The sequence below is a fragment of the Nakamurella alba genome (genome assembly GCF_009707545.1).
GTDB lineage: Bacteria > Actinomycetota > Actinomycetes > Mycobacteriales > Nakamurellaceae > Nakamurella > Nakamurella alba.
Genome location: NZ_WLYK01000003.1, coordinates 113,171 through 170,841, shown reverse-complemented (window position 1 = coordinate 170,841; position 57,671 = coordinate 113,171). Strand labels below are relative to the sequence as shown.

The following is a 57,671-nucleotide window of genomic DNA, read 5'->3' as shown; positions in this document are numbered from 1 at the left end:
CGGGCGAGGACCGGGCCGCTGATCCCGATGAGCCCGCCGCTCCCCGTGCCGCCGCCGGCCAGGTCGATCGCGACACCGTCCAACGGCACGCCGTCGTAGACGCAGCCGCCGCAGGTCTCGGTCATGCCGTAGGTGGTGCGCAGCCGGATGCCCGCTGCCCGGGCCCGCTCCTGCAGTGCCGGCGCGGTGGCCGCCCCGCCGACCAGGACGGCGTCCAGGCCGGCCAGCGCGGCGGTCGCCTCGGGGTCCTGGAGGACCCGGTGCAGCTGGGTCGGCACCAGGGAGGTGACCCGGGGGCCGGCCGGCATCGCGGCGATCGCCGCCTGCAACCCGCGCGCGGTGAAACCGCCGGTCAGGTCCGGGATCACCGGCTCGGTGCCCTCGGCGATCGCCCGCAGCAGCACCTGGATCCCGGCGACGTGGTGCGCGGGCAGCACCAGCAACCAGTGCACCGGTCGCGGGTCGTCGACGATCCGGGCGCGGGTGGCCGCGGCGGAGGCGGCCAGCGCGGACACCGGGAGCAGTGCGCCCTTCGCCGATCCGGTGGATCCGGAGGTGCCGACCACCAGCCCGGTCGGGTCGTCGGGATCGTCCTCGCCGGGGTCGAGCGGGGTGTCCGGCCCGTGCGCCGGCTCCGGGATGCCGGCCGCGTCGTAGGGGAGCAGGGCCGGACCTTCGCCCGCCAGCATCCGGGTGAGCGCCGGCAGCACGCCGAGTGCCGCCGGTCCGGCCGGGACCGGCAGCGCCTGCAGCAGCCGAGCCGACGACAACTCAGTACGCCCAGGGATACCCGGAGAAGTCGGCGGATCGCTTCTCCAGGAACGAGTCCCGGCCCTCGACGGCCTCGTCGGTGCCGTAGGCGAGCCGGGTCGCCTCGCCGGCGAAGAGCTGCTGCCCGACCAGCCCGTCGTCCGGCAGGTTGAACGCGTACTTCAACATCCGTTGCGCCGTGGGCGATTTCGCCGTGATCTTCGATGCCCATTGCAGCGCAACGGTTTCCAGGTCGGCATGCGGCACCACGGCGTTGACGGCGCCCATCCGGTGCATCGTCTCCGCGTCGTACTCGTCGCCCAGGAAGAAGATCTCGCGGGCGAACTTCTGCCCGACCATCCGGGCCAGGTACGCCGAGCCGTACCCGGCGTCGAAGGACCCGACGTCGGCGTCGGTCTGCTTGAACCGGGCGTGCTCGGCGCTGGCCAGGGTGAGATCGCAGGTGACGTGCAGGGAGTGGCCGCCGCCGGCGGCCCATCCCGGGACCACGGCGATCACCACCTTGGGCATGAACCGGATCAGCCGCTGCACCTCCAGGATGTGCAGCCGGCCGGCCCGTCCCGGGTCCCACGACTCCGAGGACTCGCCGGAGGCGTAGCGGTAGCCGTCCCGGCCGCGGATCCGCTGGTCGCCGCCGGAGCAGAACGCCCAGCCGCCGTCCTTCGGTGACGGGCCGTTGCCGGTGAGCAGCACGCACCCCACCGAGCTGGTGGTCCGGGCGTGCTCGAGTGCGGCGTAGAGCTGGTCGACGGTGCGCGGGCGGAAGGCGTTGCGCACCTCCGGCCGGTCGAAGGCCACCCGGACGGTCGGCAGGTCGGCGCCGGTGTCCGGGTCGATCCGCCGGTGGTAGGTGACGTCGGTGAGATCGGTGAACCCGTCCACCTCGCGCCACTGCCGCGGGTCGAAGAGGGCACTGACCGCCTGCGTCGCCATGGACCTCACCCTAGGCCTTGCTGATCACGGGTGGAGGTGACAGGTGGCCGCTCTGCGGCTGCTGTTTACGCGGCTGATTGTGCCGGTCGCTTCTCGTTGAGCAGTTGCCGGGGGGTGCGGCCGGCCATGTAGGCGCCGTTGTTCGGGCGGTGGTGGTTGTAGTCGGTGATCGCGGCGGCCAGGCCGGTCTGCAGATCGGCGATGCGGTCGATGCGGGCGCGGTAGAAGAACGGCCGGTAGAACTCGTGCAGCAGGGTGCCCTGGAACCGCTCGCAGACCGCGTTGTGGTTCGGGCTGCGCGGCGGGATCCGGTGGTGCGCGATGCCGAGATCACCGAGGTGGCTTGTGAAGTCGCGTCCGACGAACTCCGGACCGTTGTCGGTGAGGACCCCGGTGACCGGGACGCCGAGTCGGCCGAACTCGGCCCGGACGTGATCGAGGAACCGGGCCGCGCCGGCGGCGGTCTTGTCCCCGACGATCAACGCCACGATCGCCCATCGGGTCGCGACGTCGACCGCGGTGAACTGCCAGATCGTGCCCACGCCTTTGAGCTTGCCGACGTAGAAGGTGTCCATCGACACGTTCTGCCCGGCTACCGACGCGGCCTGGCAGAACCCGAACGGCCCCGCCATCGCGGCGTCGGTGAGCTGGCCGGTGTCGGCGGCGGTGAGCGAGGCCAACGCGGCCAGCCGCTGCGCACGGCGGCCCAGCTGGTGCCGCACCAGTACCTTCTGCACCCCGGACGCTGACCGGTGAACATCATGCTTGGCCAGGTGACGCAACAACTGTCGCGCACCCAGAGTCGGGTGAGCGACCGCGACCGCAAGGATCGCCGACACCTCCTGCGCGCTCATCGCGGTGGGCATCACCGGTGGCCGGCGCCGCTTGGGCACCAGCGCCGCCGACCCGTACCGGGCCGCGGCCTTGACCCACCGGTAGTAGGCCGTGCGGGACACCCCGGCCGCCCGGCAGGCCGCCGACACACCCACCTTCGCGGCCTGGGAGATGACGTGTGCACGCCGATGCGCGATGATCTGATCTGGGGTCACGGGTGGTCTCCTTCTGGTCACCGAAGCAACCGAAGGCTCCCACCCGTGACCCCACCCAACTCAGCGAGGTGTCACCTCGACCCGTGATCAGCAAGCCCTAGGCGGCGTGCCGGCCCGGCCCGACCCAGGTCCCGCTGCGGACATCGGCGGCGGGACCTGGGTCCCTGGTCCTGTCCCTGCGCCCCGGTCAGGATGGGGGTGTGAACAGGTGGCAGGCGCTGGCCGGGTTGCAGGCTCTCACCGGGGTGTCCGCGGTCGCCGGCGGGGTCCTGCTGGCCGTGCGGCCGGACGGATCACTGCTGAGGATAGATCCGGAGCTGTTGCGGGGCAGTAGGTTCCGGGACTGGCGCTGGCCGGGTCTGCTGCTCGCGGGGGTGGCCGGCGGCGGTCACCTCGGGGTCGCCGTGCTGCAGTGCCGACACGGCCGGCGGGTCCGGATGCTCTCCGCCGCCACCGGTCTCGCACTGATCGGCTTCGAGGTCGCCGAGGCGCGGTGGCTGGGCCGGCACCCGCTGCAGCTCATCTTCGGCGGCATCGGTGCGGTCTGCGTGGCGTCGGCGCTCACGGGTGCGTACACGTCGTCGGAGCAGTGGGTCTCGGGCCGTCGCTGAGCCGGGTGCCCGGGTCGGGCACGATGTCGGGATGGCCGTCCTCGGGACCCGAGCGCTGAACCGGGCACTGCTGGCCCGGCAGCTGCTGCTGGCCCCGGCCGACGTGATGCCGGTGCAGCTGGTCGAGCACCTGGTGGGTCTGCAGGCACAGCATCCGACCGCGCCCTACCTCGGGATCTGGTCCCGGATCCCGGGCGTCACCACCGGGGCGATCTCCGCACTGATCGCGGACCGGTCGCTGGTCCGGATCGCGGCGATGCGCTCGACGGTGCACCTGTTCAGCACGGCCGACGCCCGATGGATCCGGCCGGTGGTGCAGGCCGCGGTGGCCAAGGGACTGACCCCGGGCAGCGGCTACGGCCGCATGCTCACCGGTCTGGACCGGGAGGAGGTGGCCGCGGTCGCCGCGTCCTACTTGCAGGAGCCGCGGTCGACGGCCGCGCTCGGCGAGCACCTGTGTGCGGTCTTCCCGGAACGGGACCGGGACGCGCTGATGATCCTGGCCCGGTGCCTGCTGCCGCTGGTCCAGGTGCCGCCGAAAGGGCTGTGGGGGATGTCCGGCGGCACGGTGCTCACCACCCTGCAGGCGTTCGTCGGACCCGACCCGGCGGACGACCGCGGCCCGGGCGACCTGGTCCGGCGGTACCTGGCGGCCTTCGGGCCGGCGACGGTCCGCGATGTGCAGCACTGGTCCGGACTGACCCGGCTCGGACCGGTGGTCGCCGGCATCCGGGACGAGCTCGTCGCCTTCACCGGCGAGGACGGGCGGGAGCTGTTCGACCTGCCGGATGCGCCGCGGCCGGACCCGGCGGTACCGCCCCCGGTCCGGCTGCTCGCCGAGTGGGACAACATCCTGCTCGGACACGCCGACCGCAGCCGGATCCTGCCGCCGGAGTACAAGGACCGGGTGTTCTCGCAGAACGGCATCGTCCGCGGCGCCGTGCTGGTCGACGGCATGGTGGCCGGCGCCTGGAAGCTGCGCACCGGCGGGCCCCGGGCCACCGTCGAGCTGCAGCCGTTCACCCGGTTCCGCAAGGCCGACCTGCGCGCGGCGGAGCAACTCGCCGCCGACGCCCTCCGGTTCGGCGCACCCGAAGCGGCACACGAGATCTCGGTGCTGGAGCCATGAACGGGCCGGCGGAGGTCGCGGAGGTGCTGGCCTCGGCGGTGGTGGTGGCGATCCCGATGAAGGACCGGTTCCGCGGTATCACCGTGCGGGAAGCGGTGCTGCTGCGCGGCCCGGCGGGCTGGGGCGAGTTCGCCCCGTTCCGGGACTACGGCGACGCCGACTGCCTGCCGTGGCTGCGGTCGGCGATCGCCGCCGCGACCACGCAGTGGCCGGACCCCGTGCGCGACCGGGTCGAGGTGAACACCACGGTGCCGGTGGTCATTCCGGACCGGGCCGTGGCGTTGGTCCGCGCCTCCGGCTGCCGGACGGCCAAGGTGAAGGTGGCCGATCCCGGGTCGGCGGCCGGCGCCGATCTGGAACGGGTGGCGGCGGTCCGCGACGCACTGGGGCCGGGCGGCCGGATCCGGGTGGACGCCAACGCCGCCTGGACCGTGGACGAGGCCGCGCTCCTGGTGCCGGCGCTGGACCGGGCGGCAGGCGGACTCGAGTACGTCGAGCAGCCGTGCCGGACCATCGAGGAGCTGGCAGCGGTGCGCCGGCGGCTCGACGTGCCGGTCGCGGCCGACGAGTCGATCCGGCGGGAACGGGACCCGCTCGCGGTGGCCCGGGCCGGCGCCGCCGACATCGCGGTGGTGAAGGTCGCGCCCCTGGGCGGGGTGACCGCCGCGCTGCGGATCGCCGAGGCCGCCGGGCTGCCCACCGTGGTGTCCTCCGCAGTCGACACCGCGGTCGGGCTGGCTGCCGGCCTGGCACTGGCCGGCGCCCTGCCGGACCTGCCCTACGCCTGCGGACTGGGCACCGGATCCCTGCTGACGGGCGACGTCTCGTCGTCCGCGGTGCACCCGGACGCCGGGTCGCTCGCGGTACCGCGGGTGGCGCCGGACCCGGACCTGCGCGAGCAGTGGGCGGCGGACGACGAGGTGCGGACCTGGTGGCTGGACCGGTTACGCCGGGTGGCCGCGCTGCTACTCACCGGCTGACCTGCCGCGCGCCGGGTCCGGGCCGGTCCGGAGCGGGGTCCGCGGGGGAGCAGAATGAGCGGTGTGAACCCGTCGACCGCCCTCGCCCGGGTCCTGGTCGACGAGCTGGCCGCCGCCGGGGTGACCGACGTGGTGCTCGCCCCGGGCTCCCGCAACGCACCGCTGTCGATGGCCCTGGTCGACGCCGACACCGACGGCCGGTTGCGGCTGCACGTGCGGACCGACGAGCGGGCCGCCGGGTTCCTGGCGGTCGGGCTGGCCCGGTCGTCCGGCCGCACCACCGCCGTCGTGACCACGTCCGGAACGGCGGTGGCGAACCTGCTGCCGGCGGTGCTCGAGGCCCATCACGGCGGGGTGCCGCTGCTGGTGCTGACCGCCGACCGGCCGCCGCACCTGCGCGAGGTGGGAGCCAATCAGGTCATCGACCAGCGTGACGTGTTCGGCAGGTCGCTGCGCTTCTTCCACGAGTTCGGGGTGCCGCAGCGGGCTCCCGCCCAGCAGGCCGGCTGGCGGTCGATGGTGGACCGGGCCCTGGCCCACTCCCGCGGGCTCGGCGTCGGCGTGCCCGGCCCGGTCCAGCTGAACATCCCGCTGGTGCCGCCGCTGCTGCCGGACGCCGCCGCCGGTACCGGCCTGGACCAGGCCGCCGACTGGCCGGAGGACCTGCACGGCCGGGCGGACGGCCCGTGGACGTCGATCGCCACCGAGGCGACCGAGGACGTGCTGTCCGGGCTGGACGTCCCGGCCGGCCGGGTGCCGATGATCGACGCCCCCGCACCGGGCGAGAGGGTGCTGTTCGTCGGCGATCTCACCCACCCCGCCGCCGGGCCGCTGGCCGCGCTCGGGCACGTGGTGCTCTCCGAGGCCGGCGGTGCGGCGGGTGCCTCGGTGCTGTCGGCCGGCGCGCACCTGCTGGACCTGCCGGGGTTCCTGGAACCGGCGCTGCCGGACCGGGTGGTGGTGCTGGGCCGGCCGACGCTGTTCCGGCAGTTCGGGAAGCTGCTGGCCGACTCGGTGGTCGAGGTCGATGTGCTGGCGCCGCAGGCCGGGTACTCCGATCCGTCCGGCCGCGCCCGCCGGGTCGCCCCGGTGCTCGCCCCGCTCGCCGGCCCCGGGGAGCCCGACTTCGTCCGCACCTGGCAGGACGCGCAGCGCCGGGCCGCCGCCGCCGTGGCCGGCGAGTTGGCCGGCTGGAAACTGGCGAGCTCGCCCCGGCTCGCCGCCGACGTGGTCGCCGCGCTGCCGGACGGGGCCACCCTGGTGCTCGGGTCCTCGCAGCTCCCCCGGGATGTCGGCCTTGCAGCAGCGCCGAGGGACGGCCTGCGGTTGATCGCCAACCGGGGCGTGGCCGGGATCGACGGCACCGTGTCCACCGCGGTCGGCGTCGCGCTGGCCGACCCGGAGTCGCCGACCGTCGCGCTGATGGGCGACCTGACCTTCCTGCACGACGTCACCGGTCTGGTGATCGGGCCGGACGAGCCGCGCCCGGACCTGACGATCGTGGTGTCGCACAACAACGGGGGCGGCATCTTCCACACCCTCGAACCCGGCGAGGAGCGGCACGCGAGCCGGTTCGAGCGGGTCTTCGGCACCCCGCACGGCACCGACCTCGGCGGCTTCGCCGAGGCCGCCGGCTGGCGGCACGACGTGATCGAGGAGCCGGCCGACCTGGCCGCCCTGCTGTCCGCCCCCTCCGGCCTGCGGGTGCTGGAGATCCCCACCGGGCGCAGTGATCTGCGCGCCGAGTACGCGAGACTGCGTGCCGCCGTGCACGCCTCGGTGCACGTGTAGGCCGGTCTTGCCGGGACGCCCCGGCAGTGGGAGGGTGGACGCCGGACCGTCGGTGCGTCAGGGGGTGTCGTGGTGACAGCTCGATCGCCGGCATGGCTCCGGGTCGGCGGGCCGGTGGCGTTCGCCCTGCTGCTGATCCTGTTCGTCGTCTCCTCGGGGGTGCGGGGCGGCCTGGCGTCGGCCCGGCCCACGGTGGTGAAGGTGGAGACGCTGGTCGTCGACGGGAGGACCCTCACGGTGACCGTCATGAGTGACGGTGACTGCTACATCTCCGGCAACCTCGACCACCTGTCGGTGATGGCCGCCTGCGGCTAGGGCCGGTCAGCGGGCGGTGCGCTCCAGCGCGTCGCGCACCGGGATCATCTTGACCTGCGCCTCGCGGGCCTCGTGCTCGGGATCGGAACCGGCGACCACCCCGCAGCCGGCGAACAGCCGGACCGTCCGCCCGGACACCTGCGCGCAGCGCAGCGCGATGGCGAAGTCGCCGTCGCCGGCCGCGTCGATCCAGCCGACAGGTGCGGCGTACCGGCCGCGCGGGCCCGCCTCCAGCTCCCGGATCACCTGTCGGGCAACGTCTCTCGGAGTGCCACCGACCGCGGCGGTGGGATGCAGGCGGGAGGCGACGTCCAGGGCCGACAGCGACGGGTCGGCCAGCACGCCGGTGATGTCGGTGGCCAGGTGGGTCAGGTTCGCCAGGGCCAGCGGCCGCGGGCCGGCCGGCACGTCCAGCTCCGCCGTGACGGCGCGCAGCGTGTCGGCCACCGAGTTCGCGGCGAACCGGTGCTCGGCGAGATCCTTGGCGCTGGACAACAATTCGGTCGCGACGGCGGCGCCGGAGCGCTCCGGCCAGGCGGTACCGGCCAGCACCCGCGAGGAGATACGGGTGCCGCGGCGGCGCACCAGCAGCTCCGGGCTGGCCCCGAGCAGACCGTCGACGGCGAACGTCGCACACGACGGGTAGGCGTCCGCGAGGTGCTGCAGCAGCAGTCGCTCGTCGATCGGGTGCTCCGCCTGCGCCTCGAGATCGTGTGCGAGCACCACTTTTTCGAGCTCGCCGGCGCGGATCCGGCTGCGGGCGGCGGCCACCGCGGTGGTGAACGCGGCCGCCGACATCCCGGCGTCCGACCAGCTGATCCGGCCCGGTGCGCTGACCGGGACCGGGGTGCGCACCGACGGGGCGCCGATGACCGTCCGGAAGGCCACACCGTCGCGGCGGCCGAGCAGCACGGACGGGATCACCGCGACCGCGGTGTCCGGGTCGTCGAACCCGAGCGAGACGAAGGCCACCGGCCCGGCGCCCGGGACGTCGCTGTCGTGCTCCAGCGCGCCGAGGGTGCGGGTGACCCAGGCGCCGATCCGGGCCGCGGCATCGGGCCCGGAGGTGCGCAGCACCGCATGGGTGCCCCACCCGACCAGACCGTCGCCGCCGACGACGAACGCAGCGGTGCCGGTGGGCGCGGGAAGCACGGCGAGGAGGTCGGTGGAGGGATCGAGCGGACGGGTGACGGCGACCCGGGTGGCGGGGTCGGTGCGCGGCAGGTCGGGGACGACGGACCCGGGCCGGTCGGTGCGCGGTGCGTAGGGGGCCGTCATGATGCGATCCAGGGTAATCGCGCGGGCGGCGACCTCCGGCCGGTCGGGGAGTGGCGTTTGTCAACCCCGGCGCCCGGAGCGACCCGGGCCGCGCCCGCGTCCGCCGCATAGACTCCCGACCCGTGCCGACACCCACCGGGCGACCGCTGCCCCGGAGCCGCCGGATCGTCTCCGGGGTGCTGATCCTGATGGTCGGGGCGATCACCGTGATGTGTCTGGTGCTGTTCATCGCGCTGCGGCTGGACGACGCACAGATCGAGTCGGACCCTGGCGTGGCCACCGCCACCGTGCTGTCGGTCTCGCCGCTGCGGACCGGCATCGAGTTCGTCGACGCCACCGGCCAGACGATCCGGCCGCCGGGCGGCGTGCTCTACCCCGGACTGCTCTCGGTCGGCCAGCAGTTCCTCGTCGAGTACTCGCTGGAGGACCCGACGATCGCCCGGGTGGCCGGCCGGACCGCGTCCGTCGCCGACCTGCCGATCGCCCTCACCGTGGCGCTGACCTGGGTGATCGGGGGAATCCTCTGGTGGCTGCTGCGTCGCCGCCGGCCCGTGGCAGCGGACGCCGCCGACGAGGGCGAGGCGGGCACCACCGATCCGGACCCGGCGGACCGGAGGGTCGCGACGGAGGCCGACCTGTCAGGGGCCCGGCCCACCGAGCGGTGATGCGGCCGACCGCGTCGGCGCGGCGGGCGGTGCTCTCCGCACTCGCGGCCCGGCGGGCGCCGGCCCGGTCCGGTGAACCCGGAGGATCAGCCGTTGATCAGGGCGAGCACCTCGTCCAGCACGGCCGGCACGGCAACGACGACACCGTCCAGCGGCAGCGCCGAGGGGCGGCCGTCGAGGTCGGTGACCGCCAGTCCGGCCGCGACCGCCAGTGCGAGCGCGCCGGCGACGTCCCAGGAGTGGTAGCCGCTCTGCGGCAGCACCGCGGCGGTGGCATGGCCCAACGGCACCTGCGCCAGGGCGAGCGCGGACGACCCGAGGTGCCGGACGCCGGCGTGGTGGGCGCGGGCGCCGTGGGTGAGGGCCGCGAGCTCGGGCCGGGTGCCGGGACGCCCGGGCTCGGTGAAGATCAGCGACCCGGCGAGGGTGCCGTCGGCCGGGGCGGCCGGCGGGGCCATCGGCCGGCCGTCGGCGAACAGACCGCGGTCCCGCGCACCGGAGAACACCACCCCCCGGTACGGATCGGCGATCACCCCGACCAGCGGTCCCTGGGCGTCGACCAGCCCGAGTGAGTAGCAGCACCAGCGCAGACCGGCGACGTAGTTCGCGGTGCCGTCCACCGGGTCGACGATCCACAGCAGCTCCGGTCCGCCGGGTTCGCCGGGCAGGCCGTGCTCCGCGCCGCCGTACTCCTCGCCGAGCACCGGGACTCCGGGGAACGCGGCCTCCAGCACCCGCCGGGTGTGCCGCTCCAGGGTCCGGTCCGTCTCGGTGACCCAGTCGAACGGGTTGGCCTTCGCGTCGGGGGCGGCCTGCCGCCCGGCCGTCGCCGTGATCACCTCGGTGGCGTCGGAGGCCAGGCGGCCCGCAACCTCGAGAGCGGCGGAAACGGTCCCGGGTCCGATGCGCCCGGCGAGAGGGAGAGCCATGCCCTCCACAGTGCCAGGGCCCGGTGTCGGGGAGGTCACCCGCAGGTGACCCCGCGGTGCACGCACGGCACCGTGCGTGATGGGAAGGTCACATGCCGTGCGTGCAGGACGCCCGGCCCGCCGCACCCCGGAACGACGGGGCGGCGACACCGCCCGGGCGCACTAGGCTCATCGACCATGGGACGCGCCGGGCTGGAGAAGAACCCGCGCCAGGTCGCCGCCATGTTCGACGACGTGGCCGGTCGCTACGACCGCACCAACACGCTGCTGTCCGGGTTCCAGGACCGGCGCTGGCGTCGGCACAGCGTGCGCGCGCTGGACATCGGGCCGGGCAGCAAGGTGCTCGACGTCGCCGCCGGCACCGCGGTGTCCACCGAGCAGATCGCGCAGACCGGCGCCTGGGCGGTGGCCTGCGACTTCTCGCTCGGCATGCTGCAGGCCGGCAAGCGGCGGACGGTGCCGAAGGTGGCCGGGGACGCGCTGCGGCTGCCGTTCGCCGATGCCTCCTTCGACGCGGTCACCATCTCCTTCGGGCTGCGCAACGTCGAGGACCCGGCCGCCGCGGTCGCCGAGTTCGCCCGGGTCACCCGGCCCGGCGGTGTGCTGCTCATCTGCGAGTTCTCCCGGGCCCGCCCGGCGCCGATCCGCTGGGTCTACCGCGGCTACCTCAAGCACGTGATCCCGCGGATCGCCCGCCGGTTCTCCTCGAACCCGGACGCCTACACGTATCTCGGCGAGACCATCAACGCCTGGCCGGACCAGCCGACGCTGGCCGGGATCATCTCCGGACAGGGCTGGACGGACGTGGCCTGGCGCAACATGACCTTCGGCGTGGTCGCCCTGCACCGGGCGATCAGGTCCGCCGCATGACACGACCCCCCGGGTTGCAAGTGATCTTGTGATCGGTCTTACACTGGGCCTACGCCACTTAGTGAACGGATTCACAATCTCGTTCCCGGGCCCTCGGTCGGAACCGCCGCCGCCGGAGGGACCGGACGCCGCAGGAACGGGAAGGGAGTTGCAGCAGTGACCGCAGCAGGAGCCGCATCGGGAGGCCATCCCGATTCCGCCGCCGACGTGATCGTCGTCGGTGCCGGTCCTGCGGGCGCGACGGCTGCGACCTACCTGGCCCGGTCCGGGGTCGACGTGCTGCTGCTGGAGAAGTCGACCTTCCCGCGGGACAAGGTGTGCGGTGACGGCCTCACCCCGCGTGGGGTCAAGCAGGTGCTCGCCCTCGGTATCGACGTCTCCGGCGACGACTGGTTGCGCAACCGCGGCCTGCGGGTCGTCGGCGGCGGCCGGTCGATCGAGCTGGACTGGCCCACGCTGCAGGACTTCCCGGACTTCGGGCTGGTCCGCACCCGGCGCGACTTCGACCAGATGCTGGCCGACCTGGCCGTGAAGTCCGGCGCCCGGCTGCACCAGGGCACCTCCGTCACCGGGCCGGTGGTCGACGAGAAGTCCGGCCGTATCATCGGTGTCACCGCCAAGACCGAGGCCGGCCCGCGCACCTTCCGGGCGCCGCTGGTGCTGTCGGCCGACGGCGTGTCCGCCCGGCTGGCGCTGGCGATGGGCATCGGCAAGAACGAGAAGCGGCCGCTGGGCGTCGCGGTGCGGCAGTACTACGCCAGCCCGGCGCGCACCCACGACGACTTCCTCGAGTCGCACCTGGAGCTGTGGGACCGCAGCGACCCGCGCGACCCGAAGCTGCTGCCCGGCTACGGCTGGATCTTCGGGCTCGGCGACGGCACGGTGAACGTCGGCCTCGGCATGCTCAACTCGTCGAAGGCATTCGGGCGCACCGACTACCGCAAATTGCTGCGCACCTGGCTGGACGGCACCCCGGAGGAGTGGGGGCTGCGCGAGGCGCAGGCGATCGGTCCGGTCGGCGGTGCCGGCCTGCCGATGGGTTTCAACCGGACCCCGCACTACGGACGGGGTCTCGTGCTGCTCGGCGACTCGGCCGGCGCGGTCAACCCGTTCAACGGCGAGGGCATCGCCTATGCGATGGAGTCGGCGGCACTGGCCGCCGAGTCCGTGCTGCAGGCGCTCGGCCGGCCGGAGGGACCGAGCCGGGAGGCCGCGCTCGAGGGCTACTCGGCGGCGATGAAGGAGCACCTGGGCTCGTACTACCGACTCGGCGGGATCTTCTCCACGCTGATCGGCAAGCCGGCGATCATGAAGACCGCCACCCGGCTCGGGCTGCCGCGCAAGCACCTGATGTACCTGGTGCTCAAACTGCTGGCCGGCCTCTACGACGGACGCGACGGCGACTGGGCGGACAAGGTGGTCCGCACCCTGAACTCCCTGGCACCCAGCGTCTAGTACCACCCGCAGCACCGCAGTGGAAGCAGTACCGCAGTAGAAGCAGTGCCCGCAGTAGAAGGCAGTACCCGGCACCACCAGCAGTGGGGTCACGGCGCGACGACGCGCCGTGGCGTGGTTCGTCACCCGCGGTCCGAGAGGTCCGCGGACCGTAGTGCTCCGTGATTTGCAATGGCGCAGAAGGAGAGTCGACGGTGAGTGAATATCTGCCGATCGTGATCCTGCTCATCGTGGCGGGCGGCTTCGCCGTGACCAACGCGACGGTGCTCACCGACCTGGTCGGCCCGCGCCGGTACAACCGCGCGAAGCTGGACGCCTACGAGTGCGGCATCGAGCCGACACCGCTGCCACCGTCGACGGCCGGCCGTTTCCCGGTGAAGTTCTACCTGACGGCCATGCTGTTCATCATCTTCGACATCGAGATCATCTTCCTCTACCCCTGGGCGCAGTCCGCCGTGCCGCTCGGGGTGTTCGGCCTGATCGAGATGGGCCTGTTCATCGGCACCGTGTTCGTCGCGTACGCCTACGTCTGGCGGCGCGGGGGTCTCGACTGGGATTGACCGTACCGACGGGTGCCGGCCGCCGCCGGACACCCGGACTTCCTCCGGGAAAGGAGTCACCGCCGTGGGTCTGGAGGAGAAACTGCCCAACGGGATCCTGCTGACCAGCGTGGAGAAGCTGGTCAACTGGACCCGGAAGGCGTCGCTGTTCCCGGCGACGTTCGGGTTGGCGTGCTGCGCCATCGAGATGATGACGACCGGCGCGCCGCGCTACGACCTGGGCCGGTTCGGCATGGAGGTGTTCCGCGCCTCGCCGCGGCAGGCCGACCTGATGATCGTCGCGGGCCGGGTGACGCAGAAGATGGCGCCGGTGCTGCGGCAGATCTACGACCAGATGGCCGAGCCGAAATGGGTGCTGGCGATGGGGGTCTGCGCGTCGTCGGGCGGCATGTTCAACAACTACGCCGTTGTGCAGGGGGTGGACCACATCGTGCCGGTCGACATGTACCTGCCCGGCTGCCCGCCACGGCCGGAGATGCTGATCGACGCCATCCTCAAGCTGCACGCGAAGATCATGGACGACCCGATCAACAGCGTCCGGGCCGCCGAGTTCGAGGGCAGGCGCACGGATCTCGTCGCCTCCTCGGTGCGGTACGGGCGCAACGGGGTGCTGCACGGCCGGCCGATGCCCTCCGACGAGGAGCTCGCCGCGCAGACCGCCCGCGCCGAGGCGGTGCGGCCGTGACCACGCCGAAGGGCACCCCCGGGGAGGCCGAGGGGTCGACCACGGTGCCGGGCGCGCCCGGTGCCTCGTCCTCCGCCGACCGGCCCGCCTCGGTGCAGACCGGCACCTCCGACGGCCCCGGCGCCGCCGAGGCGGGCGACGGCACCGGCAGCGCGGTGGCCGAGACCGCCACGCACGAGCCGACTCCCGCCCGCGGTGCGCCGGTCACCGGCACCGAGCGTTCCGGCATGTTCGGCGCGCACGGGTCCGGCGACACCTCCGGTTACGGCCTGCTGATCCGCGAGCCGTACACGCCGACCCGGGCCGAGCGGCCGTTCGGCGGCTACTTCGACGAGGTCGCCGACGCGCTCTTCGCGGCGATGGCCGAGGCCGGGGTGCCGGTGACCGCGGTCGAGCAGATCACCGTGGAACACCGGGAGATGACGGTCTACCTGGCCCGCGAGCACCTGCCCGCCCTGCTGTGGATCGTCCGCGACGACCCGTCGCTGCGGTTCGAGCTGGCGGCCTCGATCTCCGGGGTGGACTACGGGCCCGGCGTGCCCCGCCGGCTGCACGTGGTCTACGAGCTGCTGTCGATGACCTACCGGCGCCGGTTGCGGCTCGAGATCGCCGTGGACGTCGAGGATCCGCACGTGCCGAGCGCCGTGCAGACCTACCCCACCGCGGACTGGCACGAGCGGGAGGTCTGGGACATGTTCGGCATCATCTTCGACGGTCACCCGGGACTGACCCGGATCTTGATGCCGGACGACTGGGAGGGTCACCCGCAGCGCAAGGACTATCCGCTCGGCGGCATCCCGGTCGAGTACCAGGGTGCCGAGATCGCCGCCCCCGACACCCGCCGGAGCTACTCATGAGCACAGCGCGCAGCACCCGGACCACCGAGGGCCGGATGTTCACCGTCACCGGCGGCGACTGGGACGACTTCGTCGACGGCCTGCGGGACGAGACCATCGAGAGCGACGAGCGGATCATCGTCAACATGGGTCCGCAGCACCCGTCGACGCACGGCGTGCTCCGGCTGATCCTGGAGATCGAGGGCGAGACCGTGGTGCAGGCCCGGTCGGTCATCGGCTACCTGCACACCGGGATCGAGAAGTCCTGCGAGTTCCGGACCTTCACCCAGGGCGTCACCTTCGTGACCCGCGCCGACTACCTCTCGCCCGCCTTCAACGAGGCCGCCTACTGCATGGCGATCGAGAAGCTGCTGGACATCGAGGTGCCGCGGCGGGCCCAGCACATCCGGGTGCTGCTGATGGAGTTGACCCGGATCACCTCGCACCTGGTCGCCCTCGCGACCGGCGGCATGGAACTCGGTGCGCTGACCGGCATGACGGCCGGCTTCCGGGAGCGGGAGGAGGGCCTGCACCTGATGGAGTTCCTCACCGGGCTCCGGATGAACATGGCCTTCATCCGCCCCGGCGGCGTGGCTCAGGAGCTGCCGGACGGCTGGGAGCAGAAGGTCACCTCGTTCATCGAGGTGATGCGCTCCCGGCTGCCCGACTACGACAAACTGCTGACCGGGCAACCGGTCTGGAAGGGCCGACTGGTCGGGGTCGGGGTGCTGCCGCTGGAGGGCTGCATGCAGCTCGGCATCACCGGGCCGATCCTGCGCTCCGCCGGACTGGCCTGGGACCTGCGCAAGACCATGCCGTACAGCGCCTACGAGGAGTACGACTTCGACGTGCCGGTGGCCGACGAGGCCGACTGCTACGCACGTTTCAGGTTGCGGCTGGCCGAGATCTGGGAGAGCTTGAAGATCATGGAACAGGCCGTGGTCAAGCTCGCCGAGCCGGGGCCGGTGATGGTCACCGACAAGAAGATCGGCTGGCCGGCGCAGCTCTCGATCGGGTCCGACGGCATGGGCAACTCGCTCGAGTACATCAAGAAGATCATGGGCGAGTCGATGGAGTCGCTGATCCACCACTTCAAGCTGGTGACCGAGGGGTTCCACGTGCCGGCCGGCCAGGCCTACGTCGGCATCGAGAGTCCTCGCGGGGAACTGGGTTGCCACATCGTGTCCGACGGCGGCACCCGCCCGTTCCGGGTCCACCTGCGCGACCCCGGGTTCGTGAACCTGCAGTCCATGCCGGCCATGTCGGAGGGATCGATGATCGCCGACGTGGTGGCGGCGGTCGCGTCCATCGACCCGGTGATGGGCGGTGTCGACCGGTGAACCGCATCGGCGTCCCCGAGTTCGTCGCCGGCACCACGGATTTCGACGAGACTACCCGGGCCCGGGCGGACGCGCTGGTGGCGCGCTACCCGGTCGGCCGGTCCGCGCTGCTGCCGCTGCTGCACCTGGTGCAGTCGGTGGAGGGCTGCGTCACCCAGGGTGGGATCGAGTTCTGCGCCCGGCAGCTGGATCTCACCGCCGCCGAGGTGTCCGCGGTGGCCACGTTCTACACGATGTACAAGCGCCGGCCGTGCGGCGAGCACCTGGTCAGCGTCTGCACCAACACGCTGTGCGCGGTGCTCGGCGGCGACGAGATCTACGCGGCCCTGTCTGACCACCTGGGCGTCGGGCACGAGGAGACGGCCGGGGAGCCGGGCGAGCCCGGGTCGATCACCCTGGAGACCGCGGAGTGTCTGGCCGCCTGCGACCACGGGCCGGTGCTGCAGGTGAACTACGAGTTCTACGACCGGCAGACCGCCGACGGCGCACTGGGTCTGGTGCAGGCGCTGCAGCGCGGCGAGAAGCCGGCACCCACCCGGGGTGCCCCGCTCACCGACTTCCGCACCGCCGAGCTGGAGATCGCCGGCGTGGTGCCGGCGGACGAGGCCGCGCGGGTCGCCGGCAACTCGGTGTCCGAGTACACGTTGCGCGGCAACACCATCGCCGAGGCGACGGGCGCGAGCGCGCCGGCGATGCCGGACCACTACGACATGCCGGCGCTGCCGGAGAAGAAGTGACCGCCATGGCCATCGCAGAGATCCGGGGGACGGCATGAGCACACCCGAGACCGAGCAGGCGTCGATCACGCCGGTGCTGACCCGCCGGTGGTCCTCGCCGCAGTCGTGGACCCTCGACAGCTACCGGCAGCTGGACGGCTACTCCGCCCTGCGCACCGCGCTGACCGTCGATCCCGGGCAGTTGGTCGAGCTGATGAAGGCCTCCGGCCTGCGCGGCCGCGGCGGGGCCGGCTTCCCGACCGGGCTCAAGTGGTCCTTCCTGCCGCAGGGCGACGGCAAGCCGCACTACCTGGTGGTCAACGCCGACGAGGGCGAACCCGGGACGTGCAAGGACATCCCGTACATGATGGCCGATCCGCACGCGCTCATCGAGGGCTGCATCATCACCTGCTACGCGATCCGGGCACCGTTCTGCGCGATCTACATCCGCGGCGAGGCGCTGCACTCGATCCGCCGGGTGACCGCCGCGGTGAACGAGGCGAAGGCCGCCGGGTTCCTCGGGAAGGACATCCTGGGTTCGGGTTTCGACCTGGAGATCGTGGTGCACGCCGGTGCGGGCGCCTACATCTGCGGCGAGGAGACGGCGTTGCTGGACTCCCTCGAGGGGCGCCGCGGCCAGCCGCGGCTGAAGCCGCCGTTCCCCGCCGTCGCCGGGCTGTACGCCTGCCCGACGGTGGTCAACAACGTCGAGACCATCGCCACAGTCCCGGCGATCGTCGCGGGCGGGCCGGACTGGTACCGGTCGATGGGCACCGAGAAGTCGCCCGGGCCGAAGATCTACTCGCTGTCCGGCCACGTCACCCGGCCCGGGCAGTACGAGGCGCCGATGGGCACCACGCTGCGGCAACTGCTGGCCAGCGCCGGTGGGATGCTGGACGGGATCCCGCTGAAGTTCTTCACCCCGGGCGGCTCCTCGACGCCGATCTTCACCGCCGAGCACCTGGACGTGCCGCTGTCCTTCGACGACGTGGCCGCCGCCGGCTCGATGCTCGGCACCACGGCGCTGATGTGCTTCAACGAGACGGTGTCGGTGCCGTGGGCGGTCTGGAAGTGGCTGGAGTTCTACAAGCACGAGTCGTGCGGCAAGTGCACCCCGTGCCGGGAGGGCACCGGCTGGCTGGTGCAGATCCTGCGCCGGGTGGTCGGCGGCACCGGGACGATGGAGGACCTGGACACCCTCGCCGACGCCGCGGGCAACATCGCCGGCCGGTCGTTCTGCGCGCTCGGCGACGCGGCCGCGACGCCGATCCTGTCCTCCTTCAAGTACTTCCGCGGTGAGTTCGAGGACCTTGTCACCGGGCGCACCCCGCCGGTGATCTCCGCCCGCGCCCTGGTCGGGGCCCACTGATGCCTGCAGCGCACGAGGAGGTGCAGCGATGACCCAGGTGGCGAACCCGCCCGCCGGTGCCGACGGACCGGCCGACACTCCGGTGCCGGAGGGCCATGTCCGGCTGGTGATCGACGGGATCACCGTGGACGCACCGAAGGGCGAGCTGGTGATCCGCACCGCGGAGCGCATCGGTACCGCCATCCCGCGGTTCTGCGACCACCCGCTGCTGGAGCCGGTCGGTGCCTGCCGGCAGTGCCTGGTCGAGGTGGAGATGGGCGGCCGGCCGATGCCCAAGCCGCAGGCCGCCTGCACCCAGACGGTCGCCGACGGCATGGTGGTGCGCACCCAGGTGTCGTCGCCGGTGGCGGAGAAGGCACAGCGGTCGAACCTGGAGTTCCTGCTGCTGAACCACCCGCTGGACTGCCCCATCTGTGACAAGGGCGGCGAGTGCCCGCTGCAGAACCAGACGCTGGCCAACGGCGCCGCGACGTCCCGCATGCACGAGGCGAAGCGGGTCTTCACCAAGCCGATCGCGGTGTCGACGGAGATCCTGCTGGACCGGGAGCGGTGTGTGCTGTGCCAGCGCTGCACCCGCTTCTCCGAGCAGATCGCCGGGGACAAGTTCATCGACCTGCTGGAGCGCGGTTCGGCGCAACAGATCGGCATCAACAGCGCGGAGCCCTTCCAGAGCTACTTCTCCGGCAACACCATCCAGATCTGCCCGGTCGGTGCCCTCACCTCGGCCGCCTACCGGTTCCGCTCCCGGCCGTTCGACCTGGTCTCCACCCCGTCGGTGTGCGAGCACTGCGCGGGCGGCTGTTCGCTGCGCACCGACCACCGGTCCGGGGTGGTGATGCGCCGGCTGGCCGGCGCCGACCCGGAGGTCAACGAGGAGTGGAACTGCGACAAGGGCCGGTTCGCCTTCGCCTACCTGCGCTCCGACGACCGGCTGACCCGGCCGCTGGTCCGCAACGCCGAGTCCGGCGAGCTGGAGCCGGCCTCCTGGACCGAGGCGATGACCGCAGCGGCGGAAGGCTTGCTGGCCGCCCGTGATTCGCGCGGGGTCGCGGTGCTGACCGGCGGTCGGCTGACCGTCACCGATGCCTACGCCTACGCGAAATTCGCCCGGGTGGCGTTGCGCACCAACGACATCGACTTCCGGGTCCGGATCCACTCCGAGGAGGAGGCCGCCTTCCTGGCCACCCGGGTGGTCGGCCGGACCCCGGCGACCGGCGGCGTGACCTACGGCGAGCTGGAGAAGGCGCCGGCGGTGGTGCTGGTGGCACTGGAGCCGGAGGAGGAGTCCGGCATCCTGTTCCTGCGGCTGCGCAAGGCCTCCCGGCGCGGCGTGCCGGTGTTCTCGGTCGGCGCCGTGCACACCCGGTCGCTGTCGAAGATGTCCGGCACCCTGCTGCCGGCGGTGCCGGGCTTCGAAGCCGCCGTGCTGCAACAGCTCTCGGACTCCGGGAACGAGGAGGCCGCCGCCACCGGACTGCGGTCGCCGGGCGCGGTGATCTTGGTCGGCGAACGGGCCGCCGGCACGCCGGGTCTGCTGGACGCCGTCGGCGCGCTGGCCGATGCCACCGGTGCCCGGATCGGCTGGGTGCCGCGACGGGCGGGGGAGCGCGGCGCGCTGGAGGCCGGTGCCCTGCCGCACCTGCTGCCCGGCGGTCATCCGGTGGCCGACGATTCCGCCCGTGCCCACGTGGAATCCGTGTGGGGGGCAACGGTCCCGTCCGCCCCCGGCCGGGACACCGCGGCGATCCTGGCCGCCGCCGGGACCGCCACCGGACCGTCGGCGCTGCTGATCGCCGCCGTCGAGCCGGGCGACCTGCCCGACCCGGCCGCCGCGGTCGCCGCCATCGCGGCCACCGGCTTCGTGGTGAGCCTGGAGATCCGGCGCAGCGCGGTGACCGAACTGGCCGACGTGGTGTTCCCGGTCGCCGCGACGCCGGAACGGTCCGGGGCCTTCGTGAACTGGGAGGGCCGCATCCGGCCGTTCGAGAAGGCGCTGGACGCCGGGCGTCTGGACGAGGGCCGGATCCTGGACACCCTCGGGGTGGAGATGGACGTCGACCTCTACACGCAGACCCCGGTCGCCGCCCGCGCCGACATGGCCAGGGTCGGCCGCTGGACCGGGCCGGTCCCGGCGACCCGCGCCGGTAGCGCCCCGGTCGATCCGGGCGAGGGGTTCCGGCTCAGCAGCTGGCGGATGAACCTGGACGCCGGCCGGATGCAGGACGGTGAACCGCATCTCGCCGGCACCGCCCGGCCGGACGTGGTCCGGCTGTCGCCGGCGGACGCGGCCGCGCTCGGGCTGACCGACGGCGGTCCGGTGACCGTCGACGGGCCGTCCGGCGGATCGGTGACCCTGCCGCTGGCGGTGACCACGATGCTCGACGGTGTGGTGTGGCTGCCCGGCCGGGTGCGCGGGACGCCGCTCGGCGCCCTGCTGGGCACCGGTGCCGGCGGCCGGGTGGACGTGCGGTCCGGAGTGAAGGTGGAATCGCGATGACCGGTCCCGTGCTGCGCGACGTGAGCCCCGGGCTCACCCCGGACGGCTCGGTGCAGCTGCTGCTGGCCGACGACCCGTGGTGGCTGGTGCTGATCAAGGCGGTCATCGTCTTCGCCCTGCTGCTGCTGATGACATTGTTCGCGATCTGGTTCGAGCGCCGGGTCGTCGGCCGGATGCAGCACCGCCCGGGACCCAACTGGAACGGCCCGTTCGGTCTGCTGCAGTCGCTCGCCGACGCGCTGAAGCTGATCTTCAAGGAAGGCATCATCCCGGCGCGGGCGGACAAGTTCGTCTACATCGCCGCGCCGATCATGGCCTGCATCCCGGCCTTCCTCACCTTCTCGGTGATCCCGGTCGGCGGCGAGGTCAGCATGTTCGGCCACCACACCGCGCTGCAGCTGGTCGACCTCCCGGTCGGCGTGCTGGCGGCGCTGGCGTTCGCCTCCATCGGCGTCTACGGGATCGTGCTCGGCGGCTGGGCCTCCGGGTCCACCTACCCGCTGCTCGGCGGCCTCCGCTCGGCGGCGCAGCTGATCTCGTACGAGGTGGCGATGGGCCTGTCGTTCGTCGCGGTGTTCCTCTACGCCGGAACCCTGTCCACCTCGGCGATCGTCACCCAGCAGGCCGGCGGCTGGTACGTCTGGCTGCTGCCCGTCTCCTTCGTCATCTACTGCATCTCGATGGTCGGCGAGACCAACCGCGCGCCGTTCGACATGGCCGAGGCCGAGGGCGAACTCGTCGGCGGCTTCAACACCGAGTACTCCGGGATGCGGTTCGGCACCTTCTTCCTCGCCGAGTACATCAACATGATCAACGTCTCGGCGATCGCCACCACGCTGTTCCTCGGCGGCTGGCGCGCACCCTGGCCGCTCTCGCTCATGGAGTGGACGAACACCGGTTGGTGGACGGTGCTCTGGTTCATGGTGAAGCTCTGGCTGTTCATGTTCGTGTTCGTCTGGATCCGCGGCAGCCTGCCCCGGGTGCGCTACGACCAGTTCATGCACCTGGGCTGGAAGGTGCTGGTGCCGGTCTCGCTGTTGTGGATCGTGCTGATCTCCACCGCCAGGGTGCTGAACACCGCCACCGACCTGTCCACCCGGGACGTGCTGCTGTGGCTAGGCATCCCGCTGGTGGTGGTGCTGCTGGTGGTCGCGTTCTGGCCGCAACGGGCCCGGGATCCCGACTCCGACGACGAGCCGGAGCCGGAAGAGGTGTTCGAGCTCCGCGAGGGCCCGCCGGACACGGTGGTCGGGCCGCGGCTCGGCGCCTATCCCGTCCCACCTCTGGACCTGGTCGTGCCGGTGCCGCCGATCCGCGCACGCCGTACCGCCCTGCCCGCGGGCGGGCAGTCCGACATACCCGATCCGACCGAAGTGGGGAGCCGCTGATGTCGATCTTCGATCCCGTCAAGGGTTTCGGTGTCACCTTCGCGACCATGTTCAAGCCGGTGGTCACCGAGGACTACCCGCGCAACCCGACGGAGACCGCGCCCCGGTACCACGGCCGGCACCAGCTCAACCGGCACCCGGACGGCCTGGAGAAGTGCGTCGGCTGCGAGCTGTGCGCGTGGGCCTGCCCGGCGGACGCGATCTTCGTCGAGGGCGGCGACAACACCGACGAGCAGCGGTTCTCGCCCGGCGAGCGGTACGGGAAGAACTACCAGATCAACTACCTGCGCTGCATCGGATGCGGGCTGTGCATCGAGGCCTGCCCGACCCGGTCGCTGACCATGACCAACGAGTACGAACTCGCCGACGACGACCGGCAGCGGCTGATCTACACCAAGGACCGGCTGCTGGCGCCGTTGCTGCCGGGGATGGAGCAGCCGCCGCACCCGATGCGCCTCGGCGACGACGAGAAGGACTACTACGTCAAGGGTCCCGAGCTGGTCCGGCAACGCCGCGACGCCCAGCCGGTGGTCAGCGAGGCACAGCGGGCCGCCGCACACACCGATCCGGACGGGTCGGTGCCCGCTCCCGGCGCGGCGACCGGGGCCGATGCGCCGGGCAACCCGCCGGGTGCCGGCAGTGCCGGGACCGTGCCGAAGCCGGTGCAGCCGTGAGCGCGGCGCTCGCGGTCGCCGCGGAGGCGGCGGCCACCGGGGGTGGCGAGCAGATCGGCTTCTGGATCCTGGCGCCCCTGGCCCTGCTCGGCGCGGTCGGCATGGTGTTCGCGAAAGGTGCGGTGCACTCGGCACTCTGGCTGGTGCTGACGATGCTGTGCCTGGGCGCGCTGTACATGGCCCAGGGCGCGCAGTTCCTCGGCTTCGCGCAGATCATCGTCTACACCGGCGCGATCATGATGCTGTTCCTGTTCGTGCTGATGCTCACCGGCCGGGATGCCGGCGACTCGGTCGTCGAGATCCTGCGTGGGCAGAAGGTCGCCGCGGCGCTGGCCGGGCTGGGCCTGGTCGCCCTGCTGGTCACCGGCATCGTCCGCACCTTCGAGACCACCCCGTTCGCCGGCCTCGAGACGCCGATGGCGGACCGGGGTGCGATCGGCTCTCTGGCCGCGGTGCTGTTCACCGACTTCCTGTTCCCGTTCGAGCTGACGAGCGCGCTGCTGATCACCGCGGCGGTGGGAGCGATGGTGCTGGCGCACATCGAGAAGGCGCCCGGCGAGAAGCGCACGCAGCGGCAGCGGGTGATGGCCCGCATGCGGTCCGAGCGGATGTCGCCGCTGCCGGGGCCGGGGGTGTTCGCCACGTCCTCGTCGAATGCGACACCGGCGCTGCTGCCGGACGGTTCGATCGCGCCGGGTTCGGTGTCCGACCTGGTGGAGCAGTCCGAGGCGCGCCGGGTGGTGCGGGCGCACCGGTCCGGTGACGGCCCGCCGGTGCTGACCGGTCCGGAGCACCCGGACCACGCCGGCGACGGCGCCGACGGCGGTTCCGACTCGGTGGGGGAGCGGTCGTGAACCCGAACCACTACCTGATCCTGTCCGCGTTGCTGTTCGGCATCGGAGCCGTCGGGGTGCTGGTGCGCCGCAACGCGATCGTGGTGTTCATGTGCGTGGAGCTGATGCTCAACGCGGTGAACCTGTCGCTGGTCACCTTCGCCCGGATGCACGGGGATCTCGACGGGATCGTCATGGCGTTCTTCGTGATGGTGGTCGCCGCGGCCGAGGTGGTCGTCGGGCTGGCGATCATCATGTCCATCTTCCGCAGCCGGCGCAGCGCCTCCGTCGACGACGCGAACCTGCTGAAGTTCTGATGAGCACCCGTATCCCGCTCCGCCGTCCACGCAGTCCACGCAGAAGTGGAGTCCGATCGTGACCGCCTCCCTCGCCGCGGTGGGGAACCTCGCCGCGGAGGCCACCGCACCGGCCTCCGGCGCCGGCAGCCTGGCCTGGCTGCTGCTGGTGCTGCCGCTGGCCGGTGCCGCCGTGCTGCTGCTCGGCGGCCGCCGGATGGACCGGATCGCGCCGGTGCTCGGCTGTCTCACCGTGCTGGCCGCGTTCGTCATCGGGCTGTCGATCTTCCTGCAGACGGTGGGTGCCGCCGAGGACGCCCGCCGCACCGGCCAGCACCTGTTCACCTGGTTCGCCAGCGGCTCGCTGGACATCGGGTTCGGCCTGCTGCTGGACCCGCTCTCGCTCACCTTCGTACTGCTGATCACCGGCGTCGGGTTCCTGATCCACGTCTACTCGATCGGCTACATGGCGCACGATCCGGAGCGACGGAAGTTCTTCGCCTACCTCAACCTGTTCGTCGCCTCGATGCTGCTGCTGGTGCTCGGCGACGGGTTCGTGACGCTGTACTTCGGTTGGGAGGGCGTGGGTGTCGCCTCCTACCTGCTGATCGGGTTCTGGTCCGACCGGCGCAGCGCGGCCACCGCGGCGAAGAAGGCGTTCCTGATGAACCGGGTCGGTGACGTCGGCCTGGCGCTGGCCATCTTCCTGATGTTCTCAGAGCTCGGTACCACCTCCTACGAGGGTGTGTTCGCCGGGATCGGTGACCTGGCGGCCCGTTCGCCCGGCACCGTCACCGCGATGGCGCTGCTGCTGCTGCTCGGCGCCTGCGGCAAGTCCGGCCAGGTACCGCTGCAGGCCTGGTTGCCGGATGCGATGGAGGGCCCGACCCCGGTCTCCGCGCTCATCCACGCGGCGACCATGGTCACCGCCGGTGTCTACCTGATCGCCCGGTCGTATCCGGTCTTCGACCTCACCGCGACGGGCCGGCTGGTGGTGGCCATCGTCGGCGCGGTCACCCTGCTGCTCGGCTGCATCGCCGGCTGCGCCAAGGACGACATCAAGAAAGTCCTTGCCTACTCCACGGTCTCGCAGATCGGGTACATGTTCCTGGCGGTCGGTCTGGGTGCCGGGGTGTACGCGCTCGGCATCCTGCACCTGCTGACCCACGGCTTCTTCAAGGCCGGGCTGTTCCTCGGTGCGGGCAGCGTGATGCACGGGATGAACGACGACGTGGACATGCGGCGCTACGGCGGGCTCGCCCGGAGGATGCCGATCACCTTCGTCACGATGGGCCTGGGCTACCTGGCGCTGATCGGTTTCCCGTTCCTGTCCGGGTACTTCTCCAAGGACCCGATCATCGAGGCGGCGTTCGCAGCCGGCGGCACGGCGGGCGTGCTGCTCGGCGGCGCGGCCCTGCTCGGCGCCGGTCTCACCGCGTTCTACATGACCCGGCTAATGATCATGACCTTCTTCGGACCGCCGCGCTGGCAGGAGATCCCGGCGCCGGACGGGCGGGACTACCATCCGCACGAATCGCCGCCGGTGATGACCGTCCCGATGATCGTGCTGGCCGTCGGATCGCTCGGTGCCGGTGCCTTCCTGGCGATCGGCGACCGGCTCCAGGAGTGGCTCTCGCCCTCGCTCGGGGCGTTCGAGGAGCCGCACCCGGCGATCGGCGCCACCACGGTCACCGTGCTCACCCTGGTGATGGTGGCGCTGGGCATCGTCATCGCCTGGCTCGCCGTCGGCCGCCGGCCGGTCCCGCTGGTCGCGCCGGAGCGGGTCAACCCGTTGGTGGCCTTCGCCCGGGCGGACGCCGGCGGCAACGTCGTGAACGAGACCCTGGTCGCCCGGCCGGGTCTGGCGCTCGGCAAGGGGCTGCTGGTGGTCGACGGCAAGGGGGTGGACGGTGCGGTCAACGGCGTCGGCACCCTGCTCAGCGGGGTCTCCCGTGGCGGCCGGCGCTGGCAGAACGGCTTCGTCCGGTCCTACGCGCTGTCCATGCTGTCCGGCACCGTCGTGGTGATCGTCGCGCTGTTGGCGGTGAGATTCTCGTGAGAACAGCCTCTTTCGCGAGCCCGACAGTGGATGGGCGACGAGGCGCGGCGATGGAGAGGGAGGGACTCGCATGACCCAGTCCTGGTACCTGCCGGTGCTGATCGCGGTGCCGCTGATCGGCGCGGTGCTGGTGGCGTCGATGAAGGGCTCGCCGGCCCGCACGGTGAAGACCACGGCGCTGCTGTTCTCGCTGGTGCCGGTCGTCCTGGTGGTCCTGCTGTGGATCGCCCACCGGAATTGGCAGACCGCCGGTGGTGTGTTCACCGCCTACACCCCGCTGAGCGGCGACCCGACGATCCCCGGGCAGGCCTTCTACTCGTCGGTGTTCTCCGTCGACTGGATCCCGGCGTTCGGCGTGCACTTCTCGCTGGGCATGGACGGCATCTCGCTGGTGATGGTGGCGCTGATCGCGTTGCTGGTGCCGATCGTGCTCGGCGCGTCGTGGGAGGAGAAGTTGCCCGAGGGTCGCACCGTGGGCGGCTATTTCGCGCTGATCCTGGTGCTGGAGTCGGCGATGATCGGCGTCTTCGCGGCCACCGACGTGTTCCTGTTCTACGTCATGTTCGAGGTCATGCTGATCCCGATGTACTTCCTGATCGGGGCGTTCGGCGGCCCGCGGCGGGCGTACGCGGCGACCAAGTTCTTCCTCTACTCGCTGCTCGGCGGTCTGCTGATGCTGGCGTCGCTGATCGGGCTGTTCCTGGCCTCCGGCCGGGTGCTCGGCACCGGCACGCTGGACTGGGCGACGTTGCGCACCATCGCCACCGAGATCCCGGAGTCCACCCAGCTCTGGATCTTCGCCGGCTTCGCGATCGCCTTCGCCATCAAGGCGCCGCTGGTGCCGCTGCACACCTGGCTGCCGGATGCCGGTGCCGAGGCACCGGTCGGCGCGGGCACGCTGCTGGTCGGCGTGCTGGACAAGGTCGGCACCTTCGGCTTCCTGCGGATCTGTCTGCCGCTGCTGCCCGCGGCGAGCGCGAAGCTGTCCTGGTTGATCATCCTGCTGGCAGTGATCGGCATCGTCTACGGCGCGATCGTGGCCGCCGGACAGACGGATCTGAAGCGGTTCGTCACCTACACCTCCATCGCCCACTTCGGTTTCATCTGCTTCGGCGTCTTCGTGTTCACCACACAGGCGATCAGCGGGGCGGTGCTCTACATGGTCAACCACGGCATCGCCACCGCGCTCCTGTTCCTGGTGGTCGGCATGCTCACCGCCCGTGGTGGGTCCCGGCTGATCGCGGACTACGGCGGGGTGTGGAAGGTGGCGCCGGTGCTCGGCGGGCTGTTCCTGATCGGATCGCTGGCCACCATCGCGGTGCCGGGCACGAACTCTTTCGTGTCCGAGTTCCTGGTGCTGATCGGGGCTTTCGGCCCGCAGCCGGCCTGGGCGATCATCGCCACCACCGGCATCGTGCTGGCCGCGCTGTACATGCTCTGGATCTTCCAGCGCACCATGACCGGCCCGGTCCGCGGCAGCGCGGTGCTGCAGCAGGAGCCGGACGGCACCGGTGCGCCGGAGCTGACCGCCGCGTTCCCGGACACCGCCGGTCCGCCGGAGCTGCCGCCGGCGGAGGGCCCGCACGGTCCGGAGGGTCACGAGACCGACCACGGGCACGGCGGTCTCGCCACCGCCGTGCGCGCACGGGTGCGGTTCGGTGATCTGAACCTGCGCGAGAAGGTCGTGCTGGCACCGCTCGTCGTCCTGGTGGTGCTGCTCGGCGTCTACCCGCAGCCGGTGCTCGACGTGATCAACCCGACTGCCGAGCAGACGGTGGCGGCCTCCGGCCACACCGAGCACGGTGAGCCGCTGACCAACGGGGGTGCCCGGTGACCGCACCGTTGACGACCGTGCTGCCGCAGCTGCTGGCCGCCGCGCCGAACGACCCGATCCCGGCCCCGTCGGTCGACCTGACGGCGGTGCTGCCGGTGCTGATCGTGCTCGGCGCGGCATGCCTGGGTGTGCTGTTCGAGGCGGCGTTGCCGCGCGGGAAGCGCTACGGCGCACAGGTCGTGCTGTCGGTGGCCGCGGTGGTCGCCGCCGGTGCGTTCACCGTCGCCGGCGGTGTCCGCGGGCACTACGCGGTGACCTTCGCCGGGTCGGTCGCGGTGGATGCCGGCACCTACGTGATGTGGGGCGTGCTGCTGGTGCTGGCGCTGCCCAGCGTGCTGCTGATGGCCGACCGGGTGTCGGAACCGGGTGGTGCGTTCGTCGCCCAGGCCGCGGCGCGGATCGGGTCGGCGCGGGACCGGGCGCAGACCCAGGTCGCCACGCCGATGCAGACCGAGGTCTTCCCGCTGACCCTGTTCGCGATCGGCGGCATGCTGGTCTTCCCGGCGGCCTCCGACCTGCTGACCCTGTTCGTCGCGCTGGAGGTGCTCAGCCTGCCGCTCTACCTGCTCTGCGGGCTGGCCCGGCGGCGCCGGCTGCTGTCCCAGGAGGCTGCGGTCAAGTACTTCCTGCTCGGCGCGTTCACCAGCGCCCTGCTGCTGTACGGCATCGCGCTGCTCTACGGGTACGCCGGCACCATCAGCTTCTCCGGGATCGCCGCCGCGATCTCCGCCGGGTCCGGCAGCGACACCCTGCTGCTGTCCGGCATCGCCCTGCTGGTGGTCGGACTGCTGTTCAAGGCTTCCGTCGGCCCGTTCCACCTCTGGACCCCGGACGTCTACCAGGGCGCCCCGACCCCGGTCACCGCGTTCATGGCGGCCTGCACCAAGGTGGCGGCCTTCGCGGCGATGCTGCGGGTGCTGACGGTGGCGATCGGCCCGATGACCTGGACGGTGCGGCCGGTGCTCGCCGTGGTGGCGGTCGCCTCCATGCTGATCGGCGCGGTGCTCGGCATCACCCAGACCGGCATGAAGCGGGTGCTGGCGTACTCCTCGGTGGCGCACGCCGGCTTCATCATCCTGGGCGTCATGGCGATGTCCGAGCGCGGCGCGTCGGGGACGATGTTCTACCTGCTCACCTACGGCTTCGCCACGGTCGGGGCGTTCGCGATCTTCACCGTGGTGCGCAAGGGCAACGGCGAGGCCTCGTCGCTGGCGGACTGGGCCGGGCTGGCGAAACGCTCGCCGGTGCTCGCCGCGGTGATGAGCCTGTTCCTGCTCTCCTTCGCCGGGATCCCGCTGACCAGTGGCTTCATCGGCAAGCTCAGCGTCTTCACCGCGGCCGGGGGCGCCGGGCTGGGCTGGCTGGTCGTGGTCGCCATGTTCGCCACCGTCATCACCGCGTTCTTCTACCTGAAGGTCGTGGTGCTGATGTACTTCTCGCCGCCCAGCGGGTCGGCCGGCAGTGTGGGTGGCGTGGACGACCTTCCTGGCGAGCGCACCAGCCCGTACGTGGTGGTGCCCGGCCCGCTGACCGCGATCGTCATCGGGCTCTCGGCGCTGGTGACCCTGGTGCTGGGCATCGCGCCCGGATGGTTCCTCGACGTGCTGGCCGTACCGCTGCCGTTCTCCGGCTGACGGACGGACCGGTGTCGGGGGAGATGCCGATGTCGGCCCCGCGACGGGACCCGGAGATGCCGAGGCCCGGGTCGTCGCCGGCGCCCACGGCCCGGGCCGCTGCCTGTCGGTGTCCCCGTGCTCGTCGGCCGCCGGCCCGGTCCGGACGAACGGCACGAACCGAGCAGTCGTCCGGCACAGATAGGCTGGCCAGGTGACATCCCCGACCGTGATCGCCGGCATCGAAGTGGCCGATCCCGCCCTGCTGGCGCGGGTGACCGACGGACTCGCCAGGGTCGAGGACCTGCTGCACCGGGAACTGGTCAGCGAGTTCGACTTCGTGACCGAGGCCGCCTCGCACCTGATGGACGCCGGCGGCAAACGCTTCCGGCCGCTGTTCACCCTGGTGGCGGCGGGCGTGGGGCCGAACCCGGAGTCCGACGACGTGATCACCGCCTCCGCCGTCGTCGAGTTGATCCACCTGGCCACGCTGTACCACGACGACGTGATGGACGAGGCGGACGTGCGGCGCGGGGCCAAGTCGGCCAACGCCCGCTGGGACAACTCCATCGCCATCCTGACCGGCGACTTCCTCTTCGCCCACGCCTCCCGGCTGGTCGCCGGGCTCGGCCCGGAGGCCGTCCGGATCATCGCCGAGACCTTCGCCGAGCTGGTCACCGGGCAGACCCGGGAGGCCGTCGGGCCGCGACCGGGGGCCGACCCGATCCAGTACCACCTGCAGGTGCTGGACGAGAAGACTGCGGCGCTGATCGACACCTGCGCCCGCTACGCCGGCATCTTCTCCGGGGCGAGCGACGCCGACACCAAGGCGCTGCGCCGGTTCGGCCGCGCCGTCGGGGTGGCGTTCCAGATCTCCGACGACATCATCGACATCGCGTCGACGACCTCCGGCAAGACCCCGGGCACCGATCTGCGCGAGGGTGTGCCGACGCTGCCCGCCCTCTACACACTCGCCGACCCGGACGCCGATCCGCGGCTCAAGGACCTGGTATCCCGGCCGCTCACCGACGATGCCGAGGTGGCGGAAGCGGTGGAGCTGCTGCGGGTCTCGCCCGGCATGGCGCGGGCCCGGCAGACGCTCGAGGACCACGCCCGGACCGCCCGTACCGAGCTGGAGACGCTGGCGCCCAGCAGCTCCCGCGCGGCGCTGCTGTCGCTCACCCAGTTCGTGCTGGACCGCTCGCACTGATCCCGGCATCGGGGTCCGGAGCGCTGTCCGGGTCCGTGGTGCTGTCCGGATCAACCACGCTGTCCGGGGACCCGACGGTGTGCGCTTTCGCCCGCCGGGCGGCCCGGACGCTGTCGAAGCTGAACAGCACCAGTGCGCACCAGATGAGGACGAACCCCACCCAGCGGGCGGCGGACATGTGCTCGTGGAAGTACAGGACGCCGAGCAGGAACTGCATCACCGGGGTCAGGTACTGGAGCAGCCCGACCGTGGACAGCGGCAGCAGCCGGGCAGCGACGCTGAACGAGAACAGCGGCAGCACGGTGACCACCCCGGCCGCGGCCAGCAGCAGCGAGTGGCCGATGCCGTGGTCGACGAAGGTGCCGTCCCCGCGGAACTCGATGACCAGCAAGTAGGTCAGCGCCGGTACCAGCACGACCAGACCCTCGGCGGTCAGCGAGGCCTGGGCGGGCAGCGGAACGACCTTCTTCACCAGCCCGTAGAGCCCGAAGGACACCGCCAGGGCCAGCGCGATCCACGGGACGTGTCCGCCGGCGATCGCGATCACCAGCACGGCGGCGAGACCGAGGGCGACCGAGACCCATTGCGCGACACGGAGTCGCTCCCGGAACACCACGACACCGAGCAACACGCTGAACAGCGGGTTGACGAAGTAGCCGAGGGCGCCTTCGACGACGTGCCCGGCGTTGACCGCGTAGATGTAGACGCCCCAGTTGACCGCGATCAGCGCGGCGGCCAGGACGACGAGACCCCAGGTGCGGGCCGAGGCCTGCCGCAACGTCCTCCACTGCCGGGCAGCGGTCAGCAGCAGCGCGGTGAGCAGCAGTCCCCAGAGCATCCGGTGGGCCAGGATCTCGACCGACCCGGCCGGCTTGAGCAGCGGCCAGAAGAGCGGGAAGAGCCCCCACATGCCGAAGGCCGCCACCCCGAAGCCCAGACCGCGCCGCACCGGACCTCCGTTCGTTCCGGCGTCCGCTCGGGCGCCCCGGCGTCCGCCAGGGACGCCCGGCAGAGCCTACGACCGTGCTGTGGTGGCCGATGACCACGGCGCCGGGGCGGCAGGTCCCCGGCCGGCCGGGTGGGGCGGCTGCGGGCGCAAGGGGCCGGAGCCGACCTGCCGGCCACCCCATCGTCAGGCCGGCGGCACGGGTCGGTCGAGCAGGGTGGACAGGACCAGGCGGGACTCGGTGCGGGCCACCCCGTCGGCCGACCGGAGCCGCTCGAGCGCCCGCTCGAACTCGGCCATGTCGGCGGCCCGCAGGTGCACCAGGACGTCGGCGTCGCCGCTGACGGTGTAGGCGGCGACCACCTCGGTGACCGGCTCCAGGATCCGCCGGATGCGGTCGGGCGAGGTGTTCCCGGTGTAGGTGACGGCGACGAAGGCCTGCAGGTGCCGGCCCATCGATCCCGGGTCGATCCGCGCGGTGAACCCGGTGATGACGCCGTCCGCCCGCAGCCGGTCCACCCGGCGCTTCACCGCCGGCGCGGACAGTCCCACCACCTCGCCGATCTCCCGGAACGATGAGCGGGCGTCGAGGGTCAGGCACGACATGATGTGACGGTCGATGCTGTCGATCTGCAACACACTGCTCCTCGGGACGGGTCCGGACGCACGACATCATCCCATCGACACTCCTCGCCGATGTGGCGACGGTGCATCCGCGACACACTTTCGCGACCGTCGCGGCACACTGCCGGCCACACCTGTCACGACCGGTGACCGAGAAATGCGGACCGGCTCTGCCGACAGTGCGTCGCGGACAGTGTGGGAAATACTTATGCCCGCATTCAGAGCACTTCGTGTCACCCATTCCCGACCATTTCCGGCGACCATTGCCCGACGGCAACCCTGGCGCGCGTCACGCAATGGGGATTGGTAGGGTTCCGGTGAAATAGGCCGTGCATGTCTGCCGACGGTGAAGCCGCATCCTTCGATCGGCCCAAGAGGGTTGACCCGGCACCCTGCGCCGTCGAGCGCCGGCCCGCCGGGGTCCCCGGGCTCGTGGCCCAAGCGATCATGCCTGCACAGCAACAGGTCTCGTGCGCAGTTGCGATCATGACCGATGCCGTTCCGGACAAGTCGGACGAATCATCCGGGCCAGTACTCCGAATGCACTTCGCGCCACCTGACTGCGTTGTTTCGATCCCCGGCGAAGCGCAACAGTGTTTCGCCGGTCACCCGCGGTGGGGCACTGCGCAAACAAAGCGGAAATCACGTCCACGCCATCGGGGACTTACCGGATCGGTGATCAACAGATGACGATGAGTGACGAATTCTTGTGATTGCAGTACCCACGGTCGGAGGGGATCGCCTTGTCGTCTGCGCGCCCAGCGGAACGTCACCATCTACTTCCTCTCCGGAGAAAAGGACGACCGGCGAGCAGGTTGCGCAGCCGGGCCCGGGCGGCCGCGGCGTTGCTGCTGGTGCCCGTCCTGTTGCTGATGGGGACGACCCCGGTGCTGGCCGGGCCGGGCGATGTCAGCGCCGGCTCGGCCCGGTTCCTCGGCGGCACCCTGCTCGCCGGCGGCGTACCGCTGAACTCGATCGTCAGCCTCGGCGGTGCCGCAGCGACCAACTCGGGTACTGCGACCCCGATCACCGACGTGACCGGGCTCGAGCCCTCCGTGCTCAGCGCGCTCACCGTGAACCTGCCTGGCGGCCTGAACATCCCGCTCCCGAATTTGCTGACCCTGGGCGTGGCCAACCAGTACGCCCAGGCCTCCGACAACGGCATCTCCCGTGCCGGGTCCGGTGCGGTCAGCAACGACGGCTCGGTGTCGCTGGACGGCAGCAACGGGTTCCCGTCCGGTGCCACCCTGCAGCTGCAGCAGCTGCTGGGTGCCGCCTTCGCCGGCCAGGTCGCCGACCTGCAGGTGCAGCTGGGGGCCATCACCGGTGTCGCGGCCCAGGACGCCTCGCTGGGCGGCCTGTCCACCACCTGCCGCGGCGCCGGATCCAGCCTGTCCGCCCCGGTCAACTGCCGGGACTACAGCATCGCGGGCGGCCAGCTGCGGATCACCTCGCCCGCCGTCGCCGGGATCACCACCCTGCTCACCGGGGCCGGAGGAGTGGCACCCACCGTCGACACCGCGGTCAACTCCCTGGTCGGCCCGAACGGCCTGATCGCCCAGGCCCTGCAGACCGTGCTCGGGGTGACCGGACTGCTGGGCAACGGCGGGCTCACCGTCAGCATCACCGCCAACACCACCGCGGCACTGAACACCATCCTGGACACTCCGATCACCAGCGCCGACGGGGCGGTGACCATCAACCTGCGCACCGGGTTGATCACCGCGAACATCGACCAGCTGCTCACCGCCGCGGGCTCCGCCGGCCTGGCGAACCTGGCACCGAACAGCGAGATCCTGTCCGCTGCGGTCCTCAACGCACTCGTCGCCGACGTCGCCTCGATCCTCAACGGCGTCCCGGCGCTGGTGTCCACCGCGCTCACCGCCGCCCTCAACGCGGCGACCCTGCTGGTGAACGCGAACGTCTGTCTGCTGCAGATCGGCGCCACCTGTGTCACCCGGGTCAACGTCAACGTGAACGGCACGCTGGCCCAGGTGATCGCCGGCACCGCCCCGGCCAGCCTGGCGCTGGTCATCGCCGGCGCGCCGGTGGTCGTCCCACTCTCCACCCTGCTCGCCGCGCTGGCAGTGCCGATCTCCGCGGTGCTGTTCAACCCGACCACCGGCGTGATCGCCACGGTCACGAACGCCTCCTCGCCACTGCGGCTCGGGGTGACCGCGATCGTCAACGCGCTGGGTCCGGTGCTACGGCTGATCAACACGGTCGTGTCGCTCACCGGCAACGTGCAGGAGACGCCGTCGGCCGGGGTGAGCCGGGAGGTCGCGCTACGTGCCACCCTGCTCCAGTCCTCGGTCGCCGTGGTCGATCTCGGCCGCGCACAGGTCGGCCCGAATGTCGACGCGACCCCGCCGACAGCGGCGTCGCTGTCGCCGAACACCGGCCCGGCCGCCGGTGGCACCAGCGTGACGGTGACCGGCACGAACTTCGTCGCCGGTGCCACCACCGTGTCGGTCGACGGCACCGCCGTGCCCGCGGGCTCGGTGACGGTGAACAGCGCCACCTCGCTCACCTTCACCACACCGTCGCACGCACCGGGTCCGGTGCCGGTGGTGATCACCACCTCCGGCGGCTCCTCGCCACCGATCACCTACACCTACCAACCCGTTCCGGTCCCGGTGATCCAGGCACCGGCCGAGGGAGCGGTGCTCGCGACCACCACCCCGGTGATCTCCGGAACCTCCGCCGCCGCAGGCACTGTCACCGTCACCGAGGGTGGCGTGACCGTCTGCACGGCCACCGTGTCGGCCGGCGCCTGGAGTTGCACGCCGGCCTCACCGCTCTCCCTGGGTGACCACTCGGTGGTCGCCACCCTGACCGACACCGGCGGCAACGTCTCCGATCCCACTGCGGCGCGGACGTTCTCACTGCAGGTGGTGCCGACGCTGACCGGGATCGACCCGGCGTCCGGCCCGGTGGCCGGCGGCCAGACGGTCACCCTGACCGGCACCGGTTTCACCCCCGGCACCACCGTCACCATCGGCGGTGTGTCGGCCGGCGGGGTGAACGTGGTCGACGGCGGCACGCTGACCTTCGTCACGCCGCCGCACACCGCGGGCCCGGTCACGGTCACCGTCACCACCCCCGGTGGCACGTCGAACACCCAGCCCTACACGTACATCCCGGCGCCGGCGATCAGTGCGCTCGACCCCACGGCCGGCCCGGCCGCGGGCGGGCAGACCGTGACGGTCGACGGATCCGGGTTCGTCGTCGGTGCGACGTCGGTGACCATCGGCGGCACCCTGGTCCCGGCGGCCGCGGTCACGGTGAACAGCCCGACCTCGCTGACCTTCACCACCCCGGCGCACGCCCCGGGTGGCGTCCAGGTGTCGGTGACCGCGCCCGGCGGTACGTCCGGCTCGCTGGGCTACACCTACGTCCCGGCGCCGGTGATCACCGACATGACGCCGACCATCGGCCCGGTCGCCGGCGGCCAGACGGTCACCGTGACCGGCACCGACTTCGACCCCACCCCGGGCGCCACCTCGGTGACCGTCGACGGGATCACCGTCCCCGCCGGTGATGTCACCGTCTCCAGCGCCAACGAACTGACCTTCCTGACACCGGCGCACGCCGCCGGTGGCGCGCAGGTGCGGGTCGTCACCACGACCGGCGGCACCTCCGGTCCGCAGCCGTACACCTACGTGCCGGTGCCCGGGGCGGCGTCGCTGACCCCGGTCGCCGGGCCGCAGGCCGGCGGAACACTCGTCACCGTCACCGGTTCCGGTTTCGTCCCCGGCGTCACCACCGTCACCTCTGACGGGACCGCCGTCCCGGCAGGCGATGTCACGGTGGTCAACGGCACCACGCTCACCTACCTGACCCCGGCGCACGCGCAGGGCCCGGTCGACGTCGTGGTCAGCACGCCGGGCGGCAGCAGCACCCCGCCGCTCACCTTCACCTACAACCCGTTCCCGACCGCGGCCGCGCTGTCGCCGGCGGCCGGCCCGATCACCGGCGGCCAGCTGGTCACGGTGACCGGCACCGGGTTCGTCCCCGGCGCCACCTCGGTGACGATCGACGGCACGGTCATCCCGGCAGCCGGGGTCACCGTCAGCAGTCCGACGTCGCTGACCTTCGTCACGCCCGCCCACGCCGCCGCCGCGGTCGACGTCACGGTGGACACGCCGAACGGCACGACCGCCCCGCTGACCTACACCTACCTGCCGACGCCCACCGCGGCCTCGATCGCCCCGGACACCGGCGAACTCGCCGGTGGCTACCCGGCGGTCATCACCGGCACCGGGTTCGTCCCGGGGGTCACCACGGTGACCTTCGACGGCGCCACGCTGGTCCCCGCGGTGAACGCCGGTGGCACCACCGCCACCATCACCGTGCCGGCCGGCACGGTGGCCGGGGTGCCGGTCGCCGTGGTGGTCACCAACGGCCCGGGCAGCACCGCTGCGCCGCTCGAGTTCACCTACGCCGCACCGTCGATCACCGCTTCGACCCCGGTCTCGCCGGGGACCAGCAGCCTGATCACCGGGTCCGGCTGGCCGGCGAACACACTGGTGACGATCCAGCTGCTGGACGCCGCGTCGGCCCCGGTCGCCGGTGGCGTGACCACCGCGACCACCGACGCCGACGGTGACCTGCCGACCGGCACGGCGCTGCCGATCCCGGTCGGGACGCCGCTGGGCGGCGGCTACTCGGCCGCGTCGAGCGACGCCAACGGCAACACCGCCACCGCGCCGATCACCGTGCAGGCACCGCCCCCGGGCACCCCGGTCATCGACACCCTGACCCCGGCGGGCGTGGGCCTGCCGGGTGGGGAGACCGTCACCATCCAGGGTGAAGGATTCCTCCCGGGCATCAGCACGGTGTTGGTCAACGGCGTGACGGTCCCGTCGATCGTGCTCGCCCCGGACACGATGATCTTCCCGGCGCCGCCCGGCACCGAGCCCGGCCCGGTCACCGTCCAGGTGACCAACGGTCCCGGCCTGCTCTCCAACGCACTGTTCCTGGAGTACGCGGACCCGACGGTCACCGTCACCGGGCCGGTCCCGGCCGGTACCGACGTCCCGGTGTCCGGTGCCGGCTGGCCGCCGGCCGACGCCCTGACCGTCCAACTGCTGGACCCGGTCGGCACCCCGGTCGGCGCGCCGGCCGCGGTGACCACCGGTGTCGGCGGTGGCTTCGGCCCGGTCGACCTCCCGGTCCCGGCGACCGCGGCACCCGGCACCTACTCGGTGCGGGTGAGCGACGGCGCCGGCACGGCGATCACCGAGCCCCTCGGTGTCACCGCGGCCGCCCCGACGGCGACCGCCATCGACCCGGCGGCCGGCCCGGCCACCGGCGGGCAGACCGTGACGATCACCGGCACCGGGCTGCAGTACGGCCCGACGACGGTGTCGGTGGGCGGAACCCCCGCCACCGACGTGACCCCCGCACCGGACGGCACCTCGCTCACCTTCACCACGCCGCCCGGGACCCCCGGCGCGGTCGGCGTCACCGTGACCACCGCGGGCGGCACCACCACACCGGCCCTGACCTACACCTACGTCGCGGCGCCGACCTCCGACGCCCTCGCTCCCGGCAGCGGGCCGATCGCCGGTGGCACCACGGTCTCGATGACCGGCACCGGTTTCGTGCCCGGCGCGACCACCGTCACGATCGGCGGGATCACCGTGCCGGCAGCGGATGTCACGGTGAACGGCACCGGGACGGCGCTGGCCTTCGACACCCCGGCGCACGCCACCGGGACCGTCGACGTCACCGCCACCACGATCGGCGGCACCACCGCGCCGCTGGCCTTCACCTACCTCCCGGTGCCGACGGCGACCACCATCGACCCGGCCGCCGGACCGGTCGGCGGGGGACAGACGGTGTCCATCACCGGATCCGGGTTCGTGGCGGGTGCCACCACGGTGGCGTTCGACGGGGTGCCCGGCACGGCGGTGACCGTGACCCCGGGCGGCACCTCGCTGACCGTGGTCACCCCGGCGCACGTCGCCGGCACCGTGCCGGTCACCGTCACCACGCCGGGCGGCACCAGCGCGCCGCTGGACTACGACTACCTGCCGGCTCCGACGGCCACCGCCCTCGACCCGGTGCAGGGGCCGGCGGCGGGCGGCCAGACGGTCACCGTGACCGGGACCGGCTTCGTCCCCGACCTCACCACGGTCAGCATCGGCGGGGTCGACATCGACACCGCCGACGTGGATGTCACGTCGCCGACCTCGCTGAGCTTCACCACCCCGGCCCACGCGCCGGGGGCGGTGACGGTGTCCGTGCAGACCCCGGGCGGGGCCTCCGCGCCGCTGGCCTACACCTACGTCGCGGCGCCGGTGGTCACCTCGCTCACCCCGGACCACGGCACCGAGAGCGGCGGCACCACCGTCACCGTCACCGGGAGCGGCTTCGTCGCCGGTGAGACCTCGCTGACCATCGGCGGTCTCACCGTCGACCCGGCGGACGTCGACGTGACGGCGCCGACCTCGCTCTCCTTTGTCACCCCGGCCCACGCGCCGGGCACGGTGCAGGTGCGGGTGCTGACCGTCGGCGGGACCTCCGGCCCGCTGCCGTACACCTACGACCCGGTGCCGACGGCCGCCTCGCTGTCGCCGGACACCGGCCCGCTGGTCGGCGGCACCCTGGTCACCGTCACCGGGACCGGGTTCGTTCCGGGGCTGACCGGGGTGACCCTGGACGGCACACCCACCCCGGTGACCGTCGGTTCGGACACCTCGCTGACCTTCCTCACGCCGCCCGGTGTGGTGGCCGGCGACACCCTGGCCGTGGTGGTCACCAACGGGGTGGGCGCCGAGTCCACGCCGCCGCTGACCTTCACCTACGGCGACCCGACGGTCTCCGCCGGATCCCCGGGCGTGGTCGGCACGCCGACGCCGGTCACCGGCACCGGCTGGCCGGCCGGTGCCGCGGTGACGATCACCCTGCTGGACGGCGCGACACCGGTGACCGGGGCGACGATCTCGACGACGACCACCGCCTCCGGGACGTTCCCCGGCGGGGTGCTGCTGCCGCTGCCCGACGGCACACCGGCCGGTACCCACACCGTCTCGGCGGACGACGGGGAGGGCAACACGGCGACCGACACACTGGTGGTCATCACCACCCCGCCGCCGGCCGCGCCGACGATCGACGCCATCGCGCCGGACTCCGGTCCGCTGCTCGGCGGCACCGAGGTCACCCTCACCGGAACCGGTTTCGTCCCGGGCACCGTGGTGCTGTTCGACGGAACGGAGATCACCCCGGATGCGGTGTCCGGCACCGAACTGACCTTCACCGTGCCGGCCGGCACGCTGGCCGGGCCGGTGTCGGTGCAGGTGCAGAACCCGGACGACCTGGTCTCCGGCGTCGTGCAGTACACCTACGACGATCCGCAGCTCACTGCCGACGACCCGGTCGCCGCGGGTGGCACGCTGTCCGTCGACGCCACCGGATGGCCGGCGGATGACGACGTGAGCATCGTGCTGATCGGACCGGACGGACCGATCACCGCGCCGGTCACGGTGACCACCTCGGGCACGGGCACCCTGTCCGATGTGCCGGTGACGGTGCCGTTCTCGACGCCGCCGGGGACCTACACGCTGCGGGCCACCGACGCGGCCGGCAACGTGGTGACCACCGAGATCACCGTCACCGCAGTGGTGCCCACGCTCTCGGCGCTGACCCCGGACAGCGGCCCGCTGACCGGCGGCCAGACGGTCACCGTCACCGGCACCGGCTTCCTGCCCGGCACCGTGGTCCGCGTCGGTGACGTCGAGATCACCCCCACCGCCGTCGATCCCGACGGCACCTCGCTCACCTTCGTCACCCCGCCGGGCGGCCTGGCCGGCGGTGTGCCGGTGACGGTCGTGTCCGGTGGGCAGGAGAGCGACCCGCTCACCTACGACTACCTCGATCCGGAGCTGTCGGCCGGCCCGACCGTGCTGAAGGCCGGGGAGTCGACGACGGTGTCGGGCACCGGCTGGCCGCCGGGCGCCGAGGTGACGGTGCAGCTGGCGACCCCGGACGGCACCCCGGTCGGTGATCCGGTGACGGTCACGGCGGGCGACGACGGCACCTTTGAGGTGTCCGTCCCGGTGCCCGCCGGCACACCGTCCGGCCCGTACGTGGTGGTTGCCGGTGACACCGCCGGCAACTCGGTGGACACCGACATCACCGTGGTGCCCAGGGTTCCGGTGATCCGGATCGTCATCCCGACGCACGGTCCGCTGCCCGGCGGCACCGAGGTGACGGTGGGCGGCGACGGGTTCGGCCCGGACACCACGGTCGACTTCGGCGGCACCACCGTGACGCCGGACTCGGTCTCCGACGACGGCACCGAGCTGACCTTCACCACCCCGCCGGGCACCGTGTCCGGTGTGGTCCGGGTGACGCTGGTCAATGGTCCGGGGGCGGTGTCCGACCCGATCGAGTTCACCTTCGACGCGCCGCTGGTCACCGCGACCTCACCGGTGCCGCCGGGCGGCACCAGCACCATCGGTGGCGGCTGCTGGCCGGTCGGTGACGTGGTGACGGTCCAACTGGTGGACGCCGACGGTGACGCGGTGCCGGGCACAGCGATCACGGTGACGGCCGGGTCGGACTGCACCATCAGCGGCGGCCTGCCGATCCCGGCCGACCTTCCGCTGGGCGACTGGACGGTGCAGGCGGTCGACGGCTACGGCAACGTCGCCACGACGACGGTCACCGTGTCCACCGCTGCGGCGCCGCTGCTCTCGCTCCGCTACACCAGCCAGGTGCAGGGGACCGCACAGCTGAACGCGGTGTTCGGGTCGGGCTGGGAGGCCGGGTCGACGGTGCAGTTCCTGCTCGACTACGACACCGCCGCCATCGCCGGGGTGACCGTGGCGGCCGACGGCAGCTTCGGGGTCGACTTCGGTGTCAGCGGACTGGCGCTCGGCGAGCACACGGTGACCGCCGCCCAGGAGCGGGCCGACGGATCCGTCGCCACCCAGGTCGTGCGGTTCACCATCGTGCCGCCGGGCGGGCTCTCCTACACCGGCTTCGACCTCTGGGACGTCTTCCCCTTCGCCTGGCTGCTGATGCTGGCGGGTGTGGCATTCGTGGTCATCGGGCGGCGCCGCCGGCGGTCCTGATCAGCGGCTGATCGCGGCCGGTCCGCCCGGGGGAGATCCCGGGCAGGCCGGCCGTGGTCGTGGTGGGTCCGGCCCTCGAGTCGACCGGGACAGCCCCCCGGATCCCCGGTCGTCGGGGCACCCGGACTTGCCGGGCATTCGGCGGGTGCTATGCCCGGCACCCGCCGGCGTGACGGTCAGCGGTAGTTGGTGAACTGCAGCGCGACCCCGAGGTCGGCGTTCTTCAGCAGGGCGATGACGGCCTGCAGGTCGTCGCGCTTCTTGCCGGTGACCCGCAGCTGGTCGCCCTGGATCTGCGCCTGGACGCCCTTCGGGCCCTCGTCGCGGATCTTCTTCGAGATGATCTTCGCCTTGTCCGAGGCGATGCCCTCGACGATCTGGCCGGTGACCTTGAAGATCTTCCCGGAGGACGCGGGCTCGCCGATCTCGAAGGACTTCAGCGAGATGCCGCGCTTGATCAGCTTCTCCTTGAACACCTCGATCGCTGCGGCGCAGCGCTCCTCGGTCGAGGCGGAGATGGTCACGCCGTTCTCTCCCGCCCAGGCGATCGAGGCGTCGGTGCCGCGGAAGTCGAACCGCTGGGAGAGTTCCTTGGCCGCCTGCTGCAGGGCGTTGTCCGCCTCCTGGTGCTCGACCTTGCTCACGATGTCGAACGACGCATCCGCCATGTCCGTGTCCTCTCCTTCGTCGTGGTCGCCGGGCCGCCTCTCGCGCGGGCCGGCCGGTCCATTCTCCCCGACCTCACGGCGCCCGACGGTCGGCATCCGAGCGGCGTCCTGGCGGCAACCGGCGGGAATCGGACGACGGCGGACGCTCTCCCGGGCGGTGGTCCGCGGGACGGGCGGGGCGTGATCGGCCGATTGGGATTCCCCGCCCGGTTCCGGCTACTCTGTGCGGGCACTCCGGCCTGCCGGCGTGCACGGCAGGTTGCCCGAGTGGCCAAAGGGAGCTGACTGTAAATCAGCCGCGCAAGCTACGGGAGTTCGAATCTCTCACCTGCCACCCCCGTACGAATGGCTCCGGTCCGCCCGTGACAGGGCGGCCGGGTCACCTCTGATCCGCTGACCGTCGGTGCTCGGTGTCCGTTCCCGGGCGTCCCTGTCGGTCGCCGTGTTCGTTCCCGGGCGTCGCGGCTGCCCCGGAGGGCCGTACGGAGGCTGTTCCGCGTTCCACCACGGCCGCCGCGCCGTGCTGCCCGGTCGGGAAACGGTCACCCCGGGTGCCTGTGGCACGGCCGATCGATGTGCTGTTCATGCCGTTTGCCCAGTTCCGTGCCGGAACAGGACACTCCCGTGTCACCGAACGAACGAAATCCGTCACCTGACCGGGGTGAACACCGCTCCACAGGCTCCCTGAACGGGCCTGCCGGAGGCTACTGTCCGTACATGCCCGGGAAAGGCACATGACCTCTCGTTGCGCCGTGAACCTCCACGGTCGCGCTCACCCGGCCGGCCCGCGATGAGCGCGGGCCCGGCGGGGCATTCCCGCGCGCGCAGACGCCAGGTCGTCTACCCGATCGTCGCGACCGTCGTCCTCGTGGCGGCGCTGCCGATCTGGTGGTACGCGGTCACCCGGCAGCCCGACTACAACCACTCCCTCTGGCAGATGCTCGGCATCGGTGCCGTCCTCGTCGCCGGGTTCATCGCCGCGGAGATCTGGCCGCTGCGGATCGAGGTGGGCCGGGACACCGTCCTGATCACCCTGTCCGAGATTCCGGTGGTGATCGGCCTGCTGGTGGTGCCGGTGCACGTGGTCGGCCTGTCGGCGCTGATCGCCGCGCTGCTGGCCTTCCTGGTCCGGCGCGACGCCTGGCAGCACATCTACATCAACTGCGCCTTCGTGCTGTTCGAGAGCGCCGCTTCCGCCGCCGTGTTCGTGGCGTTCTACGAACTCCTGGGAGGTGGCCTCGGCGCCAAGTTCCTGGGGCTGTTCGTCGGCATCCAGATCGGTGTGCTGCTGATGGCGTTCGTGGTGGGCGAGACCCACCGACTGACGGCGCGTCAGGAGCCGGTGCGGCGCAACCTCGGCCGCATGGTGATCGTCGCCGCGGCCACCACCACGTTCGCCCTGACCGGCTACACCCTGGTCAGGTCCGGGACCTACGGCGCCGTGCTCTGCGGCGGGCTGGCGATCGCCATGGTCGTCCTCTACCGCACCTACGCCTCCTTCCTGCGCCAGCACCAGGACCTGGCCGGCATGTACACGTTCGGTCGCCGGGTCACCGCGATCGGCAGCGAGGACACCACCTGGCAGGGGCTGCTGGAGATGGTGCGCGAGCAGCTCAACGCCGCCGTCGCGACCCTGGTCCTCGTCGAACCGGTCGACGGCATCACCTTCCTGGTCAGCACCTCGGAGGACGGGGTCGCCCCGCCGCAGCTGCCGCCGCGCTCGGACGAGCTGCAGGAGGTGGCCATCCGCACCGGCCACGCGAGCGCCGGGATGCACCGCACCACCGACCCCGACCTGCTGGACGCCGTCGAGGCACGCGGGGCGCAGGAGGTCATGGTGGTCTCGCTGGCCTCCGGTGACCGCGTGCTCGGCTACCTCGAGGTGCGCGACCGGCTGGCCCGCTGGAGCACGTTCGGCAAGGACGACCTGCGCCAGCTGGAGAGCCTGGGGCAGCAGCTGGCCTCGTCGATCGACAACGTCCGGCTGGTCGAGTCACTGCGGCACGAGGCGCACCACGACGCGATCACCGGCCTGCTGAACTGGCGCGGGCTGCACTTCCGGACCGAGGAGTCGATCCGCGCCGGGAAGACGCCGGCCGTCCTCCTGCTGCAGCTCGGCGTGCTGCCCGAGGTGAACAACGCGATCGGCCATGACCGTGGCGAGCAGCTGCTGATCACCGCGGGGGAGCGGCTGGTGGAGACACTCGGTCCGCAGACCGCGGTCGCCCACCTGGAGAGCGACCGCTTCGGCCTGCTCATCGAGACCACCCCGGAGGACGAGGTCGAGGAGCTGGCCCGCACGCTGCTGGCGGTGACCGGCCAGTCCTACCAGCTGGAGGGCGTGGACATCGAGCCGCACGCCCGGATCGGCATCGCCTTCGTCGACCCCAAGGAGGAGCTGCCGGAGACCGCCGGCACGCTGCTGCAGCGGGCCGAGATGGCGCTGACGGCGGCCCAGGCGGCGGACGAGTCGATGCGCTCGTACTGGTCCGGGATGGGCGAGGTGTTCCGGCGCCGGTTCCAGCTGGTGACCCAGTTCCGCCGGGCGGTCGACCAGGGGTCGATCACCGTGCAGTACCAGCCGAAGATCAGCCTGGCCGACCGCGAGCTCGTGGGCGTCGAGGCGCTGGTGCGCTGGACCCACCCGGAGCTCGGCGCGGTCCCGCCGTCGGAGTTCGTCGAGGCCATCGAGGCCACCGGCTCCATCGATCTGCTGCTCGAGCATGTGCTGGAGATCGTGCTGGCCCAGATCAAGGTGTGGGTGGACCGCGGGCTGCGGATCGCCGTCGCGGTGAACCTGTCCGTCCGCAACCTGTCCGCCCCGGACTTCCCGGCCACGGTGGCCGCCGGCCTGGAGCGGCACGGGGTCGAGGCGTCGCTGCTGACCCTGGAGATCACCGAATCCAGCGTCATGGCGGACCCGGAGCGCTACCTGCCGGTGCTGCGCCAGCTGCACGCCCTCGGGGTGAACCTCTCGGTCGACGACTTCGGGACCGGCTACTCCTCGCTGGCCTACCTGCGCCGGCTGCCGATCGACGAGATCAAGATCGACAAGTCGTTCGTGCAGGGCATGATCACCGACCTCGGTGACCTGGCCATCGTCCGCGCGATCATCGACCTCGGGCACTCCCTGGGGCTGCGGGTCGTCGCGGAAGGCGTCGAGGAGGAGGCCGCGCGCGATGCCCTCAAGACGCTGCGCTGCGACGACCTCCAGGGCTTCCTGGTGTCCCGTCCGCAGCCGATCGACAAGCTCGAGTCCTGGATGAACTCGACGATGGTGCGTACCCGTCAGCCGGGCGGACAGCAGGTGCTGCGCCTCACCGTCGGCTGAGCTTCCTCGCATCGGCGGTCGCTTCTGCCTCCTGTGGTGCCCTGCGGTTTGTGCCGTGCATGCCGGCTCTTGGGTCGCCTGCCGTACCGTGCTGCCGGGCCCCCGGGTGGGCCGCGTGCCGTGCCGTGCATGCCGGGCCGGCCCCTGAGTGAGCCGCCGTGCCGCGCCGTGCCGTGCATGCCGGGCCCCTGGGTGGGCCGCCGTGCCGTGCATGCCGGGCCCCTGGGTGGGCCGCCGTGCCGTGCCGTGCCGTGCATGCCGGGCCCCTGAGTGGGCCGCCTGGCCGCGCCGCCGGCGCAGCCGCGGCCCGTGCCGTGCATGTCGCCCCCGCGCGCCTGCCTTGTCGCCGGCGCGGCCGCTGAGCGGCCTGTGCGCGTAGGAAAGTGGCGACTCCGGTCCCACTCGTCCCAGCGGCGCGAACTTCCCACGCGTCGAGGATGATGATCCTCGCGACCGGGGTCGGGGTGGAAGTGGCCTGACCAGGCGTTTTCTTCCCGGTCGCGGTGTCCTGTATTGTTGTCGACGGCTCAGCGCCGGTCCTTCCGGAGCGGCGCGGACCAGTGCGGTGCCCCCTTAGCTCAGTCGGCAGAGCGTCTCCATGGTAAGGAGAAGGTCTACGGTTCGATTCCGTAAGGGGGCTCGGGAAACACCGGCCGCGGACGGTTCACCAGGGTGAGCGGTCCGTGGCCGGTTTTCCGTGCAGGCGGGGAGCAGGTGCCCGCCAGGGCGGTGTAGCTCAGTTGGTAGAGCAAGCGGCTCATAATCGCTGTGTCGCCGGTTCAAGTCCGGCCACCGCTACCCCCGGTCGCCGGGTCACCGGCGCCGTTGCAGAAGGGGTGCCCGGGGTTCCTCCCCGGGCGCCGACACCGGTACCAGTGAGGGAAAGAGGCAGCTGACGTGGCCGCCACCGACGTTCGTCCGAAGATCACGCTCGCGTGCGAGGTCTGCAAGCACCGCAACTACATCACCCGCAAGAACCGGCGGAACGATCCCGATCGTCTCGAGATCAAGAAGTTCTGCCCGAACTGCGGCGTGCACCGCGCCCACAAAGAGACCCGCTGACGGTTCTCGCCGTGCCGCTGGATCCGACCTACGTCGGCAGGACCTTCCCGCTCGAGCAGCCGTATCTCGTCGGCGTCGAGAAGATCCGGGAGTTCGCCGCCGCGATCGGTGACGACAATCCGCTCTACCACGACAGGGTGGCCGCGCGTTCCGCCGGCCACCCTGACGTCGTGGCCCCGCCGACGTTCGCGATGACGTTGGTGATCCCCGCCCAGGACCTGTTGATCGACGATCCGGGTCTGGGTCTGGACTTCTCCCGGGTGGTCCACCGCGATCAGCGGTTCACCCATCACCGCCCGATCCACGCCGGCGACGAACTGCACACCACCATCGTGGTCGAGTCGATCCGGGTGCTCGCCGGCAACGACGTGCTGGGTCTGCGCACCGAGATCGTGGACGGCGACGGCAGCCCGGTCTGCACCGGCACCGGCACCCTCGTGGCCCGGGGGATCTGATGACCTCCACGCTGCCGCAGCCCGTACTCGCCGACCTGACCGTGGGCGACGCCCTCCCGCCGTTGACCGTCCAGGTCCGGCGCGGCCAGCTGGTCCGCTACGCCGGCGCCTCCGGCGACTTCAACCCGATCCACTGGAACGCCCGGGTGGCGACCTCGGTCGGGCTGCCCGACGTGATCGCCCACGGCATGCTCACCATGGCCCTCGGCGGCCGGCTGGTGACCGACTGGGCCGGTGACCCGGGCCGGGTCCTGGACTACGGCGTCACCTTCACCCGCCCCGTCCCGGTGCCGGACGACGAGGACGGCGCGACCGTCGAGTTCACCGCGCTGATCGGCGCGATCGATGCCGACGCCGGCACCGTGCGGGTGGACCTCACCGCACGGTTCGCCGGGCAGACCGTGCTGGGCAAGGCCCGCGCCACCGTCCGCCTGAGCTGATCTCCCTCCCACCGCGCCTCGTCGTCAAGGCCGGGCTCGCAGGGGCGACATCGGCGACCCCTGCCCCACGCGTCCCATGTCCGGGCCGGGGTGACCTGCGGGCGTCGGTGATCCCTGCCCACCAGCGCCCTGATCTTGCAGGGGCGAACTCGGCGACTCCTGTCCCACGCGTCCCATTTCCCGCTCAGGGCGACCTGCGGACGGACATGATCCACGCGAACGTCGGGGCACGAGTGCAAGGATCCCCGGGAACGACGAGAGCCGGTGACCCGCACAGGGTCACCGGCTCTCGTCGTCAGCTCAGCGCATCACAACTCGGTACGCCGGGCCGGGCCGCAGCGCTCAGCCGCGGCCCGGTCGGGATCAGGACAGACCCTTCTCCGACAGCCAGGCGTCGGCGACCGCGTCGGAAGCGGTACCGGCGGCGACCTTCGAGTTGAGGTCGATCAGGTCCTCGGTGGTCAGCACGGCGGAGACGGCGTTGAGCGCCTCCTCGACCGCCGGGGTGGACTTCTCCGCGTTGATCAGCGGCAGCACGTTCTGCGCGGTGTACAGGTTCTCCGGGTCCTCGAGGATGACGAAGCCGTTCGCCTCGATGGCCGGGTCGGTGGTGAACAGGTCGGCGGCGTCGACCTGGCCGTTCTTCAGGCCGGCCACGGTCAGCGGGCCGCCCGCGTCCAGCGTCTTGAACTCGCTGAACTCGACGCCGTACTTCTCCAGCAGGCCCGGGACGCCGTCGGGACGGGTCTCGAACTCCGGTGCGCCACCCAGGATCAGGTCGCCGGCCACCGGCTGCAGGTCCGCGATGGTCTTCAGGTTGTACTTCGCCGCGGTGTCCGCGGTGACGCCGATCGAGTCCTTGTCCTCGGCCGCCGACTGGTCCAGCACCTTGAGGCCGTCGCCGACCGCGGCGGGCAGCGCCGCGTAGATGTCCTCGGAGCTGGCCGCGGTGGACTCGGCGTCGAAGTAGGCGAGCAGCACGCCGCTGTACTCCGGCACCAGGTCGATGGAGCCGTCCTGCAGCGCGGGGATGTAGGCCTCGCGGCTGCCGATGCGCGGCTTGAGCTCGACCGTGACGTTCTTGGCCTCGAGGGCACCGGCGTAGATGTTCATCAGCAGCTCGGACTCGCCGAAGTCGGCGGACCCGATGATGACGGTCTGGCCGGTGCCGTCGGCCCCGCCGGTCGAGCTGCCCTCGGACGCCGAGCCGGGGGCCTCCGAGGAGGAGGTGCCCGCATCCGAGCTGGTCGGGGCGGCGGAACTGGCGGCGCTGGAGGTGGTGGCGGCGGGAGTGGTCGACGTGGCGGGCGTCGAGTCGCTGCCGCAGCCGGCCGCGACCAGCGCGAGCGCGGTGGCGGCCGCCGCGATCGCGGAGAGGCGGATCTTCTTCATCGGTGTTTCCTTTCGGGCATGACCGGCGGGTGCCGGACACGGATCGGAGTGCTGACATCCTCGGGGACAGAGCACGACTGCGTCAGATCGGGGTCAGATCGGGGTGGTCTCAGGGCGGTTCCGGGTCGGACCAGGGGCAGACCCGGCCGGCCGTCAGGTGGTGACGGCCCGTGGTGGGTGTCCTTTCTCCGTCCCGCCGGTGACCGGGTCGGCCTCGGCGACGACGGGTTCCTGGACGGACAGATCGGCCGGTCCGGGCAGGTGCTTGCGGTACCGGCCGGTGATCCCGCGGGAGGTGGTGAACCGCTGGATCGTGGCCAGAATCAGGTCGAGCACCAGCGCCAGCAGGGTGACCAGCAGCGCGCCCGCCAGCAGCCGACCGGTGGCCAGGTGTCCGGTGGCGTTGTCCTGGAACGCGCCCTGACTGATGCCGCGGCGGATCGGGTCCCCCAGACCGCCCAGGCTGACGAAGGCGCCGATGGTCGCGGTGGCGATCACCTGCAGCGTCGCGCTGCGCAGGCCGGACATCATCAGCGGGTAGGCGTTCGGCAGTTCCACCCGCCACAGCACCTGACTGCCGGTCATGCCCATGCCCTTGGCGGCGTCCTTGATGGCCGGATCCACCTGCTGCACACCCGCGTAGGCGTTGGACAGCAACGGCGGCACCGCCATCAGGAACAGCACGATCTCCACCGGGATGATCGACGGCAGCTCCGTCCGCCCGGTGAAGTTCGGCGCGATCAGGATGTAGAGCAGCACCATCAGACCGAACGTCGGCAGGGCGCGGCTGGCGTTGACCAGGCCGACGATCACCGCCCCGCCCTTGTTGGTGTGCCCGATCCAGAGCCCGAGCGGGACCGCGATGATCGCGGCCAGCGCAATGGCGAAGAACGAGTACGACAGGTGGTCGAGGATGTTCTGCCACAGCCCGTTGCCGCCGTTCCAGTTCCGGGCGGTGGTCAGGTAGTCCCACAGATCGGCGAACATCAGGCACGCACCGCCCGTCGCCACGGGGTGAGCAGCCGAGTGCCGAGCAGGATCAGCGCATCCAGCACCAGCGCCAGCAGCACGGACAGGATGATGCCGATCAGGATCGGGTCGGCCCAGTCGTCCGAGGACGCGGAGAGCTGCAGCCCGATGTTGAACAGCCGGCCGAGCTGGTCGGTGCCGACGAAGGTCGCCACGGTGACCAGGCTGACGTTGGACACCGTCGCCACCCGGACGCCGGCGGCGATCACCGGGACCGCCAGCGGCAGCTCGACCTTGAAGAAGCGGCCGACCGGCTGGTACCCCATCGCGGTGGCGGCCTGCTTTGTCTCGAATGACACCGAGGCCAAACCGTCCGCGACCACCCGGACCAGCAGCGCGACCGCGTACACGGTGAGCGCGACGATCACGTTGACCACCGACAGGATCTGCGTGCCGAGGATGCCGGGCATCACCACGAACAACACCAGCGACGGGATCGTGTACAGCAGGCCGGCGATGGTGATCACCGGCGGATAGGTCCACTTGAAGCGGTTGGCCACCCAGCCCAGTGGCAGCGCCACGACCAGCCCGAGGACGACCGGGATGACCGACAGGTAGAAGTGGTCCCACAGGTAGCCGAGGATCTCGGCGCTGTGCTCGGAGAAGTAACCGAACATCACACCGCCTCGGGGGTGCCCTGGCGGGCCTCGATCCGGGCCACCACGTCGGCGACGGTCACCGTGCCGACGAGCCGCTGGTCGGCGTCCACGATCACGCCGCGGCCGGACGGCGAGGACAGTGCGGCGTCCAGGGTGGTGCGCAGGGCGGCGCCCTCCTCGGCCAGGGTGCCACCGAGATTCAGCGTCTCCGGCAGGATCTGCCCGGACCCGGGGTGCGCGGCGACCTCGAGCCAGCCCTGCGGCCGCCTCTGGTCGTCGACGATCAGCACCCAGCCGTCCTCGGTCAGCCCGCGCGCGCTGCCGAGGTCGGCCCCGAGCTCCAAGGTCACGGCCTCGCGCACCGGCACGGTGTCGGTGGTGAACCCGAGCGCGCGGTATCCGCGGTCGCGGCCGACGAAACCGGCGACGAACGGGCCGGCCGGCCGGGAGAGCAGTTCGGCCGGTGCGGCGAGCTGGGCCAGCACGCCGCCGACGTTGAGCACGGCGACCTGGTCACCGAGCTTGATCGCCTCGTCGATGTCGTGCGTGACGAACACGATCGTCTTGCCGAGTTCCTGCTGCAGGCGCAGGAACTCGGCCTGCAACTGCTCGCGCACGACGGGGTCGACCGCGGAGAAGGGCTCGTCCATCAGCATCACCGGCGGGTCGGCGGCGAGCGCCCGGGCCACCCCGACACGCTGCTGCTGACCGCCGGAGAGCTGCGCGGGATACCGTGAAGCGAAACGGGTCTCGAGGCCGACCCGCTCCAGCAGCTCCATCGCCCGCGCCCGGGAGGCCTTGCGGTCCATGCCGATGAGATCGGGCACGGTCAGCACGTTGTCCAGGATCGTCCGGTGCGGGAACAGCCCGGCGTGCTGGATGACGTAGCCGATGCCGCGGCGCAGCTGGGCGGGGGCGACCTTGCCGGTGTCCTGGTCGTCCATCCAGATCGTGCCCGAGGTCGGCTCGATCATCCGGTTGATCATCCGCAGCGAGGTGGTCTTGCCGCAGCCGGAGGGCCCGACGAACACGGTGATCTGTCCGGACGGCGCCTCCAGCGAGAGCGCGTCCACGGCCACCGTGCCGTCCGGGTAGCGCTTCGTCACTGCGTCGAATCTGATCATCGGTCACCACCGGGTCGGGAGGGCGGGCAGGGGCTGGTGCCGGCTCTGGTGCCGGCCCGGTCTCGGGAAGCAGGGCGGGTGCAGCTGTCGGGACGCCGGGGCGTCGGGGGACACAGGACCCGCACAGCGTGCCGTACGGGTCCGACAGTCGGCCGGGCGCGGTGCCCGATGGGTGTCATCCGGCGCGCTCCCGGGGGGTACCCGCGGCGGCGCCGTCGATGTGCGGTCCGTCGGAACCCGTGCCGACCGGTCCGGTCCCGATGACCGATCCGAACCGGGCGGAGAGCGCCGTTGCCTCGGCCGCGACCAGCCGGCCGATCGACAGGCCCTGGTCGTCGCCGATCCGATAGGTGGGGCCGACGACGGACAGCGCCCCGGCCACCACCGGCCGCCCGTTCCGGCCGGGACGGGTGATCGCGGCGGCGACCGCGGTGACATCCGGTTCGACCGCGGAGGCGACCACGACGAACAGGTGGGCGGCCGGGTCCTCCCGGAACACCCGGCCCACGGCCGTGCCGTCGAGCGGGACGGTACGGCCGACCCAGCTGGTGTGCCGGACCGAGTGGACGCCCTCGACCATCGCGGCGTACACGGCGGTGCCGGTCGGCCCGGGCAGGCTCAGGTACGCGGACTCGCCGCACCCGGCGACGATCCGGCTGAGCGCCGGACCGGCTGAGGTCACCAGGGCCTGCCGGCTCAGCGCCTGTGCGCCGAGCTGCACCAGCCGGGGGCCCGCGGAGAACAGGCCGTTGTCGTCGCGGTGGATCAGGCCGGAGGTCTCCAGGCTGCGCAGCAGCCGCAGGGCGGTGCTCGGCGCGAGGCCGGCGCGGCGGGCGCAGTCGGCGAGACCGATCTCCCCGTGGTCGCAGACCTGGGCGAGCAGCTGGACGGCGCGGTCCACGGCGCGGGTGGACGCCGCGCCGCCCACCGGGCCCATCGCTGCCGGATCGGGGAGATCGGGGGATGTCAACGGATCGCTCACGTTCGGTCGGCTCCCCTCGCGCTCGCGCCGCCGGTGGTCCGCCCCGGGCATCGAACCCGAGCCGTTCGTGTCCTCGCCGGGTGTCGACCTGTGGTCGACCGGCGATTCCCTGCCGATCCATGGAACTGCACTGCCGTTGGATGGAACAATTCTCCGGTGTCGCCCGGCGGTCAAGAGGTCGGGCGGGACTGATCGACTTCGTGACCTACCCGGAACACGGTGTTCACACGTGCGCGGTTGGTCGTCGGGTCCGGTCGGTGGTGCTGATTGCCCCGGGCCGCACCGACCCGCCGCCGGGCGGCAGTGCGGTCCCGGATGGTTCGATGCGGTCGTCACCAGCAGCCGGCCGGCCGGCGGACAGGGAGCAGTCTGTGGACGAGATCGCCATCACCGGAACGGATCTGGACATCGCTGGTGTCTTCGCGGTGTCGAGATCGGTGGCCGGTGCGGTCCTCGCCGATGCCGGCCGGGCCAACATCGAGGCCTCCTGGCGGTTCGCGATCGACGAGGCGACGCGGCGTCCGCTCTACGGCCGGTCGACGGGCGTCGGCGCGAACCGGACCGTCCCGGTCACCGGCGACCGGACGGCGCACGCGCTGGACCTGCTGCGCAGCCATGCCACGTCGGCCGGTGCGCCGCGCTCCGCGGACCGGGTGCGGGCGATGCTGGTGATCCGGTTGAACCAGCTCGCGGCCGGCGGATCCGGGGCCGGGCCGGGACTGGCCGACGGCCTGGTCGGGATGCTGCGGGCCGACGCCCTGCCGGTGGTCCGGGAATGGGGGAGCATCGGCACCGGGGACCTGTCCGCGCTGGCCACGACGGCGCTGACCCTGCTCGGCGAGCTGCCGACCGTCGATGGCCGGACCCTGCCGCCGGTGCCGTTCGAGGGCCCGGACGGACTGGCGTTCATCTCCAGCAACGCGGCGACGCTGGCCGACGCGGCGCTCGGCACCACGGAGCTGCTGGTGCTCGCCCGGGCCTGTCTCGGCATCGCGGCGTTGACCTTCGCTGCGGTCGACGGCAATGCCGAGGCCTTCGCGCCGGCGGTCCGGCAGGCGACCCCGTTCCCCGGGGTGGGGGTGGTCTGCGCCTCGATGCGCCGGCTGGTGGGGGAGGGCGACGCCCGGCCGCCGGCCCGCATCCAGGACCCGTTCGGGCTGCGGGCGTTGCCGCAGGTCATGGGGCCGGTACTCGACGCCTTGTCCGGCGCGAACGCCGTGCTGGTCCGGATGATCAACGCGCCGTCGGAGAACCCGGTGCTGCTGCCGCCCACGGACACCGCGCCCGGCCAGGTGGCACACCACGGCGCCTTCTACGCCTCGTACCTGCAGAGCGCCCTGGACGGCCTCAACCTGGCCGTGGCGCAGAGCGGCCAGCTGGTGATGGCTCGGCTGGCGACCCTGATCGAGCCGGCGTTCACCGGTCTCGCTCCGTTCCTGAGCGACGGCACCCCGGGTGCGTCCGGGGTGATGGTCTGTGAGTACGTGGCCGCCTCGGCCCTGGGTGAACTGCGCGCCGCCGCGCAGCCGGCCGGCCTGCAGACCGTGACCCTGTCCCGGGGGGTCGAGGAGGACGCCAGCTTCGCCTCGCTGGCCGCCTCCGCCACCCGCCGGATGGCCGGCCCGCTGCGCACCCTGCTGGCCGCCGAGCTGGTGGCCGCGGTCCGCGCGCACCGGATGCGGGCGGCGTCGGTGACCGGCCCGGTGGGGGAGTTGCTGGAGGTCTGCGCGGCGCTCCCGGCCGCGACGGAGGACCGCGATCTGACCGAGGACCTGCGCATCGCCGAGGAACTGCTGCCGTCGATCGCACGCCTGGTACCGCTTACCGGCTGATCCCGCCCGCCCCGTCCCGCGCGAGGATCATGATCGTCGGCGCGTACGAAGTGGTCGACTCCTGCATCACCAGTCCCAAACGGGGCAACTTCCCACGCGTCGGCGATGAAGATCCTCGCGCCAGGGGCGGGTCAGATCATGTCGTCGAGGGGGCGGAGTTCGTCGGCGTAGGACACCGATTTCCGTCGCAGCATCCCGCTGCGCGACACCGTGTACTGCCCCATCCGCCACAGCGGCGGGGAGTAGACGTGCACCGACACGCTGCCGGCGTCCCGGCCGGTGAGCCGGTGGATGTGGTCGGGCCCGAAGCAGAACACCTGGCCGGCGACGACCTCGGAGGCCATGGAGGGCGCGCCGACGGCGAGGTTGTGCTCGGTCAGGCAGCCCTGGGTGACGGCGACGGCGCCGGAGGAGACGTCGTGGTCGTGCCAGCCGGTGTCGTTCTGCGGCGTCCAGCACAGCACCCAGACGTCGACGTGGGCGTCCCGGTGCAGCGAGACGTAGTGCCGCTCGTCGTCGGAGAACGCGACGTGCTGCTGCCACTGCGCCGGGTCGGCGGCGATGGCGGCGGCGAGGGCGCGCAACTCCTCGGCGTCCAGGTCGCGATCGGGCAGGGTGTCGAGGGTGATCGCCGGGACCGCAGTGGTGGCGAGCACCTCCGGGATCGGGCGTGCCCCGTTGACCGGGCGGCCATCCGTGGACGGCAGGTTCACCAGCGTGGCCACCGCGTCCGACGTGGACTGCTCCTGGGGAGCGGCGGCGGTGGCGGGACCGGTGGCAGTGCCGGCAGCGGTCATGGTTGTCCTCCTTCGAGCAGGCGGGTGGGGTTGGTGACGCGGACGGCGTACATGCCCGCGTCACCCAGAGCGAGGTCGACGGGCCCGGCGTACGGGCGATCGGTGCCGTGCACGATCACGTCGATGCCGAGCACGCGGACGAGGGCGTCCACGGCGCGCGGGCCGTACGACGACACCTCGACGAAGGTGAGCGGGTCGATCCGGAACGGGCCACCACCGCGGGTGGTGAACCGCTCGTGGTGCACCGGGGCCAGGCCGGCACCGGCGGCGAAACAGATCCGCAGGTCGGGAAGCAGTGATCGACCGACGGCCTGCCACGCCCACCAGGCGGCGGTCAGCTGGGCCGGGTAGTCGACCACGGCCGGCCACCAGCCGGGCAGGTCGGACCGGTCTCCGGCGGGCACCGGCCCCGGGTGCACCAGCACCGGCCGGTCGGCGAGCTCGCAGACCCGCAGCACCGGGGCGATCGCCTCGACCGCGGCCGGCGCCCCGAGAGCAGTGGCGGGTACCTGTAGCCCGATCACGGCCGGGTCCGCCAGGGTGCGGGCGAGTCCGTCCAGGTCGGGGTCCTGCAGGCCGACCGCCGCCCAGGTCCGGAACGGATCCGGCAGGGCCGTCGCGCCGGAGTGCCAGGCCTCGATGAGCGGGGTCGCCTCGTCGGTCGGCAGGTACTCGATGCCGAGCGGGCTGGACAGCGACAGTCCGATCAGCGCGACATCGGCGTCCAGCGCCTGCCTGGCCGTCACGTCGTGGTCGGTCGGGGTCACCTCGAACACCGGCTCGCCGGGCAGGCTCAAGGACCAGCCGCGCAGGTAGGGCATGGTGCTGCGGGAGCGGAGCAGGTCGACCAGGGAGTCGGGCCACAGGTGCTGGTGGATGTCGACGACGGAAGCCGGCATGGTAGTCCTCCTCTCGGTGAAGCGGTTCACTGATGCGGTTCAGTGAAACGGTTCACCGATTGCGGTGTCAAGATCGGTCGTGTTTCCTGTCGATGACATCTTCGGCCGCACCCGGTGGGCGCGGACCGGCCCGCGGTTCGTCCCGGTTGTCCGGAACCGCCCCGGGGCAGTTGGCGAGGCCCCGTCGGGCGGTCGGACAACCTCCGGCTGTGGACTACACTTGACCTCCGGGGTGTGCTCAGGGCTGCCCGGGAGAGCGGTCGTCGTGATCAACGGCGCCGGTCACCGGGCAGGCGGAGCGCATCCCCGATCCGTGAGAGGGCCCGGTCCGCCGGGCGGCTCGCGGAGCTGGTTGCAGAGGGGCGTAGCTCAATTGGTAGAGCAGCGGTCTCCAAAACCGCAGGTTGCAGGTTCGAGTCCTGTCGCCCCTGCACCGACTGCCACCACGAGGTGATCCGGCCCGCCGGATCGCGGTGGCCGGACCATGGAACGAGGGACGTGTGAGCGAGAAGCCCGGCGACGACCGCGAGGAGTCCTCGGATCCTTCGGTGTCGGATTCAGCTGGGTCCGATTCCTCGGTCTCGGATTCTTCGGGATCGGCCGACGAGGAGCTGGTGGTCGAAGAGGTCGAGGTCGTCGAGACCGTCGACCTGGGCAAGTCCGGTGACGCCGCGGACGCGGCCGAGCAGGACGATGCGGACGACACCGACGGCGAGCGCGAAGGCGCCCTGGTCGGTGCCTCCGCCGGATCCGCGCGGGCCGCGGCCCGGCGTTCGGCGGCGGTCCGGGCGGGCACCACCGCGGCGAAGGGTGTCGCCACCCGACGTCAGGGTGCCGACGCCGACGTCCGGGGTTCGATCTTCGCCCGGCTGCTCCGCTTCCTCCGGGAGGTGGTGGCCGAGCTCCGCAAGGTCATCTGGCCGCACCGGAACCAGATGGTGACGTACACGATCGTCGTGATCGTGTTCGTGGTGTTCATGGTCGCGCTGGTGGCCGGTCTGGATGTGCTGTTCGCCAGGGGCGTGCTGGGCATCTTCGGCTGACGCCGCGCCCCACACCAGCAGTCCGAACGAAGCACAGGAAGAGAGCAGACAGGTGAGCACCGCAGACGAGAGCCGCCCGGCCGACGAGCTGGACGAGGTCGTGCTGACCGACGGCGACGAGACCACCGTTGCCGTCGTCGAGGCCGAGCCGGTCGACGAGGCTGCCACCGACGCACCCGCCGAGGCGGAGGTCGCGGAGGAGGAGCTCGACCCGATCGCGGAGCTCAAGGCCTCGCTGCGCCGCGCCGTCGGTGAGTGGTACGTCGTGCACTCCTACGCGGGCTACGAGAACAAGGTCAAGACCAACCTCGAGACCCGGATCAAGTCGCTCGACATGGAGGACTACATCTTCCAGATCGAGGTCCCGACCGAAGAGGTCACCGAGATCAAGAACGGCCAGCGCAAGCAGGTCCAGCGCAAGGTCTACCCGGGCTACATCCTGGTCCGGATGGACCTGACCGACGGCTCCTGGAGCGCAGTCCGGAACACCCCGGGCGTCACCGGTTTCGTCGGCGCCACCGCGCAGCGGCCGTCGCCGCTGTCGGTGGACGAGGTCGCCAAGATCCTGGCCCCGGCCCCGGCGAAGAAGGCCGCCACCACGGTCACCGAGTCCGGCGAGACCAGCACCGGCCCGAAGATCGAGGTCGACTTCTCGATCGGCGAGTCGGTGACCGTCATG

46 protein-coding genes and 4 tRNA genes (2 of these 50 running past the window's edge) are annotated in these 57,671 nt (G+C 72.0%); 35 read left to right on the top strand and 15 right to left on the bottom strand.

What is annotated here, in order from left to right:
- The 3 genes from GIS00_RS11055 to GIS00_RS28935 all read right to left on the bottom strand — a co-directional run.
- On the bottom strand, positions 1–770 hold the 5' portion of the coding sequence (locus GIS00_RS11055) for an AMP-binding protein (protein ID WP_230313447.1). The gene continues 439 nt to the left of window position 1, outside the view; 770 of the gene's 1,209 nt are visible here — the first part of the coding sequence; its start codon is at positions 768–770; its stop codon lies beyond the left edge, outside the window.
- A 1-nt stretch (position 771) separates the two neighbouring features.
- The gene (locus GIS00_RS11050) at positions 772–1,704 is read right to left on the bottom strand and encodes a 1,4-dihydroxy-2-naphthoyl-CoA synthase (protein ID WP_154768499.1); all 933 of its coding nucleotides are present in this window, start codon (positions 1,702–1,704) and stop codon (positions 772–774) included.
- A gap of 65 nt (positions 1,705–1,769) precedes the next feature.
- Positions 1,770–2,753, bottom strand: a complete 984-nt coding sequence (locus GIS00_RS28935; protein WP_154768498.1) for a DDE-type integrase/transposase/recombinase — start codon at positions 2,751–2,753, stop codon at positions 1,770–1,772.
- Between the two features lie 200 nt (positions 2,754–2,953).
- Between GIS00_RS28935 and GIS00_RS11040 the strand changes: the two genes are divergently transcribed.
- From GIS00_RS11040 to GIS00_RS11020, 5 genes are all read left to right on the top strand, one after another.
- Complete coding sequence (locus tag GIS00_RS11040; RefSeq protein ID WP_154768497.1) at positions 2,954–3,364, top strand: hypothetical protein; 411 nt, start codon at positions 2,954–2,956, stop codon at positions 3,362–3,364.
- Positions 3,365–3,395: 31 nt separating this feature from the next.
- Positions 3,396–4,493, top strand: a complete 1,098-nt coding sequence (locus GIS00_RS11035; RefSeq protein WP_154768496.1) for a winged helix DNA-binding domain-containing protein — start codon at positions 3,396–3,398, stop codon at positions 4,491–4,493.
- Positions 4,490–5,473 carry an o-succinylbenzoate synthase gene (locus GIS00_RS11030; protein WP_154768495.1) on the top strand — a complete coding sequence of 328 codons (984 nt, stop codon included), beginning with the start codon at positions 4,490–4,492 and terminating at the stop codon, positions 5,471–5,473. Before GIS00_RS11035 ends, GIS00_RS11030 begins: the two co-directional genes overlap by 4 nt.
- A 63-nt stretch (positions 5,474–5,536) precedes the next feature.
- A complete protein-coding gene (gene menD / locus GIS00_RS11025) occupies positions 5,537–7,264 on the top strand; it encodes a 2-succinyl-5-enolpyruvyl-6-hydroxy-3-cyclohexene-1-carboxylic-acid synthase (protein WP_322097848.1) in 1,728 nt (575 codons plus the stop codon).
- A gap of 72 nt (positions 7,265–7,336) precedes the next feature.
- Positions 7,337–7,579 carry a hypothetical protein gene (locus tag GIS00_RS11020; protein WP_154768493.1) on the top strand — a complete coding sequence of 81 codons (243 nt, stop codon included), beginning with the start codon at positions 7,337–7,339 and terminating at the stop codon, positions 7,577–7,579.
- Between the two features lie 6 nt (positions 7,580–7,585).
- On the opposite strand, the gene GIS00_RS11015 is transcribed toward GIS00_RS11020, so the two are convergent.
- Positions 7,586–8,857, bottom strand: coding sequence for an isochorismate synthase (locus tag GIS00_RS11015; RefSeq protein WP_154768492.1), 1,272 nt, complete (start codon positions 8,855–8,857; stop codon positions 7,586–7,588).
- 122 nt (positions 8,858–8,979) lie between these two features.
- On the opposite strand from GIS00_RS11015, the gene GIS00_RS11010 reads away from it, so the two are divergent.
- Positions 8,980–9,522 (top strand): DUF3592 domain-containing protein, encoded by a 543-nt coding sequence (locus tag GIS00_RS11010; RefSeq protein WP_154768491.1) that lies wholly within the window; start codon positions 8,980–8,982, stop codon positions 9,520–9,522.
- An 86-nt stretch (positions 9,523–9,608) separates the two neighbouring features.
- On the opposite strand, the gene GIS00_RS11005 is transcribed toward GIS00_RS11010, so the two are convergent.
- Positions 9,609–10,451 carry an inositol monophosphatase family protein gene (locus tag GIS00_RS11005; protein WP_154768490.1) on the bottom strand — a complete coding sequence of 281 codons (843 nt, stop codon included), beginning with the start codon at positions 10,449–10,451 and terminating at the stop codon, positions 9,609–9,611.
- A 177-nt stretch (positions 10,452–10,628) separates the two neighbouring features.
- Here GIS00_RS11005 and GIS00_RS11000 point away from each other — a divergent pair, with 177 nt between their 5' ends.
- The 17 genes from GIS00_RS11000 (at position 10,629) to GIS00_RS10920 (ending at position 30,686) form a co-directional block, all read left to right on the top strand.
- On the top strand, positions 10,629–11,321 hold the full coding sequence (locus GIS00_RS11000; protein WP_154768489.1) for a demethylmenaquinone methyltransferase: 693 nt from the start codon (positions 10,629–10,631) through the stop codon (positions 11,319–11,321).
- A 156-nt stretch (positions 11,322–11,477) separates the two neighbouring features.
- Positions 11,478–12,776 (top strand): geranylgeranyl reductase family protein, encoded by a 1,299-nt coding sequence (locus tag GIS00_RS10995; protein ID WP_322097847.1) that lies wholly within the window; start codon positions 11,478–11,480, stop codon positions 12,774–12,776.
- 194 nt (positions 12,777–12,970) lie between these two features.
- Positions 12,971–13,336, top strand: coding sequence for an NADH-quinone oxidoreductase subunit A (locus GIS00_RS10990; protein ID WP_322097846.1), 366 nt, complete (start codon positions 12,971–12,973; stop codon positions 13,334–13,336).
- Between the two features lie 64 nt (positions 13,337–13,400).
- Positions 13,401–14,021, top strand: coding sequence for a NuoB/complex I 20 kDa subunit family protein (locus GIS00_RS10985; protein WP_322097845.1), 621 nt, complete (start codon positions 13,401–13,403; stop codon positions 14,019–14,021).
- A 155-nt stretch (positions 14,022–14,176) separates the two neighbouring features.
- Positions 14,177–14,878, top strand: a complete 702-nt coding sequence (locus tag GIS00_RS10980; protein WP_407666848.1) for an NADH-quinone oxidoreductase subunit C — start codon at positions 14,177–14,179, stop codon at positions 14,876–14,878.
- A complete protein-coding gene (locus tag GIS00_RS10975; protein ID WP_154768488.1) occupies positions 14,875–16,197 on the top strand; it encodes an NADH-quinone oxidoreductase subunit D in 1,323 nt (440 codons plus the stop codon). Before GIS00_RS10980 ends, GIS00_RS10975 begins: the two co-directional genes overlap by 4 nt.
- Positions 16,194–16,934, top strand: a complete 741-nt coding sequence (gene nuoE / locus GIS00_RS10970) for an NADH-quinone oxidoreductase subunit NuoE (RefSeq protein ID WP_322097843.1) — start codon at positions 16,194–16,196, stop codon at positions 16,932–16,934. Before GIS00_RS10975 ends, nuoE begins: the two co-directional genes overlap by 4 nt.
- 34 nt (positions 16,935–16,968) lie before the next feature.
- A complete protein-coding gene (gene nuoF, locus GIS00_RS10965; protein ID WP_154768487.1) occupies positions 16,969–18,282 on the top strand; it encodes an NADH-quinone oxidoreductase subunit NuoF in 1,314 nt (437 codons plus the stop codon).
- Between the two features lie 28 nt (positions 18,283–18,310).
- On the top strand, positions 18,311–20,779 hold the full coding sequence (locus GIS00_RS10960) for an NADH-quinone oxidoreductase subunit G (protein ID WP_154768486.1): 2,469 nt from the start codon (positions 18,311–18,313) through the stop codon (positions 20,777–20,779).
- A complete protein-coding gene (gene nuoH / locus GIS00_RS10955) occupies positions 20,776–22,167 on the top strand; it encodes an NADH-quinone oxidoreductase subunit NuoH (RefSeq protein ID WP_154768485.1) in 1,392 nt (463 codons plus the stop codon). Before GIS00_RS10960 ends, nuoH begins: the two co-directional genes overlap by 4 nt.
- Positions 22,167–22,841: an NADH-quinone oxidoreductase subunit NuoI gene (gene nuoI, locus GIS00_RS10950; protein WP_230313446.1), complete on the top strand. Its 675-nt coding sequence runs from the start codon at positions 22,167–22,169 to the stop codon at positions 22,839–22,841. Before nuoH ends, nuoI begins: the two co-directional genes overlap by 1 nt.
- On the top strand, positions 22,838–23,695 hold the full coding sequence (locus GIS00_RS10945; protein ID WP_322097842.1) for an NADH-quinone oxidoreductase subunit J: 858 nt from the start codon (positions 22,838–22,840) through the stop codon (positions 23,693–23,695). Before nuoI ends, GIS00_RS10945 begins: the two co-directional genes overlap by 4 nt.
- Complete coding sequence (gene nuoK, locus GIS00_RS10940; RefSeq protein WP_322097841.1) at positions 23,692–23,991, top strand: NADH-quinone oxidoreductase subunit NuoK; 300 nt, start codon at positions 23,692–23,694, stop codon at positions 23,989–23,991. The genes GIS00_RS10945 and nuoK overlap by 4 nt, the downstream gene beginning before the upstream one ends.
- A gap of 79 nt (positions 23,992–24,070) precedes the next feature.
- Complete coding sequence (gene nuoL / locus GIS00_RS10935; protein ID WP_407666847.1) at positions 24,071–26,029, top strand: NADH-quinone oxidoreductase subunit L; 1,959 nt, start codon at positions 24,071–24,073, stop codon at positions 26,027–26,029.
- A gap of 70 nt (positions 26,030–26,099) precedes the next feature.
- Positions 26,100–27,863, top strand: coding sequence for a complex I subunit 4 family protein (locus GIS00_RS10930; RefSeq protein ID WP_154768484.1), 1,764 nt, complete (start codon positions 26,100–26,102; stop codon positions 27,861–27,863).
- Positions 27,860–29,497, top strand: a complete 1,638-nt coding sequence (gene nuoN, locus GIS00_RS10925; protein ID WP_322097839.1) for an NADH-quinone oxidoreductase subunit NuoN — start codon at positions 27,860–27,862, stop codon at positions 29,495–29,497. Before GIS00_RS10930 ends, nuoN begins: the two co-directional genes overlap by 4 nt.
- Before the next feature lie 193 nt (positions 29,498–29,690).
- Entirely contained in the window at positions 29,691–30,686 is a 996-nt protein-coding gene (locus tag GIS00_RS10920; protein ID WP_322097838.1) for a polyprenyl synthetase family protein, read from the top strand.
- Here the strand turns inward: GIS00_RS10920 and rarD are convergent.
- Positions 30,655–31,635 (bottom strand): EamA family transporter RarD, encoded by a 981-nt coding sequence (gene rarD, locus GIS00_RS10915; RefSeq protein ID WP_322097837.1) that lies wholly within the window; start codon positions 31,633–31,635, stop codon positions 30,655–30,657. The two genes, GIS00_RS10920 and rarD, sit on opposite strands and share 32 nt — an antisense overlap.
- Positions 31,636–31,818: 183 nt before the next feature.
- On the bottom strand, positions 31,819–32,262 hold the full coding sequence (locus tag GIS00_RS10910) for an Lrp/AsnC family transcriptional regulator (RefSeq protein ID WP_407666846.1): 444 nt from the start codon (positions 32,260–32,262) through the stop codon (positions 31,819–31,821).
- Between the two features lie 809 nt (positions 32,263–33,071).
- On the opposite strand from GIS00_RS10910, the gene GIS00_RS10905 reads away from it, so the two are divergent.
- Positions 33,072–41,339 (top strand): IPT/TIG domain-containing protein, encoded by an 8,268-nt coding sequence (locus GIS00_RS10905; RefSeq protein WP_154768482.1) that lies wholly within the window; start codon positions 33,072–33,074, stop codon positions 41,337–41,339.
- 176 nt (positions 41,340–41,515) lie between these two features.
- Here the strand turns inward: GIS00_RS10905 and GIS00_RS10900 are convergent, their stop codons facing one another.
- The gene (locus tag GIS00_RS10900; protein ID WP_154768481.1) at positions 41,516–42,007 is read right to left on the bottom strand and encodes a YajQ family cyclic di-GMP-binding protein; all 492 of its coding nucleotides are present in this window, start codon (positions 42,005–42,007) and stop codon (positions 41,516–41,518) included.
- Between the two features lie 253 nt (positions 42,008–42,260).
- Between GIS00_RS10900 and GIS00_RS10895 the strand changes: the two genes are divergently transcribed.
- The 7 genes from GIS00_RS10895 to GIS00_RS10865 all read left to right on the top strand — a co-directional run bounded on the left by GIS00_RS10895 (position 42,261) and on the right by GIS00_RS10865 (position 47,295).
- Positions 42,261–42,341, top strand: a tRNA-Tyr gene (locus tag GIS00_RS10895).
- Positions 42,342–42,797: 456 nt separating this feature from the next.
- On the top strand, positions 42,798–45,338 hold the full coding sequence (locus tag GIS00_RS10890; protein WP_154768480.1) for a putative bifunctional diguanylate cyclase/phosphodiesterase: 2,541 nt from the start codon (positions 42,798–42,800) through the stop codon (positions 45,336–45,338).
- Positions 45,339–45,905: 567 nt separating this feature from the next.
- Positions 45,906–45,978 (top strand) — tRNA-Thr (locus tag GIS00_RS10885).
- Positions 45,979–46,063: 85 nt separating this feature from the next.
- Positions 46,064–46,136, top strand: a tRNA-Met gene (locus tag GIS00_RS10880).
- A gap of 99 nt (positions 46,137–46,235) precedes the next feature.
- Positions 46,236–46,400, top strand: coding sequence for a 50S ribosomal protein L33 (rpmG, locus tag GIS00_RS10875; RefSeq protein ID WP_322097836.1), 165 nt, complete (start codon positions 46,236–46,238; stop codon positions 46,398–46,400).
- Between the two features lie 11 nt (positions 46,401–46,411).
- A complete protein-coding gene (locus GIS00_RS10870; RefSeq protein ID WP_322097835.1) occupies positions 46,412–46,855 on the top strand; it encodes an FAS1-like dehydratase domain-containing protein in 444 nt (147 codons plus the stop codon).
- A complete protein-coding gene (locus GIS00_RS10865; protein ID WP_154768479.1) occupies positions 46,855–47,295 on the top strand; it encodes a MaoC family dehydratase in 441 nt (146 codons plus the stop codon). Before GIS00_RS10870 ends, GIS00_RS10865 begins: the two co-directional genes overlap by 1 nt.
- Positions 47,296–47,658: 363 nt before the next feature.
- Here GIS00_RS10865 and GIS00_RS10860 read toward each other — a convergent pair whose 3' ends face one another.
- From GIS00_RS10860 to GIS00_RS10840, 5 genes are all read right to left on the bottom strand, one after another.
- The gene (locus GIS00_RS10860; RefSeq protein ID WP_154768478.1) at positions 47,659–48,687 is read right to left on the bottom strand and encodes an ABC transporter substrate-binding protein; all 1,029 of its coding nucleotides are present in this window, start codon (positions 48,685–48,687) and stop codon (positions 47,659–47,661) included.
- A gap of 153 nt (positions 48,688–48,840) precedes the next feature.
- Entirely contained in the window at positions 48,841–49,674 is an 834-nt protein-coding gene (locus GIS00_RS10855; RefSeq protein ID WP_154768477.1) for an ABC transporter permease, read from the bottom strand.
- Positions 49,674–50,333 (bottom strand): ABC transporter permease, encoded by a 660-nt coding sequence (locus GIS00_RS10850; protein WP_154768476.1) that lies wholly within the window; start codon positions 50,331–50,333, stop codon positions 49,674–49,676. Before GIS00_RS10850 ends, GIS00_RS10855 begins: the two co-directional genes overlap by 1 nt.
- Positions 50,333–51,439 carry an ABC transporter ATP-binding protein gene (locus tag GIS00_RS10845; protein WP_154768475.1) on the bottom strand — a complete coding sequence of 369 codons (1,107 nt, stop codon included), beginning with the start codon at positions 51,437–51,439 and terminating at the stop codon, positions 50,333–50,335. The genes GIS00_RS10850 and GIS00_RS10845 overlap by 1 nt, the downstream gene beginning before the upstream one ends.
- Before the next feature lie 175 nt (positions 51,440–51,614).
- On the bottom strand, positions 51,615–52,421 hold the full coding sequence (locus GIS00_RS10840) for an IclR family transcriptional regulator (protein WP_322097833.1): 807 nt from the start codon (positions 52,419–52,421) through the stop codon (positions 51,615–51,617).
- 371 nt (positions 52,422–52,792) lie between these two features.
- Here GIS00_RS10840 and GIS00_RS10835 point away from each other — a divergent pair, with 371 nt between their 5' ends.
- The gene (locus GIS00_RS10835) at positions 52,793–54,253 is read left to right on the top strand and encodes an aromatic amino acid lyase (protein WP_196073225.1); all 1,461 of its coding nucleotides are present in this window, start codon (positions 52,793–52,795) and stop codon (positions 54,251–54,253) included.
- A gap of 131 nt (positions 54,254–54,384) precedes the next feature.
- On the opposite strand, the gene GIS00_RS10830 is transcribed toward GIS00_RS10835, so the two are convergent.
- Positions 54,385–55,050 carry a cysteine dioxygenase gene (locus GIS00_RS10830; protein WP_154768473.1) on the bottom strand — a complete coding sequence of 222 codons (666 nt, stop codon included), beginning with the start codon at positions 55,048–55,050 and terminating at the stop codon, positions 54,385–54,387.
- On the bottom strand, positions 55,047–55,949 hold the full coding sequence (locus GIS00_RS10825; RefSeq protein WP_154768472.1) for an amidohydrolase family protein: 903 nt from the start codon (positions 55,947–55,949) through the stop codon (positions 55,047–55,049). Before GIS00_RS10825 ends, GIS00_RS10830 begins: the two co-directional genes overlap by 4 nt.
- 358 nt (positions 55,950–56,307) lie before the next feature.
- Between GIS00_RS10825 and GIS00_RS10820 the strand changes: the two genes are divergently transcribed.
- The 3 genes from GIS00_RS10820 to nusG form a co-directional block, all read left to right on the top strand.
- A tRNA-Trp gene (locus tag GIS00_RS10820) sits at positions 56,308–56,380 on the top strand.
- Between the two features lie 69 nt (positions 56,381–56,449).
- The gene (gene secE / locus GIS00_RS27495; RefSeq protein WP_322097832.1) at positions 56,450–56,992 is read left to right on the top strand and encodes a preprotein translocase subunit SecE; all 543 of its coding nucleotides are present in this window, start codon (positions 56,450–56,452) and stop codon (positions 56,990–56,992) included.
- Positions 56,952–57,671 carry the 5' portion of a transcription termination/antitermination protein NusG gene (nusG, locus tag GIS00_RS10810; RefSeq protein ID WP_154768471.1) on the top strand. 135 nt of this gene lie beyond the right edge of the window, so 720 of the gene's 855 nt are visible here — the first part of the coding sequence; it begins with the start codon at positions 56,952–56,954; its stop codon lies beyond the right edge, outside the window. Before secE ends, nusG begins: the two co-directional genes overlap by 41 nt.

Bases quoted from the DNA above. Each gene is read 5' to 3' on its own strand.
- GIS00_RS11050 (WP_154768499.1), bottom strand. From the start codon at position 1,704: ATGGCGACGCAGGCGGTCAGTGCCCTCTTCGACCCGCGGCAGTGGCGC.
- GIS00_RS11035 (WP_154768496.1), top strand. From the start codon at position 3,396: ATGGCCGTCCTCGGGACCCGAGCGCTGAACCGGGCACTGCTGGCCCGG.
- GIS00_RS11030 (WP_154768495.1), top strand. From the start codon at position 4,490: ATGAACGGGCCGGCGGAGGTCGCGGAGGTGCTGGCCTCGGCGGTGGTG.
- GIS00_RS11015 (WP_154768492.1), bottom strand. From the start codon at position 8,857: ATGACGGCCCCCTACGCACCGCGCACCGACCGGCCCGGGTCCGTCGTC.
- GIS00_RS11005 (WP_154768490.1), bottom strand. From the start codon at position 10,451: ATGGCTCTCCCTCTCGCCGGGCGCATCGGACCCGGGACCGTTTCCGCC.
- GIS00_RS11000 (WP_154768489.1), top strand. From the start codon at position 10,629: ATGGGACGCGCCGGGCTGGAGAAGAACCCGCGCCAGGTCGCCGCCATG.
- GIS00_RS10975 (WP_154768488.1), top strand. From the start codon at position 14,875: ATGAGCACAGCGCGCAGCACCCGGACCACCGAGGGCCGGATGTTCACC.
- nuoF (WP_154768487.1), top strand. From the start codon at position 16,969: ATGAGCACACCCGAGACCGAGCAGGCGTCGATCACGCCGGTGCTGACC.
- GIS00_RS10960 (WP_154768486.1), top strand. From the start codon at position 18,311: ATGACCCAGGTGGCGAACCCGCCCGCCGGTGCCGACGGACCGGCCGAC.
- nuoH (WP_154768485.1), top strand. From the start codon at position 20,776: ATGACCGGTCCCGTGCTGCGCGACGTGAGCCCCGGGCTCACCCCGGAC.
- nuoI (WP_230313446.1), top strand. From the start codon at position 22,167: ATGTCGATCTTCGATCCCGTCAAGGGTTTCGGTGTCACCTTCGCGACC.
- GIS00_RS10930 (WP_154768484.1), top strand. From the start codon at position 26,100: ATGACCCAGTCCTGGTACCTGCCGGTGCTGATCGCGGTGCCGCTGATC.
- GIS00_RS10900 (WP_154768481.1), bottom strand. From the start codon at position 42,007: ATGGCGGATGCGTCGTTCGACATCGTGAGCAAGGTCGAGCACCAGGAG.
- GIS00_RS10890 (WP_154768480.1), top strand. From the start codon at position 42,798: ATGAGCGCGGGCCCGGCGGGGCATTCCCGCGCGCGCAGACGCCAGGTC.
- GIS00_RS10865 (WP_154768479.1), top strand. From the start codon at position 46,855: ATGACCTCCACGCTGCCGCAGCCCGTACTCGCCGACCTGACCGTGGGC.
- GIS00_RS10860 (WP_154768478.1), bottom strand. From the start codon at position 48,687: ATGAAGAAGATCCGCCTCTCCGCGATCGCGGCGGCCGCCACCGCGCTC.
- GIS00_RS10855 (WP_154768477.1), bottom strand. From the start codon at position 49,674: ATGTTCGCCGATCTGTGGGACTACCTGACCACCGCCCGGAACTGGAAC.
- GIS00_RS10850 (WP_154768476.1), bottom strand. From the start codon at position 50,333: ATGTTCGGTTACTTCTCCGAGCACAGCGCCGAGATCCTCGGCTACCTG.
- GIS00_RS10845 (WP_154768475.1), bottom strand. From the start codon at position 51,439: ATGATCAGATTCGACGCAGTGACGAAGCGCTACCCGGACGGCACGGTG.
- GIS00_RS10830 (WP_154768473.1), bottom strand. From the start codon at position 55,050: ATGACCGCTGCCGGCACTGCCACCGGTCCCGCCACCGCCGCCGCTCCC.
- GIS00_RS10825 (WP_154768472.1), bottom strand. From the start codon at position 55,949: ATGCCGGCTTCCGTCGTCGACATCCACCAGCACCTGTGGCCCGACTCC.